Raw genomic sequence first — 55164 nt, 5'->3', positions numbered from 1 at the left:
CGGCGACGTACGCGGAGTCGGTGATCTCCACACCGATGGCGGACAGCGGTGAGCCGACCGGGCCCATGCAGAAGGGCACGACGTACATGGTGCGGCCGCGCATGGAGCCGCGGAAGACACCGCCCTGCTCGCCCTTGCCCCGGAAGATCTCCCGCATCTCCGCGGGGGCCTTCCAGTGGTTGGTCGGGCCCGCGTCCTCTTCCTTCTCGGAACAGATGAAGGTGCGGTCCTCGACGCGCGCGACGTCGGTCGGGTCGGAGGCCGCGTAGTACGAGTTCGGGCGCTTGATCGGGTCGAGTTTCTTGAAGGTGCCCTTGGCGACGAGCTCCTCGCACAGGCGCTCGTACTCGGCCTCGGATCCGTCACACCAGACCACGCTGTCCGGCTGCGTCAGTTCGGCGATCTCGTTCACCCAGGAGACGAGCTCCCGGTGGTTGGTGGGGACAGTGCCCAGGGACTCTGCGAGAAGGGGAGCCGCGATGTCGCGCGCCACGATTGCTCCTATACGAGGGGTTTATAGGTTTGGTTGCCCCGTGGGGGCTGCGACCCGGACGCTTCACGTGTTGTTCCCTCTGGCGCTCATCCGGTGCCGACCGCACTCATTTGATCATCCGACGCATCCGCGCATATGTCCAGAGGGCCTCACAGGTGAGCGGCGTGAGTATCGCCACTCACCCGGTCGGCCTTCCGTCCGCGAATCCGTCACTTGTACGCTCGGGTATCACCGTGAGCATCGCCACTTGTGCACCACGGTTCCCCATGACTGACCCCTAACTTACGGTTGCGTAGGTACGATGCCGATATGACCGCTCCCGGCCCTGACGCGATCACGAACACCAAGGCCACCAGCCCCGATTCGTCCGCCCGCGACTCCCTGCCGCTCCCCGATCTCGCGGAAGTGAAGCCGCTGATGCGCGGCTGGCTGCACGCGGGCATGTTCCCCGCGGTGCTCGTCTCGGGCATCGTGCTCATGGCGCTCACGGACTCCACCCGCGCGCGGATCGCCTGCGGGATCTACGTCCTGACCGCCTGCCTGCTCTTCGGAGTGAGCGCGATCTACCACCGGGGCACCTGGGGCCCACGCGCGGACGGCGTGCTGCGCAGACTCGACCACGCCAACATCTTCCTGATCATCGCGGGCACGTACACCCCGCTGACGATGCTGCTCCTGCCCGACTCCAAGGGGCAGTGGCTCCTCTGGGGCGTCTGGGGCGCGGCGGTGGCAGGCATCCTCTTCCGGGTCTTCTGGGTCGGCGCGCCCCGCTGGCTCTACACCCCGTGCTACATCGCGATGGGCTGGGCCGCGGTCTTCTTCCTGCCCGACTTCCTGCGGGCGGGCGGCGCCGCCGTGCTGGTCCTGGTGGTCGTGGGCGGGCTGCTCTACAGCGCGGGCGGCGTGATCTACGGCATCAAGCGCCCCAACCCGTCCCCGCGCTTCTTCGGCTTCCACGAGGTCTTCCACCTGCTGACGCTGGCCGCGTTCGCGGTGCACTACGTGGGCATCTCACTCGTGGCGTACCAGCACGGATAGACCAGCTCGGTTAGACCGGCACAGAAAGACCAGCACGAACGGGGTCACGCCCCTCCCCTCCTTCCCCCTCCCCTTCATGGCCGCGGCTTTCGAGCCGCGGCCATTCGCATGTGTGGACACGTTGACGCTCGCACGACTTGACGGTCACCACCTTTTGAGAGCTACTCTCATTTCATGGCCACTGTCACAAGCTCGTCTGTCACGCACCGGCAGGACCCCCGCCGCTGGTGGGCGCTCGCCGCCCTCGTCGCGAGCATGCTCGTGCTCGGTTTCGACATGACGATCCTCAACGTCGCCCTGCCGACGATGGCCGGGCAGCTGGACGCGAGTACGGGCGAGCAACAGTGGATGGCCGATGCGTACGTCGTCGTCTTCGCGGCCCTGATGCTTCCGGCCGGGCTGCTCGGCGACCGGTTCGGGCGGCGCAGGATGCTGATCACCGGGCTCGGGATCTTCCTGGTGGGCTCGTTGATCGGCACGCTCGTCGACTCCGTCGAGCTGGTCGTCGTGGCGCGAGCGATCATGGGCATGGGCGGCGCGCTCGTCATGCCCCTCGCCCTGGCCGTGCTGCCCGCGCTCTTCGCTCCCGGCGAGCGGACCAAGGCCGTCGGCATCGTCTCGGCGGCCTCCGCGCTCGGCGCGCCGCTCGGGCCGGTCGTGGGCGGCTGGCTCCTCGACCACTTCTGGTGGGGCTCGATCTTCCTGATCAACGTCCCGATGGTCGCGATCGGCATCACCGCCTGCGTCTTCCTGCTCCCGGAAACGACCGACCCGTCGTCCCCCAAGGTCGACGTCGCCTCCACCGCGCTCACCGCGGCCGGGCTCGGCGCGCTCATCTACGCGATCATCGAGGCCCCCGTACGCGGCTGGGGCGACCCGCTGATCCTCGGCATGTTCGCGGGCGCGGCCGTCCTGATCACCGCGCTCGTCCTGCGGGAACGGAACATGCTGCGCCCGATGCTCGACATGTCGCTGCTGCGCAACCGCGGGTTCCTGCTCAACACGCTCGCGGCGACGCTCGTCATGTTCGTCCTGTCGGGCCTGATGTTCGTGCTCCCGCAGTACCTCCAGGCGGTGCTCGGCCATGACGCCTTCGGCACCGGCCTGCGGATGCTGCCGATGATGGGCGGTCTCCTGATCGCTGCGCGGGGCGCGGAGCCCGTCGTACGGAAATTCGGCCCGCGCGCGGTGATCAGCGCCGGGCTCGTCGTGCTCGCCTTCGCGGCGATCCTCGGCAGCCGCACGACGGCCGACTCCGGCTACGGCTTCACCGCGCTGTGGCTCACCATCGCCGGCATCGGCTTCGGCTTCGCCATCGTGCCCTCCATGGACTCGGCCCTCGGGGCGCTCCCCGTGGAGCGGGCGGGATCCGGCTCCGGGCTCATGATGACCGTGCGGCAGGTGGGCAGCGCCATCGGCATCGCGCTGCTCGGCTCGCTGCTCTCCAGCGTGTACGTCGACCGCCTCGACACCGGCAAGATCCCGGACGCGGCGGCGGACGCCGCGGGCGAGTCGGTGGTGGCCGCCCACGCGGTCGCCGAACGGCTCGGGGTCTCCCGCCTTGCCGACTCCGCCGACGAGGCGTACATCGACGGCATGGTGACGGTCCTCCTGGTGAGCGGCATCGCGGCGCTGGTCACCGCGCTGCTCGTGGCGGCGCTGCTGCCGAAGGCTCCACCGCCGCCGGACGACGCCGACATGGCACGGCAGACAGAGGATGCCCGACAATGAGCGCCATGACGGCCGCACGAATCACCCCTTCCACACACAACCCACAGCTGGGACAGACGGGACACATGGGACAGCTCGGGCTCCGTGAGCGGAAGAAGCTCAAGACGCGCATCGCGATCCGTGAGGCCACGTACCGGCTGATCGACGAGCAGGGGTACGACGCGACGACGGTCGAGCAGATCGCGGAGGCAGCGGAGGTGTCGGCGTCGACCGTCTTCCGCTACTTCCCGACCAAGGAGGACATCGTCCTCACCGACGAGTACGACCCGCTCCTGGAGGACGAGCTGCGGGCGCGCCCCGTGGACGAGCCGATCGTGGAGTCCCTGCGGCACGTGCTGCGCAGGGCGGTGGGCCTCGGCTTCACGGAGGACCCGGAGGTCACGCGCCTCCGTACCCGACTGATGATCGAGGTTCCGGCCGTACGCTCCCGGCTCCTCGAAAGCATGTCGGTGACCGGCCGGATGCTGTGCCGCGTCATCGCGGAACGCTCGGGCCGTGATCCCGGGGAACTCGAGGTCCGGGTGTTCGCGATGGGCCTCATCGCCGCGCTCACGGAGACGGCGGCGTACTGGGCGGAGCGCGGCCACGAGGACGACCTGGGCGAGCTGGTGGACCGCGCCCTGTCCATGCTGACCACCGGCTTCGGTACGGGCGTGCCCGAGGCCTGACGCCGGGCCCGGCGCCCCCGCGGCAAATACCCGGCCGTCCCTGCTGCCGCCATGCCATCCTGACCGCATGAACGGTCCGGAGATCCTCATCCGCTTCGCCCCCGAGCTGGGGCTTTTCGTTCCGCAGGGGCGAAGGGGCGGCCCCACCAAGGCGGTTACGGACGGCGCGTCCACGCTCGGGCACGTCGTCGAATCGCTCGGGGTGCCGCTGACCGAGGTGGGCGCGCTCGTCGTGGACGGCGCCGAGGTCCCGGTGGCGCACATCCCGGCGGCGGACGAGTCGGTGGAGGTCCGCGCCGTCCCCCGCCCCCAGCCCGTCCCCGGCGCCCCCCTCCGCTTCCTCCTCGACGTCCATCTCGGCACGCTGGCCCGGCGGTTGCGGCTCCTGGGCGTCGACGCGGCGTACGAGAGCACGGACATCGGCGACCCCGCCCTCGCCACGCGCTCGGCCGCCGAGCGGCGGGTGCTGCTGAGCCGGGACCGGGGCCTGCTGCGGCGCCGCGAACTGTGGGCCGGGGCGTACGTCTACAGCGACGCTCCGGACGAGCAACTCCGGGACGTACTGGGCCGGTTCGCCCCCTCCCTGCACCCCTGGACGCGCTGCACCGCGTGCAACGGCTCCCTGCGGGCGGCCACCAAGGAGGACGTGGCGGACCGTCTGGAGGGCGGCACGCGGGGGACGTATGACGTGTTCGCGGAGTGTGTCGATTGTGGGCGGGTGTACTGGCGGGGGGCGCACCATGACCGGCTGGAGGGGATCGTGGAGCGGGCGGTGAGTGAATTCTCCCCGACCCCGCCCCTTCCCGAGAACCGTGCCTGCGCCCCGGACCTACCTGGGGCTCCGCCCCAGACCCCGCTCCTCAAACGCCGGAGGGGCTGAATCTTTCATCCCCTCCGGCGTTTGAGGAGGGCCCTCGCGCCGAGCGAGTTTTCGGGAAGGGGCGGGGTTGGGGAAAAGAAACCCGGCCCTCAGCCCGACAGCTTCGCCGCCAGCTCCCCCGCGTCAGTGGTGGGCGCGTCGCAGACGAACCGGCGGCAGACGTAGGCCGCCGGCAGGTCTCTCCCCGCGAGCAACGGAAACTCGTCCCCGCCCGCAGGGCCGACAGCGACCACGGCCCCGGGCGCCGTCCCCAGCAGCGCGGTGCGGTGCAGTTCGGAACCCACCTCACCGATGACGGCGACCTCGCGCGGCCCGTCGAGCGCCGCCTCGGCCACCGCGAGGCCATGCCCGATGAACCGCGGCGCACGCGGCGCGAGCCCCTTCACCACGCCCAGCGCCCGCTCCGCCGCGAGGCGATGCGGCTCGGCACCGGTCTGCGCCGCGTACGAGAGCAGCGCCCCCGCGGCCGCGGTCCACCCGGACGGCACCGCGTTGTCCGTAGGGTCCTGCGGGCGCCGGATCAGTCGCTCGGCGTCCGCGGCCGTGTCGTACAGGGACCCGGACTCCGCGTCCACGAACTGGGCGAGCACGTGGTCGAGCAGGAACCCGGCGAACTCCAGCCAGACCCCCTCCCCCGTCACGGAGGCCAGCGCGAGGAAGCCCTCGGCGACATCCGCGTAATCCTCCAACACGCCTGCGTTGGCGCCGACTTGACCGTCCTTGGACGTACGGGACAGCCGCGCCCTGTCGTCCATGTGCAGGCGCACGAGGAGGTCACCGGCGCCCACCGCGGCCGCCACGAGATCCGGCCGGTCGAAGTAGGCGCCCACCTCGGCGAGCGCGGCGACGGCCAGACCGTTCCAGGCGGCGACGACCTTGTCGTCACGGCCGGGCGCGGGCCGCTGCGAGCGGGCCGCCAGCAGCCGCTCACGGATGGATTCGAGCCGCGCGGCATCCACCACCACGCCTTCGGCCACCGGGAGTTGCAGCACCGACGCGCCTTCCTCGAAGGTCCCTTCCTCGGTCACCCCGAAGCAAGTGGCGGCCAGCTCGGTGTCGGCGTCGCCGAGCACCTCGCGCAGCTGCTCCGGCGTCCAGACGTAGTACGCGCCCTCGACGTGCTTGCCGCTCACCGCGTCCTCGCTGTCCGCGTCGAGCGCCGAGGCGAAACCGCCCTCGTTCGTGCGGAGTTCGCGCACCATGAAGTCGGCGGTCTCCAGGGCGACGCGCCGCGCGAGGTCCGAGCCGGTGGCCCGCCACAGATGGGCGTAGACCCGGCAGAGCAGCGCGTTGTCGTACAGCATCTTCTCGAAGTGGGGCACGACCCACTCCCGGTCCACGGAGTACCGCGCGAAACCGCCGCCCAGCTGGTCGTAGATCCCGCCGCGCGCCATCCGCTCGCAGGTGTCGGCCGCCATCTGGAGTGCGCCCTCCGAGCCCGTGCGGGCGTAGTGCCGCAGCAGGAACTCGACGACCATGGACGGCGGGAACTTGGGGGCGCCGCCGAAGCCGCCCCGCGAGGCGTCGTAGTCGCGCGTCAGGCCGAGCAGCGCCTGGGCGAGCTCGTCCTCGCCGGGCAACTCGTCCGAGCCGAACGCGAGCTGCCGGTCGGCGAGGTCCCGCACGATCTTCCCGGCGACGTCGGTGACCTCGTCACGCCGGTCCGTCCAGGCACGCCGGACCCCGTCGGCCACCTGCCGGAAGGAGGGCATGCCGTGCCGCGGCTCGGGCGGGAAGTACGTGCCGAAGTAGAAGGGCTCGGCGTCGGGCGTCAGGAACACCGTCATGGGCCAGCCGCCCTGGCCGGTCGCGGCCTGTACGGCCTCCATGTAGACGGCGTCGATGTCGGGCCGCTCCTCGCGGTCGACCTTGACGTTGACGAAGTGCTCGTTCAGGAAGGCCGCCGTGTCGGCGTCCTCGAAGGACTCGTGCGCCATGACGTGACACCAGTGGCAACTGCTGTACCCCACGCTGAGCAGCACGGGAACGCCTCGCTCCCGCGCCTGTGCGAAGGCCCCCGCCGACCAGGGCCACCAGTCGACGGGGTTGTCGGCGTGCTGAAGAAGGTAGGGGGACGTCTCATGGGCCAGTCGGTTCGGCATGCCCTCCATCCTCCCGCACGGCGCCGGACGCCGCGTGTCCGCCACGAGGGTGTGGCGAGCCGCCCGGCCTTCGGGCTCCGCGGCCCCGTACCATCCGGCCGGTCTCGACGCCGGAACCGAGCGCGCACTTGATCCGCGGACTCCCTCGCGTCAAAGGCCCGTACGCAGGACACTTGTGGCCGCAGGTGACTATTGCTCTCGGAGGGGGACGCATATGCGGGACAGCCATCGGGCCGAAGCCGAGCGGCTGTTGGTACGGGCGGTGGAGGAAGAGGTGCGGCGCTCCGGCGGGCGTATCGACGGGAGCGTGATGCTCTCGCGGGCCCGGGACGCGCTGGACGCCATGGGGCAGACCGCCGCCGAGGAGTACGCCGCTTATACGCGGGCCGTCGACGAGGCGGGGGCCGGGCAGCTCTCCTTCGGGCAGCGGTATGCCAAGGAGGGCGCCGGTACTCCGCTGCTCGTGGCGGCCGTCGCCGCCGTCGGCGCGTGTCTCGCCGACCTCCTGCTCGGGACCGAGGTCTCGACCGCCATGGGCGCGGGCGCCGCCGTCGCCGTCGTCGGCGCGGCCACCACCGTCCTGAAGGTCACCGCGTCCCATGTGCCCGCGGCCAGCCGCCGCGCCGGTGCGATCAGCCAGCCGGGCGGGCCCGAGCAACTGCGGCTGCAGTGGCTCACGGCCCTTGAGGTCCGGGGCATCCGGCCCTTCCTCGACCAGCAGCGCGTACTGCAGGCCCCTGCCGGCAAGAAGAAGACCTCGCCTCAGCTGCGGGGCACCGACAAGAGCGCGGCGGCACGCAGGCGCACCGCACTGGAGCAGTCGTTCGCTCAACTGCCGCAGTCCAACGGCCCGTTCGCCGGTCGGCGGCCCGAACTCGCCCGCGTAGCCCAATGGGTGCACGCCGCGCGGGCCAGCACCGAGACGCGGCCCACCGTCGTCGTGCTGCACGGCGCGCCGGGCTCCGGGCGCTCCTCGCTCGCCGTCCGTGCCGCGCACGATCTGCGGGACCAGTTCCGCGGCGCCTGTGTCGTCGACCTGCGGGGCGAGAGCTCCCAGCCGCTGTCCACGCGGGACGCGCTCCTGCATCTGCTGAATCGATTGGGCGCCCCGCGCGAGCAGCTCCTGTTCCGTGAGCGTTCCTCACAGGAGCAGCAGGTCAAGCGGCTCAGCGAGCTCTACCACCAGTATCTGACCGGGCTCGCCGTGACCGTCGTACTCGATGACGCGAGCGACCCGGAGCAGGTGCGCACCCTCGTGCCCGAGCGCTCCGACAGCCTGGTCCTCGTCACCACCCGGGGGCCCCTGGAACTTCCGGCCGACTTCCCCGCCTGGGTGCACCAGCTGCCGGTGGAGCCGCTGGACGCGGCGGGTGCGGAACAGCTGCTGCGGGAGGCGGCGGAGGACACCTCGGGCCCCTACGACGCCGAATCCGCCGACGCGGTGCGGGAGTTGTGCGGCGGCCTGCCGCTCGCCCTGCGCGTCGCCGGTTCCTCGATCGGCGCGCGCACGACGCGGCAGCTCGCCGCCGACCTGGCAGCGTACGGACCCTTCGAAAAGGCCGCGCCGGTGGAACGCGTCCTGTGGCTGCGCTACACCGACCAGAGCGAGCCCGCCCGGCGTCTTCTGCGCAGGCTGGCGCTGGCCGGGCGCGCCTCCCTGGGGGCGGCCGCCGCCGCTGCCCTGCTCGGTGCCGACGAGCAGGAGGCCGCCCGCCAGCTGACGGCGCTCTCGCACGCGGGCCTCGTCGACCACGTGCGCGGCACCCGCTACCGCCTGCACGATCTCGTACGTGCCTTCGCGCTCGCCCGCCTCAACGACGAGGAGGAGCCCACGGAGCGCACCGCCGCGCAGGAGCGTCTGATCGTCAGCTACAGCGAGCTCGCCGGATCGGTGATCCGCCTGGTCGACGGCAAGATGTCGACGCGGGCGGGCCAGTTCGACGGGCACGGCTTCTCCTCGCTGGAGGCGGCCCTGCGCTGGCTGGACGACGAGTCGAGCTTCATCACGGCGGCGCTGCGGCATGCGGAGGGCGTCGACCAGGAGGCGGTGCTCAATCTCCTGGGCGCGCTGTGCGACTACTGCCTGCTGCGCGGCGATCTCTACCGCCTGGGCGAGATCAGCGAGCTGACGCAAGCCGTCGACCAGGGTCTCCTCGCACGGAGCGTGCGGTGGCGCACCGGCATCGCGTCCCGTCAGCTGGGCGAGCTCGACCAGGCGCGGACGACCCTGACATCGGTCGTGGACCTGTACAGGGAAGCCCATCAGGACGCGGGCGCCGCCCTCGCGCTGTGTTCCCTGGGGATCACCCTGCACCACCAGGGCAACCTGACGGAGGCGTCGGCGCGCCTGCGGGAGGCCCTCGAACTCCAGGCCGCCGACGAGCTCGCCGGTGACCGCGCCTGGACGATGCACGCCCTGGCGGCGGTGGAGCGGGACCGCGCCAACCTCAACGAGGCCCTCGGCCTCCTGGAGTCCTCGCTCGCCCTGCACCGCGAGAACGACTCCCTGCACGGCGAGGCCTGGGCGCATTTCCAGCTCGGCCAGCTCTGCCTGCGCATGGGCGACGTACCGCGCGCGCAGGAGCAGCTGCGGGGCGCCCTCGACCTGTACGGGCGCACGCGTGACGGCCGCGGCGAGGCCTGGGCCCTGACGCAGCTTGCGCGGGCCCGTCTGGTGGACGGCGACGCGTCGGCGGCGGTCGACGAGCTGCGGCAGGCGGTGTCCCGGCACCGCGACAACGAGGACGCGCGCGGCGAGGCGTGGAGCGCCTACTACCTGGGCCAGGCCCTGGAAGAGGCGGGCAGTCTGGACCAGGCGGTGCGCGAGCTGGAGCGTTCGCGGACGATGTTCTCGCGGATGCGGGACGTGTACGGCCTGGCCTGCGCCCGGCACCACTCGGCGCGGGTGACCCGCGACCAGCGCGCCGCCCAGACGGGCTCGCTGCGCAACTCCGGCTTCGCCCGCCAGCTCCTGGTGGACGCCCGCGCCGACTTCCAGCGCATCGGGGTCGCGCACGGCGAGGCCTGGACGTGCCTGGAGCTCGCGGTGGTGGACGCGGGGAACACGCGTGCCCAGCAGGCGCTGGCCCTGTGCGACGAGGCGGCCACGCTGTTCGCGTCGTACGGCGACCACAGGGGCGAGGACTGGGCCCGCTTCCTGCGCTGCACCCTGCTGCCCTACGCGTCACCCGGCGGCTTCGAGATCGGCACCGCGGTCGCCCAGGAGGAGCTGATCCGGCTGGCCCGCGCCGGTCACCCGACGCGTGACGGCAAGCTGGACGACTACATGGAGGCGTTCGGCCTGCTCCTGGAGCGCGGCGCCGACCTGGAGTCCGGCTGGCAGGCCTGGCGCCTGGGCATGGTGCCGAACCGCCACTCCCGAGAGGTGATGGGAGTGACGGTGGCGAGGGCGGACTAGCCCTTGGGGGTCTTCGCCGCGGAGGGCTCGCCTTCCGCGGCGGAGCCGGAGGTGGCCGCCGCGGAGGAGCCGGAGGTGGCCGCCGCCGAGGAGCCGGAGGTGGCTTCCGCGGGCTCCTGGAAGTCGACCTTCCGCATGTGCTTGTTCATCGACTTCATCAGCCCCCACACGGCGACAGCCATCACCGCGAAGACGATGAAGCCGAGAACACCCGGGGTCACCTTGTCATCGTCGACCTCTTTGGCGAGAGGGACGAGATGCGTCATTGCCAGATGTACGTTCACGCTAGGCATTGTCGCGGATGCCCGCAAAGAGGTCGTCCTCGGGGAGGGATGTATCGACGAGCGACTTCGCGAGCTCGTACTCCTCCGTGGGCCAGACCTCCTTCTGGAGCTCCAGGGGGACCCGGAACCAACCGCCCTCGGGGTCGATCTGGGTGGCATGCGCGATCAGCGCGCGGTCGCGGACCTCGTAGAAGTCGGCACACGGAACGTGCGTGGTCAGCGTCCGCTCGACCCGCTCGAACTCGTCCCACCGCTTCAGCCAGTCCCCGTAGGGCGACTCCAGGCCCCTGTCGAGCATGGCCTGGTGGAGGGCCTCGGTGCGCGGCCGGTTGAAGCCCTGGTTGTAGTAGAGCTTCAGCGGCTGGAAGGCCGGGCCGTACTCGCTCTCGGGGTACTTCTCGGCGTCCGCCGCACCGTCGAAGGCCACCATCGTGATCTTGTGGGTCATGATGTGGTCGGGGTGCGGATAGCCGCCGTTCTCGTCGTACGTCGTGATGACCTGCGGACGGAAGGAGCGGATCTGCCGGACCAGCTCACCGGCCGCCTTGTCGACGTCCTCCAGGGCGAAGCAGCCCTCGGGCAGCGGCGGCAGCGGGTCGCCCTCGGGCAGGCCCGAGTCGACGAAGCCGAGCCAGTCCTGCTTGACGCCGAGGATCTCGCGGGCCTCGTCCATCTCTTTCCGGCGCACCTCGTGGATGTTCTCCTGGATGTACTTGTCACCCTGGAGCTTGGGGTTGAGGATGTCGCCGCGTTCCCCGCCCGTGCAGGTCACGACGTGCACGTCCACCCCCTCGGACACGTACTTGGCCATGGTGGCGGCGCCCTTCGACGATTCGTCGTCGGGGTGGGCGTGCACGGCCATCAGTCGCAGCTGCTCAGTCAAGACTCGATCCTCAGTGATCCGGCGCCCGGTCAATTCGGCGCAATGTGCGGCTTCTATAGTGACGGAACCGGGGGGCGGAAAATTCCGGCATCCCCTTTTACTGGAGGACGATCATGGCGGCCGTGAGCGAGGAGCTCCCCGATGGCCGGTACGGCCGCGAGCGCTCGGCCGACGAGCGCGCGGACCGCAAGCTGAAGATCATCGGCTCGGTCCTCGGTGTGCTCTTCCTCGCGATGATCGGCTGGTTCGGATACGACTACGTCTCCGGCACCAAGGTCAGCGGGGAAGTGATCAAGTTCGACGTCGTCTCGGACAGCGCGGTCGAGGTGCACCTTGAGGTGCGCAAGGACGTGACGGCGAACGGCTACTGCACCCTGCGTTCCCAGGCCGAGGACGGCGAAGAGGTGGGCCGCGCCGACTTCCGCTTCGACCAGGACGAGGGACGGATCGACAAGGTCGTCACGCTGCGCACGAAGGCACGCGGGACGAGCGCCGAGCTCCTCGGCTGCCACTCCGACTGATGCCGGAGGCCCGCGGCGCGCCCCTTGCGTCACGCTGACCGGCCGACGCCCCGGGCGTACCTGCTCTCACCTGCGTTGACGCATTTCTGATGCCTTATGTCCTCCCCCTCACGCGCCTGAATTGTTAGGCTCGTGGTTTCGCCCACCCGTGAGGGAACATCCTTCTGGGTAGGGCGATGCTTTGTATTCCCAGTACCTACGAGGAGCACCTGTGACCCAGACCAGCGAGAACGTCACCTGGCTGACCCAGGAGGCGTACAACCAGCTCAAGGCCGAGCTGGAGTACCTGTCTGGTCCCGCGCGCACCGAGATCGCTACGAAGATCGCGGCGGCACGTGAGGAGGGCGACCTGCGCGAGAACGGCGGGTACCACGCGGCCAAGGAGGAGCAGGGCAAGCAGGAGCTCCGCGTCCGCCAGCTGACCCAGCTCCTGGAACATGCCAAGGTCGGTGAGGCGCCGGCCGCGGACGGCGTGGTCGCGCCCGGCATGGTCGTGACGATCGCCTTTGACGGCGACGAGGACGACACGGTGACGTTCCTGCTCGCCTCGCGCGAGTACGCGAGCGCCGACATCGAGACGTATTCGCCGCAGTCCCCGCTCGGCAGCGGCGTGAACGGCAAGAAGATCGGCGAGGACGCGCAGTACGAACTGCCGAACGGCAAGCTCGCCTCGGTGAAGATCCTCCAGGCGAAGCCGTACCAAGCCTGAGGCGACTTCCGCTGCACTTCCGCGGCCGAAAGGCCCCCGGCGCCGAGCGCGCCGGGGGCCTTTCGCACGCCCGCTGTCAGGCGGTCGCCGAGCGGTACTTGCGGACCGCGAGGGTCCTGAAGAGCACGACGATCACGACTGAGTAGATCACCGAGGCCCAGACCGGGTGCTGCATGGGCCAGGCCGAGGAGTCCGAGACGCCGGGGTTTCCGAAGAGCTCACGGCAGGCCTGGACGGTCGCACTGAAGGGGTTCCAGTCGGCGACGTGCCTCAGCCAGGGCGTCATCTGACTGGAGTCCACGAACGCGTTCGAGATGAACGTGACCGGGAAGAGCCAGATCAGGCCGCCCGAGGTGGCCGCTTCCGGGGTGCGCACCGAGAGGCCGATGAGCGCGCCGACCCAGGTGAACGCATAGCCGAGCAGGAGCAGCAGACCGAAGGCACCCAGAGCCTTCCCGATCCCCTCGTGGACGCGCCAGCCGACGAGGAGCGCCACGATCGCGAGGACCAGGAGGGTCAGCGCGGTCTGCACGAGGTCGGCGATGGTGCGCCCGGTGAGGACGGCACCGCGCGCCATGGGCAGCGACCGGAAGCGGTCGATGAGGCCCTTGTGCATGTCGTCGGCGATTCCGGCGCCCGCGCCGGCGGTGGCGAAGGTGACGGTCTGCGCGAAGATGCCGGCCATCAGGAAGTTGCGGTAGACCGCCGGGTCGGTGCTGGCGCCGATCTTCATGGATCCGCCGAAGACGTAGCTGAACAGCACCACGAACATGATCGGCTGGATCAGGCCGAAGATGACCATCTCCGGGATCCTGGACATCCGGATGAGGTTGCGCTTGGCGACGACCAGCGAGTCCCTGACGGACTGGCCGATGCCGCCCGCGGGCCTGGGGCCCGCCGCGGGTTTGGTCACGATGCCGGTCACGGAGCTCACTTGTCGGCCTCCTTCTCGGGACCGGGCTTCGCGTCCCGTATGCCGTCCCCGTTGCCGTTGCCGTTGGTCGCGTCCATCTCTGCCGCGTGGCCCGTCAGCGAGATGAACACGTCGTCCAGGGTCGGGCGGCGCAGCCCGATGTCGTCGATCTCGACCCCGCGGGCGTCCAGCTCGCGGATGACTTCGGCGAGCAGCTTGGCGCCGCCGGAGACCGGGACCGTGAGCTTGCGTGTGTGGTTCTCGACGGCGACCTCTCCCTTGCCGAGGGCGCGCAGGACCTCCGTGGCCGGCGTGATGTCCTCGCGCTCGTGCACCACGACCTCGACGCGCTCGCCGCCCGTCTGCGCCTTGAGGTGGTCGGAGGTGCCGCGCGCGATGACCCGGCCGTGGTCGATGACGCAGATGTCGTGCGCCAGGTGGTCGGCCTCTTCGAGGTACTGGGTGGTGAGCAGCAGGGTCGTGCCGCCCGACACCAGCTCCTGGATGACCTCCCAGAGCTGCTGCCGGTTGCGCGGGTCGAGGCCCGTCGTCGGCTCGTCCATGAACATCACCGGGGGCGACACGACGAGCGCCGCCGCGAGGTCGAGGCGGCGGCGCATGCCTCCCGAATACGTCTTGGAGGGGCGGTCCGCGGCGTCGGCGAGATTGAACCGGTCGAGCAGCTCGCCCGCCCTGGCCTTCGCCTCCTTCGCCTTCATCTGGTAGAGCTGGCCGACCATTTGGAGGTTCTCGCGGCCCGTCAGGTACTCGTCGACGGCGGCGAACTGGCCCGAGAGGCCGATCGATCGCCGCACTTCGTTCGGATGTTTCAGTACGTCGATGCCCGCGACGACCGCGCGACCCCTGTCCGGCGTCAGAAGCGTCGTCAGACAGCGCACCGCCGTGGTCTTGCCCGCGCCGTTCGGCCCGAGGAGGCCGAGCACGGTGCCTTCCGGGACATCCAGATCGACGCCGTCCAGAGCCCTTACGTCGCCGAAGGTCTTCACAAGACCTTCGGCGTAGATGGCGCCTGGCATGTGGGTTCTCCCAGTGGTTTGGGTGACTTCCTACGGAAAAGCTTAGATTTGCCGGGTATCGGACGCCCGGCGACCAGTGACGTGAGACACACCATAACGCGATACATCGCGTCTCTTCAATGGGGTTGGCGAGCCTGTGGACAACGCAAAATAGCGGGCAACGGCGGCTGGACGCAGGCGAATTTCACGGCGGACGCCCGCGAGGCGGGCTGTCGTCGTTGTAAGCGTCAGCCGATGACGGTGTAACCCGCCTCGCGCAGCGCCGCACCGACCTCGGTGCAGTGCGTGGGCCCCTTGGTCTCCAGGTGCAACTCCACCTCCACCTCCGTGAGTCCGAGGCGCGGATCGGTCCGCACGTGGCCCACGTCAAGGACGTTAGCGTCGACCACTGACAACACCCCGAGGAGCGTGGCCAGCGCCCCGGGCCGGTCCGTGAGGCGCAGGCGCAGCGAGAGGTAGCGGCCGGCCGCCGCCATGCCGTGGCGCAGGATCCGCTGCATCAGGAGCGGGTCGACATTGCCGCCCGACAGAAGCGCGACCACCGGACCCTCGAAATCCCGCGGCTTGCTCAGAAGCGCCGCGACAGGGCTCGCGCCCGCCGGCTCGACGACCATCTTGGCCCGCTCCAGGCAGAGCAGCAGCGCGCTGGACAGCTCGTCCTCGGAGACGGTGACGATGTCGTCCAGCAGGTCGTCGATGATGCGGAACGGCACGTCGCCGGGGCGCCCGACCTTGATGCCGTCGGCCATCGTCGCCGGGTTCTCGATCGACACCGGGTGACCGGCCGCGAGCGAGGGCGGATACGCGGCGGAGCCCGCCGCCTGCACGCCGATCACCTTGACGTCCGGGCGCAGCGACTTCACCGCCACCGCGATGCCCGCGGCGAGCCCGCCGCCGCCGACCCCGAGAACCAGGGTCCGCAGCTCGGGGCACTGTTCCAGGATCTCCAGGCCCACCGTGCCCTGCCCCGCGATGATGTCGGGGTGATCGAAGGGGTGGATGAAGACCGCGCCCGTCTCGTGCGCGTACTCCTGGGCCGCGGCCAGCGTCTCGTCGACCACCTGGCCGTGCAGCCGCACCTCCGCGCCGTACTCGCGGGTGGCCGCGACCTTGGGCAGCGGCGCGCCCACCGGCATGAAGACCGTGGACCGCACGCCGAGCAGCGAGGACGCGAGGGCCACGCCCTGCGCGTGGTTGCCCGCGCTCGCGGCGACCACACCGGCCGCGCGCTCCTCGGGGAGCAGGCCCGCGATCCGTACATACGCGCCGCGCAGCTTGAAGGAACCCGTCCGCTGGAGGTTCTCGCACTTGAAGTGCACCGGCGAGCCCACCAGCTGCGACAGGTGCCTGCTGCCTTCCATCGCGGTCATCCTTGACACGCCCGAGAGCATCTTCTGGGCGCCACGCACGTCGTCGAGGGTGACGGCAGGCAAGGTGTGACGCGTGCGGTAGCTCATGACGGCCAGTCTTCCAGTTCACGCCGGGGTCCTCCTGCGATGACCACGGGGCGAGACTGGTTTGCGCAGCGCTGGTACGCCCCGCGTCCCGGCCGCGTACCCTGTCCCCCAACCCATCGCCCTCGCATGAAGTGAGCCCCCGGCCATGCCCACAACTCCGGACATGACGACCGCCAGCGATCCCGGCCTCCTCGACACGCTGCAGCACCAGGTGGCCGTGTTCGCCCGCCGTGCGGAGCAGACGCGCCTCGGCGGCGTAGGACAGGTCCGCAACTCCATGGACCGCGCCGCGTACCTGCTGCTCAACCGCCTCGACAAGGAAGGGCCGATGGGCGTCAAGGCGCTCGCGGCGAGCATGGGCATCGACTCCTCGACGGTCACCCGGCAGGTCGCCCCGCTGGTCGACACGGGGCTCGTCAAGCGCACCTCGCACCCCGAGGACGGCCGTGCCGTGGTGCTGCAGCTCTCGCCGCGCGGCGAGGCGCGCCTGAACGAGGTGCGGTCGTCGCGGCGTGACCTCATGGCCGAACTGACCGATGACTGGTCCCCGGAGGAGCGCGAGAGCTTCTGCACGCTCCTCACGCGCTTCAATTCAGCGCTCTCCGCCCGCCAGACCTCACAGTCGGCTCCGGAGACGCCTGATTCCTGAGGCCGATGAGTCGGCAGGGGCCGGGAAATACCTGTAGGGACCGAAGAGGTCTATAGGGACCAAAGGGTTCCGACGGGACTCAAGGGGTCCGCTTCCGGAAGCCGACGGCTCCGCGGGTTCCTGCCTCTTGACCTGGCCCATGTGCCTGGCCTCATATGAGACCGGGGGCCCGGCCCCCTCCAGGCGGGAGGCGCGGTGCGCGAACGGCAGGCGTCCCAGAACGCCCGCCGGGCCCGAGAGTTCGAGGCGTTCGTCGCGGGCGCGGCAGGGCGGCTGCTCCATGCCGCGACGCTGCTCACCACCGAGCCGCCGGACGCCAACCCACGCGCGCGTGCCCTGTTGACCGCGTCACTCGCGCACTCGTACGCGACCTGGGACCGGATGCGCGGCGAGGACCCGTACGACCGCACCCGCCAGCAGCTGGCCATCCGCTTCGCGCGTGGCGCCTGGCGCCGGCACCGGAGCCACGGCGGCGTCCTGGCCCGGCTCACGCCCCAGGAGCGGCTCATTCTCGTGCTGCGGCTGTACGAGGGCGTCGCCGAGGAACAGACAGCGGCGCTGCTCGGCCTGCCCACCGACCGGGTCGAGACGATCTGCGCCCGCGCGACGGAGACAGTGCTGCATCCGCCGCGCGGCCCGGCGCCGACCGTTCCGCTGGGAGAGGCGGCCCCGTCATGAACCAGTACGACCGCAAGGCGAACGCGGTGCGCCACCTCCTGGACGACGGCACGCCCCCCTCGGCCCCGCCCGACCTCTACGAGGAAGCGGTCCGCCGCGGCGGGCGCATGCTGCGCCGCAGAAGGGCGCTGCGCAGGCTGCTGTGGCTCCTGCTGCTCGGGGCGGCCGTGGTCTTCGCGGTCTGGGCGTCGATCGAGCAGCCATGGGTGGAGCCGCCGTCAGAGACGACTCCACCCCTCACCCGCTGGTGACCGGGCCCGATGCCGCCGAGGGCGACTAGCCCAGCGCCTGCTGCAGATCGGCCATCAGGTCGTCCGCGGCCTCGATGCCGACCGAGAGGCGCACCAGGTCCGAGGGGACCTCCAGTGCCGAGCCGACCACCGAGGCGTGCGTCATCCGCCCCGGGTGCTCGATCAGCGACTCCACGCCGCCCAGCGACTCCCCCAGGGTGAACAGCTTCGCGCGGTCGCAGACGGCGACCGCCGCTTCCTCGCCCCCTGCGACCTGGAAGGACACCATCCCGCCGAACGCCTTCATCTGCTTGGCCGCGGTCTCGTGACCGGGGTGCTCCGGGAGCCCCGGGTAGAGAACACGCGTCACGCGCGCGTGCCGCGACAGCATCTCCGCGACCTTCGTCGCGTTCTCGCTGTGCCGGTCCATCCGGACGGCCAGCGTCTTGATGCCGCGAAGCACGAGCCACGCGTCGAAGGGCCCGGCCACCGCGCCCATCGCGTTCTGGTGATAGGCCAGCTCCTCACCGAGCTCCGGGTCACTGACCACGAGCGCGCCGCCCACGACGTCCGAGTGCCCGCCCATGTACTTCGTCAGGGAGTGCACGACGACGTCCGCGCCGAGCGCGAGCGGCTGCTGGAGGTAGGGGCTCGCGAAGGTGTTGTCGACGACGAGCCGGGCCCCCGTCTCCTTGGCGACCTGCGCGACGGCGGCGATGTCCGTGATGCCGAGCAGCGGGTTGGAGGGGGTCTCCACCCAGATCGCCTTCGTGCGGTCGGTCACCGCGGCCCGTACCGCCGCCGGGTCGGAGGTGTCGGCGACCGACCACTCGACGCCCCACCGGGAGACGACCTTCGCGAAGAGCCGGAACGTGCCGCCGTACGCGTCGTTCGGGATGACCACGTGGTCGCCGGGAGCGAGCAGCGTACGCAGGAGGCAGTCCTCGGCGGCAAGACCCGACGAGAACGCGAGCCCGCGCCTGCCGCCCTCCAGGGCGGCCAGGTTCTCCTCCAGGGCGGTACGGGTGGGGTTGGCGCTGCGGCTGTACTCATAACCGCCGCGCAGTCCGCCGACGCCGTCCTGCTTGTACGTCGACACCTGATAGATCGGCGGGACGACCGCGCCGGTGAGCGGGTCGGCCGTATTGCCCGCATGGATCGCCACGGTCTCGAAACTCTGACTGCTGAAGCTGTCACTCATGTGGCCAGAGCCTAGTCCGGGACGGCGGGAGACCCGACGAGTTCGGGACTGGTTCGCCAAGTGTCAGACCGGTCTGGTTCGCTTGTACTCATGGAGATTCTCTGGGTGCTGATGGCGGCGATCATGATCGGGGCGGTGCTTGGCCCGTTGCTGCTGCGCAGGCGCGGCGGAATCCGCCAGGTCGCCCCCGGTTCACCGGACGCCGCGGACCCGGCGGACTACGGCTTCGCGCGGCAGGAGGAGCTGGACATCCGCATGCCGGGTCCGGACCACGACCTCCTGGACGTCCTCGACGTGGTCCAGCGTTCGCAGAGCTGGAAGGCGGCCTCGCAGCTGCTCGCGGGCACGGAGATGCACGGCGAGGTGCGCTGGCAGCGCGTGCAGGCCTTCGCGGGCGCCGCCTCCCTCGAGCTGCAGGAGCGGCCGGGCGGGGTCAGCGACGAGCCCGGGGGGCAGTGGCTGCGGGTCTGGCGGGCCGAGGCGCCCAAGGACGCGGGCGGCGCGGCGGTGCACGCCGAGTTCCTCGTCCAGCAGGCCTGGCGGTCCTCGACGTCCGGGACGGACGAGTTCCGGATCATCCTGGAGGAGGCCAAGGAGGCCTGCGCGCAGGCGGCACTCCTCGCCCCCGGCGACCCCATCCCGTACATCATCGAGCTCTCGATCGCGCGCGGCCTCGCGTACCCGCGCGAGGAGTTCGAGCAGCTGTGGCTGAAGATCCTTGACCGCGCGCCCGCGCACATGGGGGCGCATCTTGCGGCCCTGCACTACTGGTGCGAGAAGTGGCACGGCTCGCGTGAGCTGGCGCACAGCTTCGCGGAGGCCGCGGCGGCCCGCGCACCCAAGGGCTCGCTCCTGTCGGCGACCCCCCTGTTCGCGGTGTACGAGCACCTTCCCGAGGTGAACCTCGTCCGCGGCTTCTACGAGAGCGAGGTCGTCACCAAGGCCGTCGAGGGCGCGCTCTACGCGGTGCACTCGGCCCGCCCGGACGACCCGATGCTGGCGCATGTGCGGCACCTCCTGGTCTTCTTCCTGGTCCGCTGCGAGCGCTGGGGCGAGGCGATGAACCAGCTGGTCCACGTGGACGGCCACGTCGGCGCCCTGCCCTGGACGGTCTCCCACGACCCGGCCGCGGACTACGCGGTGTACCGCGCGCTCGCGGTCGCGGGGTACGAGGCGAACGGCGGCAGCCCGGCGACGCTGTCGCACTGAGGCGTCCGGGCTCCCCGGCGTTCGAACGTCGCGGCATCCGGACTTCCCGGTATCCGGACGTCCGGGCTCCGGGCTCCCGCCTCCGGCCTCCGGACCCAGGAATGCGGCTTCCCCCGGGCACGTTGACGTAGGAGCCACTCGACCACGCGCTCGACCACGCTTCATCCCGCCCCAGGAGGAAAGCCCCCATGCTCTTCGGCCGTACGCCCGAGCTCCCCACCCCCGAGCAGGCCCTCAAGGGCCGCGCGACCCCCGAATTCGAGGTGCCGTCCCGCCACACGGTCCTCGGCAATCCGCTCCTGGGTCCCTACCCCGAGGGCCTGGAGATCGCGGACTTCGGACTCGGCTGCTTCTGGGGCGCCGAGCGCAAGTTCTGGCAGACGGAGGGCGTCTGGACGACGTACGTCGGCTATCAGGGCGGCTTCACGGAGAACCCTTCGTACGAGGAGGTCTGCTCGGGCCTGACCGGCCACGCGGAGGTGGTCCGCGTGGTCTTCGACCCGGCCGTCGTCTCGTACGCCGAGCTCCTGAAGCTCTTCTGGGAGTCCCACAACCCCACGCAGGGCTTCCGCCAGGGCAACGACGTGGGCACCCAGTACCGCTCGGCGATCTACACCCACTCCGCCGACCAGGAGGCCGCGGCCGTGGCATCCCTCGACGCGTACCAGCAGGTCCTCACCGCGGCCAACCTCGGCACGATCACGACGACGATCCTCCCGGCGGCCCCCCGCCCGCTCTGGCCGGCCGAGGGCTACCACCAGCAGTACTTGGACAAGAACCCGGACGGCTACTGCGGAATCGGCGGCACGGGCCTGCAACTGGACAGCCCCTCGGAGACAAACTGGGGCCGGGCCTGCCCGACGGGGATCGCTCCGGCGCCACAGACCTCGGAGCAGTAGGCCTTCAGCTCCCGCTCGACCGAACAGACAGTGCCGCCGACTGTGAGTCAGTACGGCGGCACAGCCGTTCCACGCATCGTTCAGCCGCGGTGACTGCGCAGGGTCCTCCCTAGCCGTCCTGTAGCCATATTCAGCCATACCGCCCACTTACTGCGTGAACCATCAAGCTCGCCGCCACGATTACAAACATGGCGACTTCGGGGGAAAGAGGCAGTCTGCTTGGCGGTCTAGGGCAGTGGTGGGGCATCTTGGCTGGCGCCTTACTCATCGCCGCGTGGATCAATGAGGCCGCAGGCCCGGCAGCGATCATCGCCCTGTCCGCCGTTGTCCTCCTCTGGTCCTTCTTCCAAGCCCCGGTGACCTGCGGAGCACCCGTCAGAGGACGGAAGGACGGCTGCAGAAACAACGCAACCGGCATCCTCATGGGCTGCCACATCCACCAGCATCGATGGCAGAAGCTCAAGATGCTGATCTTCCGGCGGCGCGTACGGGAGTTCTGCTCTGGGCTGTTCTCAGATGGCAAGGGGACTCTCGTCACGCTGGCAGCAGCAGGCAGTTTCCTATCTGGGCTAGTGGCGCTGATACCTGGCGTCGCCGTCTGACGTGCTCCAAGTACCGGGTTCTCTCCCCCGTGAGCGCACTGGCGCCTGTCGGCAGGAGCGGGTGACTGCCTCAAGGAGCGATCGTCGCGGCTGTGTCCCGGACAAGAGCTGAGAGCTCCGCAGGAACTGAAGCTGCTTGATCGACCCAGCAGTATCTTTCGAGCAGCAAAAACCCGGGCGGCTACTGCGCTGCGGGATCGGCGGTACGGGGCTTGAGCTGGACAACCCGTCAGAAACGAACTGGGGACGGGCCTGCCCGGCAGGGATTGCGCCCGCTGACGAGTAACCACTCGGCGGGACACGAACTCTGGCATCGTGTTTCAGCGGAAGCGGCTTGGAGGGGCGGATGCTAGATCTCGTGTACTTGTCGGAGCGCAAGATTCGGGAAGAACTCTGCCGGGTCGGCTTACCCACCCCAGATCGATCCTTCTCGGGCGAACTCTCCCTGTCCCCCAAGATCACCTTCTCCAACGGTCCCAGTACTCCAGGAGCTACCGCAGAGGACAACCTGCCCGCGCTATTCAATCAAGCGCTCAGCTATGTGGAGTCTCTGGCGAGACCCTTCACAAATCTCGACGTCAACCACCCGGACTGGATCAGTTTCGACCTGCCCATGGGCTACTCAAAGGGCGGACGCGACGGTCGCGTGCCAGCCGTCCAGGACGTTGCATTGTTCGCAGGAGTCGTCCCCGGAGAGACAGTGGGTCAGGAGAAGCCTGTGAAGCTGCTCCTCTGTGGCGATGCACGCCACATCGTCGAGGGAGGGTGTAAGCCCATCAGCCCGGACGATCCTTTGGGAGCTGGGTGGATGGGATCCGGCACAACGTGGCTGTACAAGCTCGTGCGGCAGATCGAGGACTCGGAAAGCCCAGGTAATGACGACCTACCTCCGGTCCTGAGTAGCCCAGAAGTCCATCGGACACGATTCAACAATCCCGAGCAGGTTTGCCAGTGGGTCTACCGATACATCGCTCGGCAGCATCCAGCTGAGCAAGAGGGGCGCCTTAGAGGCCATGCACGAGTGCTTCTCAGCACACAACGAGAGTGGCCAGAGAGACTGATCCTGGCGACCCCTCTGTATGTCGAGCGCTCGCACCGCAAACCCGATTCGTGGCTCGCACGCAAGCGCGACAGGAACTACCGACGCCAGACAGCCTGAACCTCTGCGGACATGAGCAGACGCCCCGCCAAGATGCACAGCACAGGATCGGCGGGACGGGTATTCCTGCCCGATCGGCGTCTCGCGCCTGCGGGACACTGAGCGAGTCCCGGCAGGATCCCTAGCCGATCGCTTCGCCGTTCTCCAGGTATCGGGTGCTCTGGTCTGTAAGCACACTCAGTGCCTGAGCGGCACGGCGCCGGGTCCGGGGCGGGAGCTGCCTCAAGGCATCGTCCGACGAAAAGAACTCACAAGCTGAGAGTTCATGATCCCTAGGGCGGAGACTGGCAGTCTCCTGTGCTGTGAGCGTGCCGCCGTCAAAGATGAAGGCAAGCTGGTCGTCCCACGGTCCATGTGGGGCGACCCAGTCGACACACAGCAACCCTCGGAGTTGGGCAGAAAGCCCTAGCTCCTCGCTCAGCTCCCGGCGAGCGGCATCCTGCGGGGATTCGTTGGCTTCGGCCATACCGCCCGGCAGGTCCCACGCTTCCTTGTACGTCGGCTTCACCAGGAGTACCCGCCCGGCTTCGTCTCGGAAGAGAACGTCTGCCGATACCCGCTTGCGGGCCTGCTTCGCGTTCCCTTCCGCCAGGTGCGCTTCCCACGCGGCTGTTCCGGGCTGGGGCCGTGTGGTCACGTGGTCGTACCTCCGCCGTGCGGCGCGCTGATTCCTGCCAGGAGCAGCGCGCGTTGCTGGTTCACCGCTGTCAGGCAGTCTAGGAAACGGGCCACGACCCGCTCACCGCGATACGGGGCGAGCGAACTGGCAAGCTCGTCGAGCTGCTGCGTGATCCGCATCGATCCGAGCGTGCCGCAGGCCATGAGCAATTCGTGGCCCACCGCGCAGGCGGCTTCTACCTCACCTTGCTGAGTCCGGATCTTAGCCAATGTGATCTGCCCGAACACTCGGCTGCGCGCGCGGTCTCCCGTTCGTAGGGCAATGGCATTCTCTGCTGCCGCCACTGCTGCGGGCAGTGTGCCGAGATCCTGGAGCGATAGTGCTGTTTCGCTGGCTAACGCGGCGTCGTCGAACGAACTGATCCAGTAAGACGGTGTCCCGTCAGTCGCCTTGGTGAGTTCCCTCTCGGCAAGATCCAGCGCATGACGGGTGGCTTCGGCCTCTCCACGCTGCGCCAGGGCACGCGCCTCCATCGCGTGCAATCGGGCTGTCAGCGTGGGCACACGAGGCCCCGACGCCACATGATCTCGACCGGCTCGGGCAAGCGAGACGGCTTCCTCAAGTTGGCCGAGTTGTAGGGCCAGATGACTCATGCTGGCCATGACGTTCGCGCCAAGCGCGCGGTCTCCCCCGGCTCTTGCGAGCGGAAGTGCCTTGGTGAAGTGCTCGCGCGCTTGACCGTTGCGGCCAGAGTCGTGCGCCATCCAACCGGCCATCTCTGTTAAAGCCGCCGCTGCTTGGAACATCTGGGAAGTATCCGGAGCTTGCTTGCTACCGAAGATCCGGGGAGCCATTTCCTTGTGCAGATAGAGCAGGACGGAGCCGTATAGGTGGCCGCCTCCCAATTGGCGATCTGCCGCACGGAAGGACTCGACTGCGGTCCTGTCCGGCGAGCCCGGCGACACTGACGGCGGAACGTGTTTTCTTACCGTCGGCGGCGCAGGGGAAGCCAACTCACACTCTCTGCTCTTCCCTTCCCATGCTCGCTGGGTGAGACCAAGCATCTGACCGGGGATGCGCAAACCGTCGGCGATGCGCTCGACAACGCTCATGTCCTTCACGATGCGTCGGCCGCTGAGGACTTCGCCGACACGGCTGGGGGTGAGGTCACAGCGTCGGGCGATGAGCGCCGGATAGATACCCGCATGATGTTTGACGAATCGAAAGACCGAAGTGAAGTCCCGTGCGCTGCAAGCCCGGATCATCTCGGGATCGCTGAGAACTCGCTCTGGAAGCTCGCGCGGCGGTTCGTAGGTAGGCATGAGCGACGCTCCGGAGTGAAGGACAAGACGCTGGCCGGTGCTACTCGTTATCGGCTGATGCTACTCACCGTGGGTATCCAGCTTGGGCTACTTCTCAGGCACTCCAGTCGGAAGGCTGAAAGATCAGACCCCGACGACCGCTGAGACGGTCCCGGGGCACGGCCCACCTGAGAAAGCAGGTCGACATGCCGGACGGTATCGCCGCGTCTTCGGACCGCTGTTGCAGCTACTCCTCCCCGCTACGGGGCGCCACAGGCCTCCCGGACCAAGCCCGGCTGCGCGGGACATCGATGCGCCAACTAGGCCTCTGCCGCGCGTGCCCGTGCTGCGGGGCGAGGACATCGGCTTGGTGCGCCCATACCTCGTCGCCTGCGAGCGGCGGCAGGAGGAGCGTCGGCAGCGGACGCGGTGGCGTGAGCTGTGGCTGGCCGTGCACGGCGTGGGTATCGGCCCACGCTTTGTCCATGGAGTGGAGGTGACGGCATGACGCATCAGGCTCGGTTGCTGCCGTGGTCGACGCTGGAGGGGAACCCTTGCGTTCTCGTGGGTCCGAGTACGGGCTTCATGTCGCAAATGGCCGACAACATCGAGAGCATCCAGCTGGGCATGGCGAGTGATCTTCTCGGGCATGCGGCGGACACGCTCGCTGACCCCAAGGCCACGCGTGAGGAGCTCCGTTACGTGACCGCCCGGTTGACCGAGTCGCTCCGGGAGGTTCACCGGATCGCAGACAGCCGGGGAGATCGCCTATCGGAATTCGATCAACCCGATTTGGACGACAGCGACGACGACAACGATCCGCAGCTTCCGGCGGGGGCGTTCGGATGAGCGAGGGAGACGTGCAACGGGGGCGCTACGTGCCGCTGCAATGGACGCTTGCGGCCATGCCCGGGATAGGTGTGTGGCATGTCGGCAAATGCCTCGTCTGTAGTCATCACTCGCTGGATACGGCCGATCCGGACGAGGCACAGCTGTGGTGTCTCAAGCACGCGGGCATGACGCGCCATGCAGGGTTCGAACTGTCAGCGTTTCAGTTCTTCAGTGCCGCTATCACTGATGCTGCGGTGGGTGAGGCGGGCCCGCCGACGTAAAGCAGGGCGGGGTTGGCGTGGCCTCACTCCGTCAGTCCCGCCCGATCGGCTTCCCTCATCCCTAAGGAGCCGCACCTCCGCGCCCCCTCTGCCGTCAGCGAATCTGCTGCAGGGCGATAAGCCTTACGCGGCGGGGGTGGTCGGTCGAAGGTGGTGGGACAGAGCAGCGGTCCGCAGGTGAACCGCCGCACCGCACCCACCGTCTGGAGGACGATCGATGTCGCCCCTTGTCAATGCCCCGCATGCCTCCGAGGGCGAGACGCCCTCGTCGCGGTTCGACGACCATCTGGCCGCGCAGTTGCTGACCCAGCGGATCGTCTTCCTCGGGACCCAGGTCGACGAGGTCTCCGCCAACCGCGTCTGCGCGCAGCTCCTGCTGCTCTCCGCCGAGGACCCGCGCACCGACATCAGTCTGTACATCAACAGCCCGGGCGGGTCCGTCAGCGCGGGGCTCGCCATCTACGACACCATGCGGCTGATCCCGAATGACGTGTCGACCCTCGCCATGGGCTTCGCCGCCAGCATGGGGCAGTTCCTGGTGACCGTCGGCACCGCCGGGAAGCGGTACGCCCTGCCCAACGCGCGGATCATGATGCACCAGCCCTCCGCGGGCATCGGCGGGACCACCGCCGACATCGCGATCCAGGCCGAGAACCTGGAGTTCACGAAGAAGGCCGTCGAGCGGATCACCGCCGAGCACACCGGGCAGAGCGAGGACACCATTTCGCGTGACGGCGACCGCGACCGGTGGTTCACCGCCGAGCAGGCCAAGGAGTACGGGATGGTCGACCGGGTGCTCGACTCGCTCGCCGATGTACGACCCGCGGCCCGCAAGCCGCGTATGGGACTGGGGGTCTGACCGACATGAGCCAGTACACGATTCCCACCGTCGTCGAGCGCACTCCGCAGGGTGAGCGCGCCTATGACATCTACAGCCGGCTGCTCTCGGAGCGGATCATCTTCCTCGGGACCGAGATCGACGACGGGGTCGCCAATGTGGTCATCGCCCAGCTGCTCCACCTGGAGTCGTCACAACCCGAGCGCGAAGTCGCCATCTACATCAACTCCCCCGGCGGCTCCTTCACTTCGCTCATGGCGATCTACGACACCATGAGCTTCATCAGCGCCCCGATCTCGACGTTCTGCGTCGGTCAGGCCGCCTCCACCGCCGCCGTGCTGCTGGCCGGCGGCGACCCCGGACGGCGGTTCGTTCTCGAGCACTCGCGCGTGCTGCTCGGGCAGCCCGCGAGCGGGGGCCACCAGGGGACGGTCTCCGACCTCAGTCTCCAGGCCAAGGAGATGCTGCGGATCCGCTCGCAGGTGGAGGACGTGCTGTCCCGTCACTCGGGACACGACGTCGCCACCCTGCGCGCGGACATGGACCGCGACAAGGTGTTCACCGCCGAGGACGCGGTGGCGTACGGGCTGGCCGATGAAGTGCTCAGTCGGCGGATGCTCGCCGCCGCCTGAATCCCGGGGCTCGGCGAGCATCCCGGGGAGCTCTCGGCCTTACGCCGCCAGGCGGACGTCTCCCTGGCGCGGGCCCGCCGACTGCGTGTGCTGCCTGCCCTGCGTGTGCTGCGTGTGGCGGATCAGCTCGGTCTGGGCCAGGGAGAGGAGATCCGCCAGGCTCAGGCCCAGCGCGCGGGCGCCGGCCGCGAGAACTTCGGACGAGGCTTCCTTGCGGCCGCGCTCCAGCTCGGAGAGGTACGGCATCGAGATACGGGCCGCGTCGGCGACATCCTTGAGCGTCCGCTCCTGGGCACGGCGCTCGCGACGCAGCACGTCACCGACCACGTCCCGCCACAGGGGCTCTTTCGCCGTCGGTGAGGCGGGAGTTGCACGGGGGCGCAACGGGATGACGCGGGCCTGCCGCTCCGTCTTCGGGGCCTGCTCCGGCTCGTGGTACCGCTCTTGGCTGCTCACCTTCTCAGGGTAGAAGCCGCCCGGCCCCCCGGGCAGTGATCAGCGTTCCGCCCCCGGCGAACGCCGTCACGTCGGCGCCCCGGCGGACGCCTCACGTCAGCGCCCCGACGCTCCCCTCACGTCAGCGCCTCCGCAAGCGCCTCCGTCGCCGTGATCACCCACGCGGGGTCCCCGTGCCGCAGCCCCCAGTGCGCCGCCGTCACCGCCCGCGCCTGAGCCCACCGCCTGGCCCGTTCACGGTCCACCTCCGCCGCGTCGGCGAAGACAGCGAGGCGGCGCAGGGCTGCGGCGCGCGGATCGGGAGCCGTGAGCAGGGGCTCGAAGCGGGTACGCAGAAGTGTGATCGAGTCGTACGCCGGGTCGCCGACGTAGCCCTTGGGGTCGATGGCCAGCCACGGCTCGCGTTCCGCCCTCAGTACGTTGGTGAAGTGCAGGTCGCCGTGGATCAGTGTGTCCGGCTGGTCGTTGCCCAGTTCGCGCACGGTCGCGATCGCCGCGGCCACCACACGCGCGGGCATCGGCGAGCCCAACTCGCGGTCCTCGTCGCGCAGTTCATACTCCCACTCGGCCACGAGCGAGCTCATCCGAGGCAGCCCATCGGGCGCGGGCACGGCGAGGCGGCGCGCCAGGCGCCCGGCCACGGTCACCGCCTCGTCGGTGTCCTCGACGTCCGCGAGCGAACTCACGCCCGCTCCGGACCTCGTTCCGGACCCCCCTCCGAGCCTCGCACCCACCCGTTCGAGGAGCATCGCGAACCGCGCGTCGTCCCGCTCGTACAGGCGGACCGCCCCCCGGCCCGCCCACACCGCGAAGGCGTCCGGTTCGTGGACGTTGCCCGGGTGCGGGAAGGAGATCTTCAGGACGGCGGGCGTCCCGTCGTACCGCCGTCTCACGGGGACGACGATGCCGACCTGCCCGTGCGTGGCCGGCTCCGTCGGCTCGCAGTCCCAGCGCCGGAGCAGCTCGTCGGCAAGACCCGGCAGCGTCGCGAGCCAGGCCCTGCCCCGCTCGCCCTCACGCTGGACGGTGCTCCGCGCGAAGCCTTCTGGTACCTCGATGGATGTGCCGTTCATCCCGGCACCCTAGGGCCTGTCGCCCTGGGGCCCGGCGCCCTGGGACCTGTCGCCCCGGCGGTGAGATCGGGGACGGCGGGTGGCTACCGTTCACCCCATGCCCTTCGCTGAAGCCGCCGACGGCACCGCCCTGCACTACGAAGTCCACGGCTCCGGCCGCCCCTTGGTCCTGCTCAGCGGGCAGTCCAACAGCCGCCGCTGGTGGGACCCGGTGCGAGGCGACTTCGCCGCCGCGTACCGGACCGTCGTACTCGACTGGCGCGGCACCGGCGAGAGCGGCCGACCCGACACCGACAGTTACAGCACGCCCGGCTTCGCCCGCGACGTCGTCGCCGTGCTCGACCACGCGGGGATCGACCGCGCCCATGTGTACGGCACGTCGATGGGCGGCCGAGTCGCCCAGTGGCTGGCCGCCGATCACCCCGAGCGGGTCGACCGCCTCGTCCTCGGCTGTACGTCGCCGGGGGCGCCGCACGGCGTCGAGCGCGGGCCCGAGGTGCGCGCGGCCCTCAGCCAGGGCGATCCGGCGGCCGCGCGCCGCGCGCTGCTGGAGCTGATGTACACCCCCGAGTGGATCGCCGAGCGGGAGCGCGGACCGCAGGAGCCCCTGTTCCACACCCTCGGCGATCCGGACATGCCCCCGCACGCCCGTCGGCGCCATCTGCGGGCCAGCGCCCGGCACGACGCCTGGGACGCGCTGGCGCGGATCACGGCGCCGACGCTCGTCGTGCACGGCACCGACGACGCGTTCAACCCGACCGCCAACGCGCCTCTGCTCACGGAACGCGTGGCCGGGGCCCGGATGCGGCTCATCTCCGGTGCGCGGCACGCGTACTTCGAGGAGTTCGCGGACGTCGCGACGCCGCTCGTGCTCGACTTCCTGGCGGAGGAACCCGACGTCCCGGCGGAGGCAGGTGCCTAGGACCCGCTGCCGTACGGCTTGGTGAGGATCTCCAGGCTGTGGCCGTTCGGGTCGTCCCAATAGACGCCCCGGCCACCGTCGTTGGTGTTGATCTCGTTGACGACCGTGTGGTACGGGTCGGCCCAGTAGGTGAGCCGCGCGTCCTTGATGCGGCCGAAGATGGTGTCGAACTCGTCGTCGGAGACCAGGAACGCGTAGTGCTGGGGGGTGATCGGCCCGCCGCCGCTCTCCAAGTAGTCCAGTGTGACGCCGTTCGGGATCTCGACGGGGATGAACGGGCCGTACTGCGGGCCGACTTCGAGTCCCAGGATGTCGGCGAGGAACTGGGCGGACGCCTTCTTGTCCTTCGCGGTGACGATGGTGTGGTTGAGCTCGATGGACATCGCGCGACCTCTTCCTGTGCGTCCGGGGTGCCGTGAAGACACCCACCACACTAGGCACGGGTCACGTGACCGGCATCGGTCACAAGGCCCCCCGCCTGGTCCGCAATGCGGCCTAGGGCCGCGGCCCGAGGCGAGTTCTGGCCATACGCCGCGCTGCCGCCGCTTCGGTCACGCGCCGCGCATCCTGGCCGCCATGTCCGCCGGGTCGTAGTCCGGGGCGACGCCGTCGACGATGATCACCTCGCCGACTATGGTGCGGGTGCGCAGCGGCACCAGCTCCTGGTACGCCTTGGACTCGTACCAGGCGTGGGCCGTGGCGCGGTCCGGGAAGGCGATGACGACGGCGTAGCCCGGCCAGGAGCCCTCGACCTCGTCCAACTGGCCGCCGTGCACCAGGAATCGGCCGTCGAAGGGGTCCAGTGTCGACTGGAACCGCTCGATGTAGGTGAAGACGTCCTCGCCGGGCTCAGCGGTGGGCCGGAGATGGGCGATGGCGTAGGCGCTCATGAGGTCCTCCTGGACGTCGTTCCCGTGCGGATCGCTCGGATGTGATGCTCCGATCCTGCCGGGACGCGCCTACGCCGTCGATTACGCCCGAGGTAATGCCCCGGGCGCAATCGACGGCGTGCCCAAGCCTCAGTCTCGGTTTCGGTCTCAGTCTCAGTCTCAGTCTCAGATCGTCGCCGCGTCGATCACGAAGCGGTAGCGCACGTCGCTGGCGAGGACACGCTCGTACGCCTCGTTGATCTGGTCGGCGTCGATCAGTTCGATCTCGGAGCCCAAGCCGTGCTCGGCGCAGAAGTCCAGCATCTCCTGGGTCTCCTGGATGCCGCCGATCATGGAGCCCGCGAGGGTCTTGCCGCCGCCGATCACCGAGAACAGGTTGAGGGAGACCGGCTCCTCGGGGGCGCCGACGTTCACGAAGGCGCCCTCCGAGCGCAGCAGGCCCAGGTACTTGTCCAGCGGCAGCGGCGCGGAGACCGTCGAGAGGATCAGGTCGAAGGAGCCCGCGAGCTGCTCGAAGGTGGCCTCGTCGCTGGTCGCGTAGTAGTGGTCGGCGCCCAGGCGCAGGCCGTCGTCCTTCTTGCGCAGGGACTGCGACAGGACGGTGACCTCGGCGCCCATGGCGTGCGCGATCTTGACGGCCATGTGGCCGAGACCGCCCAGGCCCACGACGGCGATCTTCTTGCCGGGGCCCGCGTTCCAGCGGTGGAGCGGGGAGTACGTGGTGATGCCCGCGCACAGCAGCGGCGCGGCGACGTCCAGGGAGAGGCCGTCGGGGATGCGGACGGTGAACGCCTCGTCCACGACGACGTGCGTGGAGTAGCCGCCGTAGGTCGGCTCGCCGTCCTTGCCGAGGCCGTTGTACGTCGGCACGTTGCCCTGCACGCAGTACTGCTCCAGGCCCGCCTTGCAGTTCTCGCACTCGCGGCAGGAGTCGACCATGCAGCCGACGCCGACGCGGTCGCCGACGGCGAACTTGGTGACGGCGGAGCCGACCTCGGTGACGACACCGGCGATCTCGTGGCCCGGAACCATCGGGAAGATGCCCTCACCCCAGCCGTCGCGGGCCTGGTGGATGTCCGAGTGACAGATGCCGGCGTACTTGATGTCGATCAGCACGTCGGTGGCGCCCACGGGGCGGCGCGGGACGGTGATCCGCTCCAGGGGGGCCTTGGCGGACGGGGCTGCGTAGGCGGAAACGGTGGTGGTGCTGGTCTGTGCGGTCATGACCTCCACGCTGCCAGGCTCGCTGACATCTACCCAGGTCACAGCCTTGCCTACGTCCAGTGGTCCTACTACTGGCGGGGACAGGCTCCGCTGCGTACGACCCGGGATACTGGGATGTATGGACCAGCCGACGCCCGCCCCCGCCCCCGAGCCCCTCGACGGCCGCGCCGAGCTCAGCGAGTTCCTGCGCACCCGCAGGGCGCGGCTGCAGCCGCAGGACGTGGGGCTGCCGAACTTCGGGCGTCACCGCCGGGTGCCGGGGCTGCGCCGCGAGGAGCTGGCGCAGCTCGCGGGGGTGTCCGTGGCCTACTACACACGCCTTGAGCAGGGCAACGGCCGCAATGTCTCCGGCGAGGTCCTGGACGCGATCGCGCGAGCCCTGCGTCTCACGGACGCCGAGCACGCCCACCTGACGCACCTGGCCAAGCCCAAGCAGCACAAGAAGAAGCGTCCGGCCCGCCCCCAGCAGGTGCGGCCCGCCCTGCTCCAGCTCATGGACGCGATGGACGGCATCCCCGCCTACGTGGTCGGCCGCCGAGCGGACGTCCTCGGCTGGAACCGCATGACGGCCGCGCTCTTCGGCGACTGGGGCGCCCTGCCGCCCGAGGAGCGGAACTGGGCACGGATCTGCTTCCTGCACCCCGCCTCGCGGGAGCTGTTCGTGGACTGGGAGCAGAAGGCGACGGACATGGTGAGCTTCCTGCGGATGGAGGCGGGCTGCTTCCCGAACGACCCGCTGCTCTCGGCCCTGGTCGGCGAGCTCTCCGTGAAGAGCGAGGAGTTCCGGAGCCTGTGGGCCACGCATGACGTCAAGGAGAAGAGCCACGGCGTCAAGCGCATGCACCACCCGCTGGTGGGCGACCTGACCTTGTCGTACGAGACGCTGCGGCTGCCGGACGACCACGACCAGTCACTGGTCACGTACCACGCGCAGCCCGACTCGGCGTCGGCGCAGGCCCTGCGGCTGCTGGCCAGCTGGGGAGCGGACGCGACGCGCGCCGGCGCGGCGGGCGCGGGGCAGTAACCCCTCCCGGGCGCCCTCCGGCACGCGCCCGCCGCGGCGTCACGGCTGGTACGGCGGTGTCACGGCTGGTACGGCGGCGCCGCCCCCCAGTTCCACAGCGGCACCGGCTGGTCGGTGGGGCGGCTCGCGTCGGGGCCCGAGAAGTAGACCGCGAGGCGGGTGCCCCACTCGACGTAGGCGAGGAAGGCGGAGCGGAACTCGGCGTCCGTCGGAAGACCCGCGTCGTCCGCCGCGTCCTGCATCAGGTTGACCCAGCGGCGGCGCTGCGGCTCGGTGATGCCCTTGCCGAGGTGCTTGCCGACCATCTCGGCGTGCCCGCCGTGCTCCTGGGAGTACGTGGCCGGGCCGCCGAAGACCTCGCCGAGCCACTGGGCGACGTGCCGGGCGTGCTCGGCGGGCAGGCCCTCGAAGAGGGGGCGAGGAGGTCGTCCTTGAGGACCTTCTCGTAGAAGACCTCCGTCAGGCGCTCGAAGCGCTCCTCGCCGCCCGCCCAGGTGTAGAGGGTCGGGGTCGAGGCGCCGGTGCCGCGCACGGCGGTGGGCATGTAGTGGCGCATCTCCTCGATGTTCTCGACGTACGGGCGGATCTCGGCGAAGAACCCACGGAACAGCTCCGAGCCCCGGAAGCCCTCCAGGTGGTCCTTGGTCGACGTCCAGGTGATGCGGAGGATGTAGTGCTCGAAGTCCTGCTCGCAGCGGGCAAGTTCGTACTCGATGCACTGCGGGGCCGCCGCGAGCGGGACGGAGGCGCGGGTGTAGGCGGAGAGGAACTCCGCGGAACGCTCGGGCGGGATGCGGTAACGGATGTACTCGACGGTGTGGGCGGTCATGTGACGTCGGCTTCCTCTGCGGTGGGTGATGCCGGCACGCGCGCTCCCCAGTCCCACAACGCCTGGAGGACCGGGCCGAGTTCTTCTCCGCGGGGGGTGAGTTCGTAGGTGACCGTGGGGGGCCAGCCGGGTGTCCTGGTGCGCAGGACGACACCCGCGGCGACCAGCTGGGCGAGCCGCTCTGTCAGCACCTTGTCCGCCAACTGCGGGAGCGCGGCGGCGAGTTCGCTGTACGCGTAGGAGTCGGCCCGCAGCAGTTCGCGCACGATGAGGGTGGTCCAGCGGCCACGCAGCGCGGCGAGGGTGATCTCCACGGGACAGGCGGGCGTGGGCGCCGTGACGCGGGCCCTGGGGTCGTCCGGGAGCCCCTGGCTCACCGCCTGGCTCACCGCCTGGCTTACCGTTCGGTGAGTCACGAGGGGGCCTCCTACTGTTGCCGGCACAGGTCCACTCCAGGAGGCTCGCACATGACGACGAAGACGCTTCCCACCCGTGCCGAGGACGTCCCCGCGGCCTTCGCCGAGCGGTTCAACAGCGGCGATCCGGGGGCGGTGCACGAACTGTACGAGGAGCATGCCGCCTTCGTGCCGGAGTCGGGGGAGGCGGTGCACGGGCTCGCGGGCATCGCGAGGGAGAACGGCCCGTTCCTCGCGATCGGTCTTCCCATTTCCGTACGCCCCCGCCAGGTGCACGTCTGCGGCGACATCGCGCTGCTCGTCGTGGACTGGGAGATTCAGGGCATCGTGGCATCCACCGCCACGGACGTGGCACGCCGCGGCGCCGACGGGTACTGGCGATACGTGATCGACAGTCCCTTCGGCGCCGCGGTTGCCGCCTAGACGCGCGCGGGGCGCGTGGTGCGGCTAACTCACCACCGGCCTACTTGCCGTAGTACGCGTTGTAGATCGACAGCGTCGACTTGTTCCCCTTCTTGTCCGTGATCTTGGCGTGGAAGGAGATCCCCTCACCCGCCGCCGGGTTCTTGACCTTGATCTTGCCGCCGCTGACGGTGACCTTCTTCCAGGTCTGGCCGTAGTCGTACGACACGTACGCGGCAAGGGACTTGAGGTTCGAGCCCGCGGCCGCGCCCTGCACGGTCACCGGCACGGACTGGGTGGCGCCTGCCTTGGCCTTGCTGCTCAGGTCGGTCGCCGCGGCGAACCGCGCCGTCGAGAGCGGCAGCGTCGCGTTCTCCGCCTTCTTGGAGCGGAACGTCCAGCTCGCGTCGATGCGGGTGGAGGCCGCGGCCACCTTGACGCTGCGCTTCACGGACGTCGACAGCTTGTACTCGGCCTCGGCCGCCGGGACCTTGAACGGGGCGCTGCCGACCAGCGGGTCCTCGTTCTCGCCGATCTTGGTCGCGCCCTTGTGGAGGGTCGTCCTGACCGACGAGTAGAGCGAGGAACCCGCGTGCGTCTTGCCGTCGGCGAACAGCGGCAGGTTGCCGACGATCTTGTTGTCCTGACGGAAGACGCCGTAGTCGCCGCCGATGCGCGGGCCGAAGACGGCCGTGTTGAACGTCTTCTCGTAGCTCTTGCCCGCCGCGAACTTCTGCGCCGCGCCCAGGATGTAGACCGCGTCGACGATCGGCCAGCCGTCCGGGTCGAGCCCGGCCTGCTGCTCGAAGTCCATTCTCCACTTCACGTCGTCGGCCGTGGACAGGTACAGCGTCCGGGTGCCGGGCAGCGGGGTCGGAATGCCGATCGCGGAGCCGCTCGAGCTGCCGGGGAGCAAGCCCATGGCGCTGAACGCGCCCTTCTTGCCCTTGGCCGACGCGCCCAGGTTCGCCTTCACCGTGGCCAGCTCGGACGCCTTGTAGTGCTTGGTGTAGCCGGTCGCCACCTGCTTGACCTTGCCTCCGGCGACGGTGTCGTACTCGGCGTCGTCACCCTTCACCCAGTGCCCGTCCCACTGCTGGTACAGCGAGCCGTCGGTGACCTGCGGGCCCAGGTGCGCGGACCGGAAGTTGGTGTACGAGTCGAGCCACCAGCCGAAGGTGTAGCTGCCGCGCTGCGCGTCGACCGTGAAGTCCGCGGTGGCGAAGTGCGACTTGGCGTCCGCCGACGGGACCGTGATGTCGACCGGCTTCGTCTTGCGGGCGTCCAGCGTCACCGTCGTGTCCTTGGTGACGCTCAGCTTGGGCTGCGCGATCCAGTCGGCGCCCTTGGTGAAGTCCCTCGGGTCGGCGTACATGCCGGTGTTCAGCACGTAACCGCCCTTGGGGACACGGATCTTGACCGTGCCGGACGCGTCGAACGGGTTGAAGGACTTCTCGGCGGCGAGCCCGGAGACGCCCTCCAGGTCGCTGTCGTAGTACTTCGGGGCCTGTCCGTCGCGCCCGATGTGCTTCAGCGTCAGCTCGTACGACTCGACCTCGCGCTCGACCGCTGCCGCCGTGCGCACGGACTGCCCGCCGCCGGTCGCCACGACGTACGCGGAGTACGCGCCGTCGACCGTCCCGCCGAGCTTGGTGTCGGTGGTCAGGTCGACCGACGCGGTGCCGCCCGCGGGGACCTTCACCGTCTTCGCGCCGAGCTTGAAGAAGCCCGCGGGAGCCGGGGCGCCCTTGGGGTTCGTGCCCGTCACGGCGAGAGTGAGGGTGACGTCCTCCTTGCCGAGGTTCTTGTACGTCACCTTCTTCGTGGCCGGCTTGTCATCGGTGTGCGGCCACGCCTGTGTGGCGAAGGAGAGGGACACCGGCTCCGCGATGACCGACTGCTTGATGGCCTTGTCGACGGCGATGCGTCCCGAGCCCTGCTGGAACGGCGTGTACGCGCCGCCCTTGGTGGACGCGGTCAGCGCGCCCTTGAGCTCGGAGTACTTCCAGTCCGGGTGCTGCTGCTTGAGCAGAGCGGCAGCGCCGGCCACGTGCGGGGTGGCCATCGACGTACCGGAGATCGTCAGATAGCCCTCGGGCTTCTGGCCGACCTCCTGGTCGATGACGCTGCCGGGTGCCGCGGCGGCTGTGATGTCCACGCCGGGGGCGGTGACATCGGGCTTGATGGCGCCGTCGCCGACGCGCGGGCCCTGGCTGGAGAAGCCGGCGAGCTTGTCGCTGTCGTCGACCGCGCCGACCGTGAGGGCCGCGTCCGCGCTGCCCGGGGAGCCGACGCTGCCGGGCATCCCGTCGTTGCCCGCCGCGATCGCGAAGAGGATGCCCTTGTCCGCGGAGAGCTTGTCGACCTGAGCTTCGAGCGGGTCGACGCCCGGGGTGTCGCCTCCGCCCAGGCTCAGGTTCACGATGTCGGCGCCCTGGTCGGCCGCCCAGTCCATGCCCGCGATGATCCCGGAGTCGTCGCCGGAGCCGTTGTCGTCCAGGACCTTGCCGTTCAGGAGCTTGGCGCCCGGCGCCACGCCCTTGAACTTGCCGCCCGACTTCGCGCCGGTGCCCGCCGCGATGGAGGCGACGTGGGTGCCGTGGCCGTAGCGGTCCGTGGCGTCCGGCGCCGGTGTGAAGTTCTTCGCGCCGACGACCTGGTCCTTCAGGTCGGCGTGCGTGGCGTCGACGCCGGTGTCCAGGACGGCGACCTTGACGCCCTTGCCGTCGAAGCCCGCCGCCCACGCCTTGTCGGCGCCGATCTGCGGCACGCTCTTGTCGAGGTTCGCCTTGCGGACGCCGTCCAGCCATACGCGGCTGACGCCGGACGCGGTGGCGCCACCCTTCTCCGCGACGAGCGCGGACCACAGGTCGCCGGCGTCCTGCTTCGGTGTCGTGATGGCTTCGGCGTTGAGGGACTTCAGGGTCCTGCGGACCGTGGTGTCACCCGCGGCGCGCACATCGGACCTGGCCCCGGCGGCCGCTCCCTTGTAGCCGACGATCAGCTTCAGGCCCTTCTTCTGGGCCTTGCGGTTGTCCTTCTTGCTCAGCTCGGTGATGTCGAAGAGCCGCTGGTCGAGCTTGCCGGCGGCTATCAGGCGCTGTGCGTCGGCCGGGATCGCGAGGGTGTGGCCGCCGACGCGCTTGGTCAGTACGGGTATCCGCTCCCGCCCCTTGGCCCGCTCGAAGGCGGTGACGCGACCCTTGGAGTCGGCGGTGACGCGGTCGCCGGTGATGAGGGTGATGCGGTGCCTGGTCTGTTCGGCGCTCTTGAGGCCCGCCGGCTGTGCGGCTGCCGCGTCCGGCGACTGCTTCGCCGCCGACGCCGGGCTGGTCATGCCCGCGGCGAGGGCCACGGCCGCCGCTGTGGCGATCGTGGCCCCGTAGGCTCTCTTCACTTTTCTGCGCAAGTCTCCCCCTGGAGGTCAAGGGGCTCTCGCCCCTGAACCAGGAAGTATTGCCCAGGGTCGAACATCTGCTCAATAGTGCGTCACAAGTGACGAGTTGGCCGAGCGGGTCACCGGTCGGCGCGCTCCGTGACCTTGATCTGCCCGCGCTTGATCGTCGCGAGCCGCGGGGCCTTCCGCGCGATCGCGCTGTCATGCGTGACCATCACGAACGTCAGGCCGTGCTCCTTCCAGAGCCCTTCGAGCAGTTCCATGATCTCGTCGCGCATGGACTCGTCGAGGTTGCCGGTCGGCTCGTCGGCGAGCAGCACCTTGGGCCGCTTGACCAGGGCGCGGGCGATGGCCACCCGCTGCTGCTGGCCGCCGGAGAGCTCGGCGGGCAGATGGCTGCGGCGTTCGCCGAGGCCCACAGACTCCAGGGCGTCGGCGGCACGTTCGCGGCGGTCCGTGGCGCCGAGGCCCAGCGGGACGAGCGCCGTCTCCACGTTCTCCTGGGCGCTGAGCGTGGGGATCAGGTTGAAGGACTGGAAGACGAAGCCGATGGACTCGGCACGCACCTTGGTCAGCCGCGCCTCGGGCAGCGCGGCCAGGTCGACGCCGTCGAGTTCGACACTGCCCGACGTCGGCCGGTCGAGTCCGCCGAGCATCTGCAGGAGCGTGGACTTGCCGCCGCCCGTAGGGCCCTGGATGACGAGCCGGTCACCGTCTCCGATGGCCAGGTCGACCCCGGCGAGCGCGTGCACGCTCTCCTTGCCCCTGCGGTACTGCTTGGTGACGCCTTTGAGCTGGTACATGCTGTGACTCCTGCGATGCGTAAGGGGGTTGGCGGCTCGATCGGGTCGCGTGAGCCGCCTACTCGACGCGGCGCAGGGCGTCCGCGGGCCGCAGCCGCGAGGCGCGCCAGCCGCCGAAGGCGCCCGCGATGAGACCGCCGGCCACGGCGAGGCCGACGGCGAGGGCGATGGTGGTGGCGCTGACCGGCGCGGTCAGCGAGATGTCCAGGGCGTTCGACGCCGACTCGCTCAGCGAGGCACCCGGGCCGCCGGGGCCGCCGCCCATGACGCCGCCGCCCGGCTGCCCGCCCGCCGAGCCGAGTTCCGCCGTGAGGGTGGGGCTGATCGCCGTGACCACGTACGCGCCGCCGAGGCCGACGGCGATGCCGAGCACTCCGCCCACGAGGCCGTGGACGACCGCCTCGCCGACGACCTGCCGGGTGACGCGGCCGCTCTTCCAGCCGAGGGCCTTCAGGGTGCCGAACTCCCGTACGCGACGGCTGACCGCGGACGACGTGAGCAGTCCCGCGACCAGGAAGGCGGCGACGAGCACGGCCACGGACAGCCACTTGCCGACGCTGGAGGCGAGGTCGGAGGCGGTGGAGAGCGAGCCCGACACGGTGTCGGCGAGGTCGGCCGACGTGGTCACGGTCGTCCCGGAGACGTTCTTCTGGATGGCGCTCTTGACCGCGTCGATCTGCTGCGAGTCCGCGGCCTTGACGTACACCGTCGTGATCTTGTTCTTCGAGTCGGCGAGGGTCTGCGCGCGCTTGAGCGGGAGGTACAGGTCGGCCGCGGCGTCCCCGCTGTCGGGGGTCGCGATGCCGACGACCTCGATCTTGGTGCCGGATATCGTGACGGTGTCGCCGACGGAGAGCTTCTTCTCCTTGGCGTACGAGGCGTCGGCGACGGCCACCTTGGCGTCGGACTCCGCCCCCGTGAACGTACGCCCCTTACTGATCCTGGAGGAGGTCAGCGGCCCCAGGTCGAGCTTGCCGACGTCCGTGCCGTAGACGCTGTAGGAGTCGACGTCGAAGTCGGCGCCACCGCCGCGCACCTCCCCGTTCTGCTGGTCGCTGCCGCCGGGCGGCTGCGCCTTGCCGTCCGTGCCCGGCGCCTTCTCGAACCGGCCGCGCTCGAACTGGCCGTTGACCTTCATGACCTGAAGGCTGAGCCCGCCGACGGCGTCCGCGACCCCGCTCTGGCCGCCGACCTCCGAGACGGTGGACGCGGAAAGCGTCTGGAAGCCCTGCACCATGACGCGGTCGCTGCTCTGCTCCTTGCCGCCCTCGTCGGCGTCCTTGGCGTCGAACTTGAAGCGCGGGCGCCCACTCTGACCGCTCCCCTCCTTGGGCGGGGTGGCCGCCTTGGTGACGGTCATGTCGGTGCCGAGTCCGTAGAGCGACTCCAGGACCTTGCCCTGCGCCTGCTTCATCCCGGACGACACAGAGCTGACGACGATGACGAGCGCGATGCCGAGCGCGAGACCGGAGGCCACGACGAGGGCCGCTTTTCTGCGGCGGCGCAGCTCGCGCCTCAGGTAAGTGAAGAACATGTGCGTGAAGCTAGGTACGCACGGTGATGAACGGATAAGGGCGGCATAAGAGAACCATGAGAAGCCCGAACGGCGGCGGCCCGCACCCCTGTTGAGGGATGCGGGCCGCCGCCGTACACGGGAGGGGGACCGAACGCGCCTTAGACGGCCGAACCGGCCTTCCACTGCGCCCAGTCCATGACCCAGCCGTTGAAGCCGTTGTCGGGCTGGACCGTCTTGTCGCCGGTGTTCCGGACCTCCACGACGTCACCGACCATCGAGTTGTCGTAGAACCAGGCGCCCGGGGTGCTCTTGTCGTTCGCACCCTTGGCGTCTTCCAGGCCGACACAGCCGTGGCTGGTGTTGGCGCCGCCGAAGATGGACTTCGCGCCCCAGTAGTTGCCGTGGATGAACGTGCCCGAGTTCGACAGGCGCATGGCGTGCGGCACGTCCTTGATGTCGTACTCGCCCTTGCCGTCGTCGTCCGTGAAGCCGACCGTCGCGCCGTTCATCCGGGTCTCCTTGAACTTCTCGGAGATCACCATCTTGCCGTTGTACGTCTTGTTCTCCGGCGAGCCCGCGGAGATCGGGATGGTCTTGATGACCTTGCCGTCCCGCATGACCTTCATCTGCTTCGTCTTGGCGTCGACGACGGAGACCTGGTTACGGCCGATCTTGAACTGGACCGTCTTCTGCTGGACGCCGGTGACGCCGTCCGCGCCCTCGACGCCGTCCAGGGCCAGCTTCATGGTGACCGTGGAGTTGCCCTGCCAGTAGTCCTCGGGGCGGAAGTCCAGGCGGTTGTTGCCGAACCAGTGGCCGACGACTTCCTGGCCGCTGCTCGACGACACCTTGATGTGGGACTGGACGTCCTTCTTGTTCGTGATCGCCTTGTCGAAGTTGATCGACACCGGCATACCCACACCGACCGTCGAGCCGTCCTCGGGCGTGAAGTTCCCGATGAAGCTGTTCTTCGGCGAGACCGTCGTGAACTTCGAGTTCTCGTGCGCCTTGCGGCCGTCGGAGTCCTTGGCGGTGGCGGAGATCTTGTACGTGGTCGCCCGCTCCAGCTGGCCGCTTGGCTTCCAGCTCTTCTTGTCCGCCGCTATCTGTCCCTCCACGGCGGTGCCCGTCTCGGTCGTCATCGTGACGTCCGTCAGCGAACCCTTGCTCACCGAGACCTTGGCCGCGCTGTTGATGCTCGCGTTGTTGGAGCCGTCCTTCGGCGCGATCTTGATGTCGGCCTCGGAGGTCTTCTTGGCGGCGGCCTCGTCGACCTGGTTCTGCGACTCCTTGCCGCCGCCGGCGCTCTTGTCACCGTCGTCGCCGCTACAGGCCGAGAGCACAAGGACGCCGCCGACCAGAGCGGACACGGCCGCAAGACCCTTGCGCCGTCCGCGCCGCCGCCTACTGTCCGTCATCACACGCTTCTCCATCGTTGCCGAAATCCCCAACACGCCATGAACGCCGAGAGTCCCCGTCAGTCCCGCATAACGTCCTGCCCGGTTCGTCCCGTTCCACTTCTGCGGAAGATGTGGGGAACACCACGTCATGCGGTGCGCCGGTGACAGCCGTGCACCTCTGAGACGACGGAACCCCGGGCGGCGGTTGCCGTCCGGGGCTACGGGTTCCGTTTTTTCCGTCCGGTAGACGTACGACTTTCCGTCTACCGCCTACAGCCGGCCACCGCCCCCGGCCGCAACGTCACCGGCCGCACCGTCCTCGTCGTCGTCATCATCCTCGTCCGGGTCCCAATCCGGCGAATCGGGGTCGTAGTCGATCTGCTCGCTGCTCCAGGAGGCCTGCGAGAGCTCCACCCCCGGCACCCCGCTGACCAGGTCGAAGGGGTCCACCAGATGGGCGAGTGCCTCCGCGTCGTCCTCCTTGACGGCCGCCTCGGCGTGCAGCCGCTCCTCGGCGGGCATGTGCTCGTCCTCCGCGATACGGCGCAGGGCGGAGGAAGCCAGCGCGCCGGAGTCGTCGACCTCGACGACCAATTCGACGCGGAGACGTACAAAACGTGATGACTCTGATGTGCTCATGGGTCGGAGGGTACGACCCATGGCCCCCGCGGCTTTCCCGCGACCCGCGCCTTTCATTACCATCGCCCCACACGGCCAATTCGCCAGCGCCACAAGGGGGATCCGATTCCGTGTCCGCACGTCGATCGCTGCTCACCGCCACTGCCGCCGGGACCCTTCTCGGCGCCCTGTGGTTCGTTCCCTCCGCAAACGCGACGGCGACGTTCAGGCCCCAAAAGGCCCCTGACTCCACTCGGGTCGTCCACACCGAACAGCGCCGCGCGACGCTGACCTCGGAGAACACCGCCACCACCGCCGCCACCCAGGATCGCCTCGCCGACACGGGCGCCGGCGTCGACACGACCCCGTACCTGATCGGCGGGACGGCGTTCCTGGCCCTCGGGGCGGGGTTCGTGGCGCATTCGGTACGACGGGAGCGACAGGGCCCGGCTTACTGACGGGAGCGACAGAGCCCGGCTTACCGAGGGGCGCTCTTACTGGGGGCTCCCCTCTCGGCATGCCCCGGAACCGCGGTCCCTGCCGGGGCCGCGGGTGCGCCCAGGCGTGCCGCCCGCAGCGCGGGGAAGCCCGCGGCCACCAGGAGCGTCGCCACCACGCACACGAGTCCACCCGTCGTCACCGCGGCCCGCGCACCGGACAGTTCGGCGAGGAAGCCGACCGCCGCGTTGCCCAGGGCCGGGGAGACCGTCGCCTGGACCATCCAGAGGCTGCTCACCCTGCCGCGCAGCGCGTCGGGGGTGCCGTGCTGGAGCAGGGCCGAGCGCAGGGTCTCCGAGATCAGGTCGCCGAGGCCGGCCAGGGCGAGCAGGGCGAGTGCCAGCGGCAGGTATGCCGTCAGGCCGAAGCCCGTCAGCGAGAGGCCCCACACGAGCACCGCCCCGATCAGCGCGTGCCCGCCCGCGCGCGCCGTCCAGCCACTGGTCGCCGCCCCGACGAGGGCACCGAGCGCGGGAGCGGCGTAGAGCAGGCCGACCACTGAGGGCCCACCGCCGAACTGCTCGTCCGCGAGGACCGGGTAGAGCGCCTGCGGCATCGTGAAGACCATCGCCGCCGCGTCGATGAGCAGCAGCCCGACGATGAGGCGGTGTCCCCGCACGAAGCGCACGCCGTCCGCCACGGCCGCGAAGGCCTGCCGGACTCCCTTGCCCGCGGCGGCCGTCTCCGGCGGCAGCGGGCACACGAAGAACAGAGCCACGGTGAAGACCAGGAAGCCTGCCGCGTCGATCGCGAAGCAGGCGGCGATCCCGGGGCCCGCGATGAGGGCGCCGCCGAGCGCGGGCCCGATCAGCGCGGCGAGCTGTGTGGACGCGGCGGTCAACGCGCCCGCCGCCGCGAGCCGTTCGGTACCGACGAGGGCGGGGATCGCCGCCATCATCGCCGGGCCGCCGAGCCCCGCGAAGAGCCCGGTGAGAGCCGTCGCCGCGTAGATCACCCACAGCTGCGGGTGCGGCAGGAGCGCGTTGGCCGCGAGACCGGCGGCCACGAGCGTCAGGGGGAGCCGGGTCACCAGCATCAGGAGGCGGCGGTCCCCGCGGTCCGCGAGGACGCCGCCGATCAGTACGCCGACGACGAGCGGCAGCGCCCTGGCCAGGCTCACCAGGCCGATCTGTAACGGCGATCCCGTGAGGTCGTAGATCTGCACCGCCACGGCGACGCTCGTCATCAGGGTGCCGATGAGGGCGCCGAGGAATCCGATGTAGAGAAGCCGGAAATCGCGGTGCTCGCGCAGCGGCGTGAGGTCCATGGCGAGGCCGGACAGGCGGGGCATGAGCGGCTCCAAGGGGGGTTAGGCCAGCCTTACTTGGATCACTCTGGCGGCGCCGCCTATTAAAGTCAACAGGTGTGAAGTTCAAGGGGGCGGTACCTTCAGGGGCGATGTGCAGTGAGACTCTGGACCCCGAATCCCCGACCGGCGCCGCAAGGCCCCGGCGCCGCCCCACCCACCGCAAGGGCCGCGCCACCCTCACCCGCGAGGGCGTGGGCGAGGCCGCGCTGGAGTTCCTCGGCGGTCACGGAGCCGCCGAGCTGACCATGCGCTCCCTCGCGAACGAGCTGGGCGTCTCGCCACGGGCCCTCTACAACTACGTGGAAGACCGGCGAGATCTGATCACCGTGGCCGCCGAGGTCTTCGAGGCGCGGTGGCAGCCGCCGGAGCTGGACGCGGGGCGGTGGCGGGACTCCCTGCGGGCCTACCTCCGGGATCTGCGGGCCCACTACCGGCGCCATCCGGGCATGACCACCCTCGCGCTGAGCGAGAACATCACCGCGGCCCGCCATCCGGCCATGCTGCGGAACATCGACGGGCTCATCGGCTTCTTCACCGAGACCGGGCTTTCCCTGCGCGACGCCTACCTCGCGTGCATGGAGGCCATCCGGCTCGTCGTCGGGTTCGTGGAGCTGCAGGACCGCGCCTACGACCGGCCGCCCCCGGGCCTCGACCGCGCCGACCTGGAGCAGTTTCCGCCGCCATGGCTGCGGTCCGGTTCCGGGGACGAGCTGCCGTACCTGCGCCGGGCGGGCGAGGAGCTGGCCGCCGAATCCTCGGATGCTCTCTTCGAGTTCGCCTTGGATGTGCTGCTCGACGGGCTCGCGCGCCGGGCGATCGGGTGACCCTGGCCGCGCGGCAACATGGCCGGATACGGGGCGAAGGCTAGGCATGCGGGTATGAGATTCGAGCCCCGGCACAAGCACACCGGAACCCCCCGCGCCCGCCACCTCCGTCTCGTCGGTGCCGTGTGCGCCCTCGCGGCCTCAGCGGCCCTGGTGACAGGCTGCGGCGAGGACGGCGACAAGTCGTCCGCCGAAGCGACCTCGAAAGCGGCGAAGTCCGTTCCGAAGGAAGCTCCGACGGGTAGCCCCACGGCCAGCGCGTCCCTCACGCAGGACCAGCAGGAGCGCAAGGCGCTGCTCGCCGACACCAAGGTCACCTACGACAAGGCCGCCGCGACCGCGGTGGGCGAGGTATCGGGCGGCAAGCTGACCGACCTCGACCTGAAGGGCGTGGACGACGACACCGACGACACGGACGCCGACGACGCGAGCGCGAGCCCCAGCCCGAACGGCAGCGCCAGCCCGAGTGCCAGCCCCAGCCCGAGCGGCAGTTCCACCGGCCCGGAGTGGGTCGCCGAGGTCGCCGAGAAGAACGGCACCGTGCACCACGTCCGCATCGACGCGGTCTCGGGCAAGGTGCTCAGCTCCGCCCCCGACAACGACCAGGACACCGACGACAAGAAGGAGACGGCCGACTGGCTGTCCCGCGTCAAGCAGTCGCCGGAGCAGGCGGCCAAGACCGCGACGGCCAAGAAGAAGGGCACGGTCACGTCCATCGGTCTGGACGACAACGACGACAAGACGCTCGTCTGGTCCGTCGATGTCGTCACCGACGACTGGAACAAGACCGACTTCGATGTCGACGCGGTCAAGGGCGACATCACCCGTGAGCACGTCGACCGCGACTGACCCGCGGCCACGCACGGGAGGGGTGCCGTCAGGACCTGACGGCACCCCTCCTCGACGTCCGGAGCGCCGCCGCTAGGCCAGCGGGCCCGTCACCGGCTCGACGGCGTCGAGCAGCGCGCCGGAGCGGACGAACTCGTCCGCCGCCGCCAGGTCGGGGGCGAGGAAGCGGTCAGGACCCGGGCCCTGTACGCCCGCCTTGCGGACCGCCTCGATGACCGCGCGCGTCGCCGGGGCCGGCGTGAGGCCCTCGCGGAGCTCGACCGCGCGCGTCGCGGCGTACAGCTCGATCGCGACGATGCGGGTCAGGTTGTCGACCGCGGTACGGAGCTTGCGCGCCGCCGACCAGCCCATCGACACGTGGTCCTCCTGCATCGCGGAGGACGGGATCGAGTCGGCCGATGCCGGGACGGCGAGCCTCTTCATCTCGCTCACCAGCGCCGCCTGCGTGTACTGGGCGATCATCAGCCCCGAGTCCACGCCCGGGTCGTCGGCGAGGAACGGCGGCAAGCCGTGCGAGCGGTTCTTGTCGAGCAGCCGGTCCGTGCGGCGCTCCGCGATGGAGCCGAGGTCGGCCGCGGCGATCGCGAGGAAGTCCAGAACGTACGCGACCGGCGCCCCATGGAAGTTGCCGTTGGACTCGACGCGGCCGTCGGGCAGGACGACGGGGTTGTCGACGGCGGCGGCGAGCTCGCGCTCGGCGACCGTACGGGCATGGGCGAGGGTGTCACGCCCCGCGCCGGCCACCTGCGGCGCGCACCGCACCGAGTACGCGTCCTGGACGCGCGGCGCGTCGTCCTGGTGGTGGCCGGTCAGACCCGACCCTTCGAGGACCGCGAGCATGTTGGCCGCGGACACGCCCTGGCCCGGGTGCGGCCGGATGGCGTGCAGTTCGGGGGCGAGGACCTTGGCGGTGCCGAGGAGTGCCTCCAGGGTGAGGGCCGCGGTGATGTCGGCGGACTTGTAGAGGGCGTCGAGGTCGGCGAGGGCCATCACCAGCATGCCGAGCATGCCGTCGGTTCCGTTCAGGAGGGCGAGCCCCTCCTTCTCCTTCAGCTCGACCGGCGTGATGCCGTGCGCGGCGAGCAACTCGCCCGCGGGCTTCAGCTCGCCGTCGGGACCTTCCGCGTCCCCCTCGCCCATGAGGGTCAGCGCGCAGTGGCTGAGCGGCGCGAGGTCGCCGGAGCAGCCGAGCGAGCCGTACTCGTGGACGACGGGAGTGATCCCCGCGTTGAGCACATCGGCCATGGTCTGCGCGACCTCGGGGCGTACGCCGGTGCGGCCGGAGCAGACCGTCTTCAGCCGCAGGAACATCAGCGCGCGCACCACCTCGCGCTCGACGCGCGGGCCCATCCCCGCCGCGTGCGAGCGGACGATGTTGCGCTGCAGCTGGGCGCGGAGGTCCGGCCCGATGTGCCGGGTGGCGAGGGCGCCGAAGCCGGTCGATACGCCGTAGACGGGATCGGGCTTGGCCGCGAGGGCATCGACGATCTCACGCGAGGCGGCGAGGGCGGCCACGGCCTCGCCCGACAGCTCGATGCGCGCGTTGCCGCGCGCGACGGCGATAACGTCCGCAGCGGTTGTCCCGGACGTCCCCAGGACCACGGTGTGCATATCCATATTCAGCAGCGTACGGACTGAATCGCCAAGTGTCACGGGCGGATGCTGGTTGAGCCTCTTACGGGCTCGACGTCACAACGCTTCCAGGGCGCACACGGGAAACACCTGGCGGACCCGACGTAGCGCCAAGGCGGACACGGGGAACGACGCAACGGGCCCCGTAAGGGGCGCGAGGAACGGCGCGCCAAGCCCCCACAAGCCCGCAGACAACACCGGGCCCAGCCCCGTCAGGGGCGCGGGGAACTGCGCGCCAAGCCCCCACCGCCCCGCAGGAAACCAGGAGACGGGCCCCGTCAGGGGCGCGAGGAACGGCGCGAACAAGCCCCGCCGACCCGCAGGTCAACCCCGCCCCCCCCTGCCGCCGTCCGCAGGACCCCCGCGACCACGGAAGCGCCGCCTCTCTCCCGCAGGCCGCGCCCCCTCCGAGTTCGCGAGCCGTACCACAGGGTCGTCCGCGCCCTCCCGCCCCGCGACCACCGGCTTCGGCGCACGCGCCGCCTTCGCGCGGTACTGGGCCGCGTCCGCGAGGCGGAACAGGCGGCGGGCCGAGCGCACCTCGCCGATCGGGTCCTGCGTGGAGGCGACCCCGCACGCGACCCCCTCCCCCATCTCCAACTCGGCCGCCCGTACGCAGAGTTCATCCGCGACCCGCACCACCTCGTCGGCGGTGGGACCTACCGAGAGCAGGCAGAACTCGTCGCCACCGAGCCGCGCGGCCAACGTCCCGGGCAGCATCGCCCCGCACAGGGAAAGCACCGAGCCGAAACGTTCGAGCAGCCGGTCACCGACCGCGTGACCCTGGGTGTCGTTGACCCGCTTCAGCCCGTTCACGTCGCACACGACCAGGCTCACCACCGTCCCGTCCGCACGGTGGCGCTCCACCGCCTCCTCGAGCCGCAGATCGACCGCGCGCCGATTGGCGAGGCCCGTCAGGGCGTCGGTGAAGGCGAGGCGGCGGGCCTCCTCAAGGCGTTCGGTCTGCGCGATGCCCGCCGCGACGACCGAGGCGAGCACCGTCGCGAAGTCCGCGTCCGCACGGCCGAAGGGCAGCGCCCCCACCGGTCGCGCCACGTACAGCTCGCCCCAAGCCCGCCCGTGCAACACGATCGGCGCCACCACGCAGCACCCGCGACCGCGCCTGCGCAGGGCGGCGACACGCTGGTGGCAGTAACCAGGGGCCGTGGCTTCCGCGGGCCCGCGCGCCGTCTCGACCCAGGCATGCGGCTCGCCCCCGCCGGCCCAGCGCTCGTGCAGAAACTCGGTGATCTCAGGGAACTCGTTCACCGGATACGCCTCGCGCTCGGGGAACTCTTCCTCCCCCTCGGCCCGTTCGCCCACGTTCACGAGCACCCTCAGCCGTCCGAGGTCACGCTCCCAGACGGACAGCGCCGCGAAACTCCCGGCCAGCGCACGGCACGCGCCGCGCGCGGCCGCCCGCCAGGACTCACGCGGAGTGTGCGCGGCGGCCATCCCCTGCGCCAGCACCACCACGGCCCGCAGCCGGACATCCTCTCCCATCTCCCTAGGCTAGGAGATATGCGGCAATTTGGGCGTTTGGAACATTACACAGCGTGTGGACCGGACGCTCCATGCACTCCCGGGGCACCGGGCCCGCTCACGCCGGGGCACCAAGACTGCTGACTCCCGGGCACCGGGGCTGTTCACTCCCCGGGCCACTGCGGCTTCCGCTTCTCGTTGAACGCGGCGACGCCCTCCGCCCGGTCACCGGAGAAGGCCACGGAGCGCCAGGCGGCGTCCTCGACCTCAAGGCCGGCACGCAGGTCGAGGCCGTGCCCGAGCCGCAGGGCACGCTTGGCGGCGCGCAGCCCGACGGGCGAGTTGGCGGCGATCCGCGCGGCGAGCGCGAGCGCTTCCGAACGGTCCTCACCCTCGCCCACCAGCTGGTCGATGAGCCCCAACTGCCGCGCCTCGTCCGCCTCCAGACGCCGCGCGGTGAAGATCAGCTCGGCGGCCCGCGCGGCGCCCACACGGCGCGGAAGCAGCTGCGTACCGCCGCCGCCCGGGATCACGCCGACCGATACCTCGGGGAGCCCCACCACGGCGGTCGGGTCGGCGACGATGAGATCACAGGCGAGCGCGAGCTCGAACCCACCGCCGAGCGCGAAGCCGTGCAGGGCCGCGACCGTCGGCATGGGCAGTTCGAGTACGCCGGTGTAGGCGGCCCGCGCGGTGGGCCGCTGGCGCACCAACTCGGCGTCGGAGAAGGAATTGCGCTCCTTCAGGTCGGCGCCGACACAGAACGCCCGCTCGTGGGTGGACGTGACGACCACGACGCGGGCGTCACGGTCCTCCGAGAGGGCGGCGCAGGCCGAGCCGATGGAGCGGGCCATGTCCGTCGACACGGCGTTCATCGCCTTGGGCCGGTCGAGGACGAGCTCGGCGACGTAGGCGTGCCGCCGGACGCTGACGAATTCCCCGAACCGCTGCTCGTCACCCATGACTTCCTCCACGCCTGGTTAACGCCCGTTACCGGACCACCCTGCGGATCATGCCACCACTACGGGGCATTCGGGTGGTCGGGCGAGTAAATTCCGCCGCGAAGGCGGCGGTACAGAGGTGGGGCTCAGCTACGCCGGGCCAGCAACCAGGGCTCGACGACGCCGAGACCTCGTACGGGCCGCTGCCACATCGGCTGGAGCGCGAAGCGATAGGAGGGTGGCTCGGAGCCCTCCTTCTCCGCCGCCTCGGCGGCCTCCGCCGCCTCGGTCTCGGAGGCGGGCGCCTGCCCCACCCGCGTCAGCTCCTCGGCGAGCGCGCCGTCCACCAGGACGGCGTCCCGAGGCGCTATCGACGTGAGGCGGCTCGCGAGGTTCACCGTCGTACCGAAGACGTCGCCCATCCGCGTCGTGACCGTGCCGAAGGCGATGCCGACGCGCAGCTCGGGCATCGTCTCGTCGTTGGCCATGGTCTCGATCAGCCGCAGCGCGATCTCCGCGGCGACGCCCGCGTCGTCGGCGGCGTAGAGCACTTCGTCGCCCAGCGTCTTGATGAGCCGCCCGCCATGCGCCGCGACGAGGTCCGCCGCCGTGGTCTCGAAAGCCTCGACGAGCTCGCCGAGTTCCTCTTCCTCCATCCGCCGGGTGAGCCGCGTGAAGCCGACGAGGTCGGCGAAACCGACGGCAAGCCGCCGGTCGACCATCTCCTCGTCGTCCGCGGCCTGCACGACCCGCCCGGTCGCGGCGGCGAGCTGGCGCCGCCACACGTAGACGAGGAACTCCTCCAGCTCGGGCAGGAGCAGCTCTATCAGCGGATACGTGACTTCGGTCCGCGTCATGCCCGGCTCGGGCGGCTCCGTCAGCCCCTCCAGGAAGGAGTCGATCTGCCATTCGGCCAGGCGGGCGGTGGTCTGCCCGGTCGACCGGGCCACCTGCACCGCCATCGCCTCGCTGAGCAGCCCCGCCTCGACGAGGCCGGCGAGGCGGCGCAGTGCGAGGACGTCCGCCTCGGTCAGGGCCTTGGCCTGGCCGATGTCAGGAAAGCCCATGGCCCGCCAGAAGCGGGAGGCCAGCTCCATGGATACGCCGGCGCTGCGGGCCGCCTGGAACGGGGTGTAGCGGCGTTCCGCGCCGAGGATCAGCCCTTCGAGGCGCAGGGCCAGGGGGTCCTTCTCGGGGTCCCCCGGCTTCTCGTCCCCGGAGTCCATCGAGTCGAACGCGTGTGTGGCGGCCCCTGCGGTACGTCCGGGCTCACCGTCGGGGCCGGGGGATGCACCCGTGCCGGAGCCCGCGTCGTCGACGGTCACGCCTGCTGCCCTTCCGATCTGCCGCGGTCAGGTATCGACCGGCGCCAACTTTACGGCAGGTGTGCCGCAGCTCACGCCTGGCGGTACGCCTTTGCCTGGCGGGACGCCTCGAACAGGGGTCCCCCGCAGCCACGCCCCCGAACACACCTACTGCCGCCACCCGCCCGTTTGCCCCACACCCTCACCTGAACGAAGCCTCGCCGCACCACCGGCGCCCCCGGCACGCCACTCGCAGCCCCCGCAACACGACGCAACGCCCCAAACCTTCCCACCCACCTACCCGATCACCCCGCACCACCACCTGAACGACAAACCTTCCCCACCACCCACCCGAACACCCCGCAGCCCCACCCGACGCCGAGAGACCCCGAAGGCCCACACCCACCCGCAGACGACACCGCACCCCAGGGGGGCGGGCCGTCAGGGCAACCACACACGGACCGCCACCGCAGCCCCCACACACCCGCACTCGGCCCCGAGACCCGAGGGGACGTGCCGGTTTGTCCGCCCGGAGCACAGCTCGCGGCACACCGGCGCCGAAGCAACCCGGCGGCAACCGGACGATAGCGAGGACGGACATACCGGCGCGGCCCCGCCCCACCGACAAGCGGAAGCCGCAGCCCCGCACGCGTCCACAGACGGTGATGCGACGCGAGGGGCGGGCCGTTAGCGAGGACGGACACACCGGCGCAGTCCCGCACCCACAGGTGAGCAGACGCCGCCGCAACCCCCACACGCCCGCACCCGGCCCCGAGACCCGATGGGACGTGCCGGTTTGTCCGCCCGGAGCACAGCTCGCGGCACACCGGCGCCGAAGCAACCCGGCGGCAACCGGACGATAGCGAGGACGGACATACCGGCGCAGCCCCGCCCCACCGACAAGCGGAAGCCGCAGCCCCGCACGCCCCCGCAGGGACCGCCCCCGCCACCTCCGCCTCCCCTACACCCCCCGCAAATGCACCACATCCCCCGCCCCCACAGGCTCCTGCATCCCCTCCGCAGTGGCCAGGACAAGCCGCCCGTCACCGTCCACCGCCACCGCCTCGCCCGTGATCGACCGGTCGCCCGGCAGCTCAGCCCTGACCGTGCGGCCCAGCGTCGCGCAACCCGCGGCGTACGTCTCCTGGAGGCGGGAAGCCGCCGGGTCGCCCTCTGCCGTGCGCCAGTCCCCGTACCACTGCTCCAGGGAACGCAGCACCGCCCGCAGCACCGTGTCCCGGTCCGTCGAAGCGGCCCCGGCCAACGCGAGCGACCCCGCCCCCGGCACCGGCAGTTCGTCCGCCCGCAGGGTCACGTTGATGCCGATACCGACGACCACGCCCCCACCGCCCGCGGAGCCCGCGGAGCCCGCCCGCTCGGCGAGGATCCCCCCGGCCTTCCGCTCCTCGCCCCCCACCGTCACCAACAAATCGTTCGGCCACTTGAGCGCCGTGTCCACCCCAGCCGCCCGCGAGAGCCCCGTGGCCACGGCGACCCCGGTCAGCAGCGGCAGCCACCCCCACCGCTCGACCGGCACCGCGGGCCCCGGCTTGAGGAGTACGGAGAAGAAGAGACCGGAGCGCGCGGGCGCCGACCAGCGGCGGTCGAGGCGGCCACGCCCCGAACTCTGCTCCTCGGCGACGAGCACCGCGCCCTCGGGCAGCTCGTCCGCACGGGCGGCCAGATCCGTGTTGGTCGACCCCGTCGCGGGCACCACCTCCAGGGAGGTCCAGAGCCCCCCGTCCCGCAGCAGCGCACGCCGCAGCGACCCCGCGTTCAGGGGCGGCCTTTCGAGGTCGGACCAGCGGTTGTCGTCAGGGGTGTCAGAAGGGTCGTCTGAAGCATCTCGCGGCGTCATGCAAGCCACCTTAGGTGTGGTAAACGCCGCACTGCCGAACCGTATGCGCGCCGCTACCCTACGAGTCAGTAGCAAGCGATCATCAGCAGCCGCAAGCCATAGCCGCAAGCCGCCAGCCGCCCCTTTGAGCAGGCAGGGAGCCGCATCCCTATGTCCGAGCCGGAAGAGCCCAACGTGCCCGTGCCCAGCGCCGCAAGCGATACCGAGAACGCCACCGCCACCGCGACCGCCTCCGCCACCACCACCGCCCCCACCCCCGGCGCCGGTATCGACATCCATACGACTGCGGGCAAGCTCGCCGATCTGCAGCGCCGCATCGAGGAGGCCAAGCACGCCGGTTCGGCCCGCGCGGTCGAGAAGCAGCACGCCAAGGGCAAGCTGACGGCGCGCGAGCGCATCGAACTGCTTCTGGACGAAAGCTCCTTCGTGGAGTTCGACGAGTTCGCCCAGCACCGCTCGACCGACTTCGGCCTGGAGGCCAACCGCCCGTACGGCGACGGGGTCGTGACCGGTTACGGCACCGTCGACGGCCGCCCCGTGGCCGTGTTCTCCCAGGACTTCACCGTCTTCGGCGGAGCCCTCGGCGAGGTCTTCGGCCAGAAGATCGTCAAGGTCATGGACTTCGCCCTGAAGACCGGCTGCCCGGTCATCGGCATCAACGACTCCGGCGGCGCCCGCATCCAGGAGGGCGTCATGGCCCTCGGGATGTACGGGGAGATCTTCCGCAGGAACACGCACGCCTCCGGCGTGATCCCGCAGATCAGCCTGGTCGTCGGGCCCTGCGCGGGCGGCGCCGTCTACTCCCCGGCGATCACCGACTTCACGGTCATGGTCGACCAGACCTCGCACATGTTCATCACGGGACCCGACGTCATCAAGACGGTCACCGGCGAGGACGTCGGCTTCGAGGAGCTCGGCGGCGCCCGCACCCACAACAGCACCTCCGGTGTCGCGCACCACATGGCGGGCGACGAGAAGGACGCGATCGAGTACGTCAAGTCCCTTCTCTCCTACCTGCCTTCGAACAACCTCAGCGAGCCCCCCGCCTTCCCGGAAGAGGCGGACCTGGCGCCGACGGACGAGGACCGCGAGCTCGACACCCTCATCCCGGACAGCGCCAACCAGCCGTACGACATGCACACGGTGATCGAACACGTCCTGGACGACGCCGAGTTCTTCGAGACGCAGCCGCTGTTCGCGCCGAACATCCTCACCGGCTTCGGCCGGATCGAGGGCCGGCCGGTGGGCATCGTCGCCAACCAGCCGACGCAGTTCGCCGGCTGCCTGAACATCGACGCGTCCGAGAAGGGCGCCCGCTTCGTGCGCACCTGCGACGCGTTCAACGTCCCGGTCATCACCTTCGTCGACGTGCCGGGCTTCCTGCCGGGCGTCGAGCAGGAGCACACGGGCATCATCCGCCGGGGCGCCAAGCTGATCTACGCCTACGCGGAGGCGACGGTCCCGCTGATCACCGTCATCACCCGCAAGGCGTTCGGCGGCGCGTACGACGTCATGGGCTCCAAGCACCTGGGCGCCGACCTCAACCTGGCCTGGCCGACCGCGCAGATCGCGGTGATGGGCGCGCAGGGCGCGGTGAACATCCTGCACCGCAAGACCATCGCTGCGGCCGAGGCATCGGGCGACGTGGAGGCGACCCGCGCCCGCCTCATCCAGGAGTACGAGGACCGTCTGCTCAACCCGTACACGGCCGCCGAGCGCGGTTACATCGACGCGGTGATCATGCCGTCGGAGACCCGCTCCCATCTGGTGCGGGGCCTGCGTCAGCTGCGTACGAAGCGGGAATCCCTGCCCCCGAAGAAGCACGGCAACATCCCCCTCTAGACCCTCCAGACCTTCTAAGCCTTCTAAACCTTCTGGACCGAGCCAGCTAGGAGAGCGAGGAGACCCTCCATGATCAAGGTCGTACGGGGCAATCCCACCCCGGAGGAGTTGGCCGCCGCACTCGCGGTGGTCCAGGCGCGCGCCGCGGCGGTCGCGAACCAGCCGTCCGGCGCGCCCGCGGCACTCGACGCCTGGGCGGACCCCGCGCGGGTGGCCCGCCACCGGCTGCCCGCACCGGGGCCGACGTCGTGGGGCCGCACCTACTGGCCCGGCTGAGCCGGGCGGCACGACCCCAGAATGAGTGAGACGGGCCGGGGCGCCTGAGTACGCGCCGCGACGGTTCAGCACCAGCTGCAGCACGTTGGCGAGCCGGGTCTTGCCCGCGCCGGGCT

At 70.2% G+C, this 55164-nt stretch carries 53 protein-coding genes and 1 pseudogene (1 of these 54 only partly in view); 26 read left to right on the top strand and 28 right to left on the bottom strand.

Features of this window, described 5'->3' with window-relative positions; genetic code table 11:
• On the bottom strand, positions 1–493 hold the 5' end (the start) of the coding sequence (locus AB0I94_RS04220; RefSeq protein WP_363307864.1) for a phosphoenolpyruvate carboxykinase (GTP). The gene continues 1361 nt to the left of window position 1, outside the view; the window shows 493 of its 1854 coding nt (coding positions 1–493); the start codon lies at positions 491–493; its stop codon lies off the left edge, out of view.
• Between the two features lie 309 nt (positions 494–802).
• Here AB0I94_RS04220 and AB0I94_RS04215 point away from each other — a divergent pair, with 309 nt between their 5' ends.
• The 4 genes from AB0I94_RS04215 to AB0I94_RS04200 all read left to right on the top strand — a co-directional run bounded on the left by AB0I94_RS04215 (position 803) and on the right by AB0I94_RS04200 (position 4810).
• A complete protein-coding gene (locus tag AB0I94_RS04215; protein ID WP_363307863.1) occupies positions 803–1531 on the top strand; it encodes a hemolysin III family protein in 729 nt (242 codons plus the stop codon).
• A gap of 174 nt (positions 1532–1705) precedes the next feature.
• A complete protein-coding gene (locus tag AB0I94_RS04210; RefSeq protein WP_363307862.1) occupies positions 1706–3262 on the top strand; it encodes an MFS transporter in 1557 nt (518 codons plus the stop codon).
• A gap of 65 nt (positions 3263–3327) precedes the next feature.
• Positions 3328–3930 carry a TetR family transcriptional regulator gene (locus AB0I94_RS04205; RefSeq protein WP_363308288.1) on the top strand — a complete coding sequence of 201 codons (603 nt, stop codon included), beginning with the start codon at positions 3328–3330 and terminating at the stop codon, positions 3928–3930.
• 67 nt (positions 3931–3997) lie between these two features.
• Entirely contained in the window at positions 3998–4810 is an 813-nt protein-coding gene (locus AB0I94_RS04200; RefSeq protein ID WP_363307861.1) for a Mut7-C RNAse domain-containing protein, read from the top strand.
• Positions 4811–4899: 89 nt separating this feature from the next.
• Here the strand turns inward: AB0I94_RS04200 and AB0I94_RS04195 are convergent, their stop codons facing one another.
• Positions 4900–6912 (bottom strand): thioredoxin domain-containing protein, encoded by a 2013-nt coding sequence (locus AB0I94_RS04195; protein WP_363307860.1) that lies wholly within the window; start codon positions 6910–6912, stop codon positions 4900–4902.
• 214 nt (positions 6913–7126) lie between these two features.
• Between AB0I94_RS04195 and AB0I94_RS04190 the strand changes: the two genes are divergently transcribed.
• Positions 7127–10330, top strand: a complete 3204-nt coding sequence (locus AB0I94_RS04190; protein ID WP_363307859.1) for a tetratricopeptide repeat protein — start codon at positions 7127–7129, stop codon at positions 10328–10330.
• On the opposite strand, the gene AB0I94_RS04185 is transcribed toward AB0I94_RS04190, so the two are convergent.
• Positions 10327–10596 (bottom strand): hypothetical protein, encoded by a 270-nt coding sequence (locus AB0I94_RS04185; RefSeq protein WP_363308287.1) that lies wholly within the window; start codon positions 10594–10596, stop codon positions 10327–10329. The two genes, AB0I94_RS04190 and AB0I94_RS04185, sit on opposite strands and share 4 nt — an antisense overlap.
• A 19-nt stretch (positions 10597–10615) precedes the next feature.
• Entirely contained in the window at positions 10616–11497 is an 882-nt protein-coding gene (gene mca / locus AB0I94_RS04180) for a mycothiol conjugate amidase Mca (RefSeq protein ID WP_363307858.1), read from the bottom strand.
• 113 nt (positions 11498–11610) lie between these two features.
• Here mca and AB0I94_RS04175 point away from each other — a divergent pair, with 113 nt between their 5' ends.
• Positions 11611–12018 carry a DUF4307 domain-containing protein gene (locus AB0I94_RS04175; RefSeq protein WP_363307857.1) on the top strand — a complete coding sequence of 136 codons (408 nt, stop codon included), beginning with the start codon at positions 11611–11613 and terminating at the stop codon, positions 12016–12018.
• Between the two features lie 211 nt (positions 12019–12229).
• Positions 12230–12727 (top strand): transcription elongation factor GreA, encoded by a 498-nt coding sequence (gene greA, locus AB0I94_RS04170; RefSeq protein WP_363307856.1) that lies wholly within the window; start codon positions 12230–12232, stop codon positions 12725–12727.
• 76 nt (positions 12728–12803) lie between these two features.
• Here greA and AB0I94_RS04165 read toward each other — a convergent pair whose 3' ends face one another.
• The 3 genes from AB0I94_RS04165 to ilvA form a co-directional block, all read right to left on the bottom strand.
• The gene (locus AB0I94_RS04165) at positions 12804–13652 is read right to left on the bottom strand and encodes an ABC transporter permease (protein ID WP_363308286.1); all 849 of its coding nucleotides are present in this window, start codon (positions 13650–13652) and stop codon (positions 12804–12806) included.
• A 5-nt stretch (positions 13653–13657) separates the two neighbouring features.
• Positions 13658–14677, bottom strand: a complete 1020-nt coding sequence (locus AB0I94_RS04160) for an ATP-binding cassette domain-containing protein (RefSeq protein ID WP_363307855.1) — start codon at positions 14675–14677, stop codon at positions 13658–13660.
• A 227-nt stretch (positions 14678–14904) separates the two neighbouring features.
• Positions 14905–16134: a threonine ammonia-lyase gene (gene ilvA / locus AB0I94_RS04155; RefSeq protein ID WP_363307854.1), complete on the bottom strand. Its 1230-nt coding sequence runs from the start codon at positions 16132–16134 to the stop codon at positions 14905–14907.
• 145 nt (positions 16135–16279) lie between these two features.
• Between ilvA and AB0I94_RS04150 the strand changes: the two genes are divergently transcribed.
• The 3 genes from AB0I94_RS04150 to AB0I94_RS04140 all read left to right on the top strand — a co-directional run bounded on the left by AB0I94_RS04150 (position 16280) and on the right by AB0I94_RS04140 (position 17712).
• The gene (locus tag AB0I94_RS04150) at positions 16280–16783 is read left to right on the top strand and encodes a MarR family transcriptional regulator (protein WP_363307853.1); all 504 of its coding nucleotides are present in this window, start codon (positions 16280–16282) and stop codon (positions 16781–16783) included.
• Positions 16784–16978: 195 nt separating this feature from the next.
• Positions 16979–17461: a sigma factor-like helix-turn-helix DNA-binding protein gene (locus AB0I94_RS04145; protein ID WP_363307852.1), complete on the top strand. Its 483-nt coding sequence runs from the start codon at positions 16979–16981 to the stop codon at positions 17459–17461.
• Positions 17458–17712: a hypothetical protein gene (locus tag AB0I94_RS04140; RefSeq protein WP_363307851.1), complete on the top strand. Its 255-nt coding sequence runs from the start codon at positions 17458–17460 to the stop codon at positions 17710–17712. The genes AB0I94_RS04145 and AB0I94_RS04140 overlap by 4 nt, the downstream gene beginning before the upstream one ends.
• Positions 17713–17737: 25 nt before the next feature.
• Here the strand turns inward: AB0I94_RS04140 and AB0I94_RS04135 are convergent, their stop codons facing one another.
• Positions 17738–18892 (bottom strand): cystathionine gamma-synthase, encoded by a 1155-nt coding sequence (locus AB0I94_RS04135; RefSeq protein ID WP_363307850.1) that lies wholly within the window; start codon positions 18890–18892, stop codon positions 17738–17740.
• 90 nt (positions 18893–18982) lie between these two features.
• On the opposite strand from AB0I94_RS04135, the gene AB0I94_RS04130 reads away from it, so the two are divergent.
• From AB0I94_RS04130 to AB0I94_RS04115, 4 genes are all read left to right on the top strand, one after another.
• Positions 18983–20101: a hypothetical protein gene (locus AB0I94_RS04130; protein ID WP_363307849.1), complete on the top strand. Its 1119-nt coding sequence runs from the start codon at positions 18983–18985 to the stop codon at positions 20099–20101.
• 188 nt (positions 20102–20289) lie between these two features.
• Positions 20290–21000, top strand: a complete 711-nt coding sequence (gene msrA, locus AB0I94_RS04125) for a peptide-methionine (S)-S-oxide reductase MsrA (RefSeq protein ID WP_363307848.1) — start codon at positions 20290–20292, stop codon at positions 20998–21000.
• Positions 21001–21188: 188 nt separating this feature from the next.
• The gene (locus AB0I94_RS04120) at positions 21189–21602 is read left to right on the top strand and encodes a hypothetical protein (protein ID WP_363307847.1); all 414 of its coding nucleotides are present in this window, start codon (positions 21189–21191) and stop codon (positions 21600–21602) included.
• Between the two features lie 346 nt (positions 21603–21948).
• Complete coding sequence (locus AB0I94_RS04115; RefSeq protein ID WP_363307846.1) at positions 21949–22761, top strand: SAVMC3_10250 family protein; 813 nt, start codon at positions 21949–21951, stop codon at positions 22759–22761.
• Positions 22762–22882: 121 nt separating this feature from the next.
• Here the strand turns inward: AB0I94_RS04115 and AB0I94_RS04110 are convergent, their stop codons facing one another.
• Together AB0I94_RS04110 and AB0I94_RS04105 are read right to left on the bottom strand one after the other, a co-directional pair.
• On the bottom strand, positions 22883–23398 hold the full coding sequence (locus tag AB0I94_RS04110) for an NUDIX hydrolase (protein ID WP_363307845.1): 516 nt from the start codon (positions 23396–23398) through the stop codon (positions 22883–22885).
• A complete protein-coding gene (locus AB0I94_RS04105) occupies positions 23395–24702 on the bottom strand; it encodes a tetratricopeptide repeat protein (RefSeq protein WP_363307844.1) in 1308 nt (435 codons plus the stop codon). Before AB0I94_RS04105 ends, AB0I94_RS04110 begins: the two co-directional genes overlap by 4 nt.
• Before the next feature lie 316 nt (positions 24703–25018).
• Here AB0I94_RS04105 and AB0I94_RS04100 point away from each other — a divergent pair, with 316 nt between their 5' ends.
• From AB0I94_RS04100 to AB0I94_RS04085, 4 genes are all read left to right on the top strand, one after another.
• The gene (locus AB0I94_RS04100) at positions 25019–25189 is read left to right on the top strand and encodes a hypothetical protein (protein WP_363307843.1); all 171 of its coding nucleotides are present in this window, start codon (positions 25019–25021) and stop codon (positions 25187–25189) included.
• Between the two features lie 86 nt (positions 25190–25275).
• Positions 25276–25530 carry a hypothetical protein gene (locus tag AB0I94_RS04095; RefSeq protein WP_363307842.1) on the top strand — a complete coding sequence of 85 codons (255 nt, stop codon included), beginning with the start codon at positions 25276–25278 and terminating at the stop codon, positions 25528–25530.
• Between the two features lie 480 nt (positions 25531–26010).
• Positions 26011–26652 carry an ATP-dependent Clp protease proteolytic subunit gene (locus AB0I94_RS04090; protein ID WP_363307841.1) on the top strand — a complete coding sequence of 214 codons (642 nt, stop codon included), beginning with the start codon at positions 26011–26013 and terminating at the stop codon, positions 26650–26652.
• A 5-nt stretch (positions 26653–26657) separates the two neighbouring features.
• Positions 26658–27263: an ATP-dependent Clp protease proteolytic subunit gene (locus AB0I94_RS04085; RefSeq protein ID WP_363307840.1), complete on the top strand. Its 606-nt coding sequence runs from the start codon at positions 26658–26660 to the stop codon at positions 27261–27263.
• Between the two features lie 39 nt (positions 27264–27302).
• On the opposite strand, the gene AB0I94_RS04080 is transcribed toward AB0I94_RS04085, so the two are convergent.
• Together AB0I94_RS04080 and AB0I94_RS04075 are read right to left on the bottom strand one after the other, a co-directional pair.
• On the bottom strand, positions 27303–27653 hold the full coding sequence (locus AB0I94_RS04080) for a helix-turn-helix transcriptional regulator (protein ID WP_363308285.1): 351 nt from the start codon (positions 27651–27653) through the stop codon (positions 27303–27305).
• 182 nt (positions 27654–27835) lie between these two features.
• Positions 27836–28792, bottom strand: coding sequence for an aminoglycoside phosphotransferase family protein (locus tag AB0I94_RS04075; RefSeq protein WP_363307839.1), 957 nt, complete (start codon positions 28790–28792; stop codon positions 27836–27838).
• Positions 28793–28889: 97 nt separating this feature from the next.
• Between AB0I94_RS04075 and AB0I94_RS04070 the strand changes: the two genes are divergently transcribed.
• Positions 28890–29714: an alpha/beta fold hydrolase gene (locus tag AB0I94_RS04070; protein WP_363307838.1), complete on the top strand. Its 825-nt coding sequence runs from the start codon at positions 28890–28892 to the stop codon at positions 29712–29714.
• On the opposite strand, the gene AB0I94_RS04065 is transcribed toward AB0I94_RS04070, so the two are convergent.
• From AB0I94_RS04065 to AB0I94_RS04055, 3 genes are all read right to left on the bottom strand, one after another.
• Positions 29711–30097, bottom strand: coding sequence for a VOC family protein (locus AB0I94_RS04065; RefSeq protein WP_363307837.1), 387 nt, complete (start codon positions 30095–30097; stop codon positions 29711–29713). The two genes, AB0I94_RS04070 and AB0I94_RS04065, sit on opposite strands and share 4 nt — an antisense overlap.
• Positions 30098–30265: 168 nt before the next feature.
• Complete coding sequence (locus AB0I94_RS04060; RefSeq protein WP_363307836.1) at positions 30266–30604, bottom strand: DUF1330 domain-containing protein; 339 nt, start codon at positions 30602–30604, stop codon at positions 30266–30268.
• Between the two features lie 165 nt (positions 30605–30769).
• Entirely contained in the window at positions 30770–31828 is a 1059-nt protein-coding gene (locus AB0I94_RS04055; RefSeq protein ID WP_363307835.1) for an NAD(P)-dependent alcohol dehydrogenase, read from the bottom strand.
• Between the two features lie 118 nt (positions 31829–31946).
• Here AB0I94_RS04055 and AB0I94_RS04050 point away from each other — a divergent pair, with 118 nt between their 5' ends.
• Positions 31947–32852, top strand: coding sequence for a helix-turn-helix transcriptional regulator (locus AB0I94_RS04050; protein ID WP_363307834.1), 906 nt, complete (start codon positions 31947–31949; stop codon positions 32850–32852).
• Between the two features lie 59 nt (positions 32853–32911).
• Here AB0I94_RS04050 and AB0I94_RS04045 read toward each other — a convergent pair.
• Both AB0I94_RS04045 and AB0I94_RS04040 read right to left on the bottom strand, forming a co-directional pair.
• Positions 32912–33681, bottom strand: a pseudogene (locus tag AB0I94_RS04045) (antibiotic biosynthesis monooxygenase).
• Complete coding sequence (locus AB0I94_RS04040) at positions 33678–34097, bottom strand: helix-turn-helix domain-containing protein (RefSeq protein ID WP_363307833.1); 420 nt, start codon at positions 34095–34097, stop codon at positions 33678–33680. Before AB0I94_RS04040 ends, AB0I94_RS04045 begins: the two are co-directional and overlap by 4 nt.
• 51 nt (positions 34098–34148) lie before the next feature.
• Here AB0I94_RS04040 and AB0I94_RS04035 point away from each other — a divergent pair, with 51 nt between their 5' ends.
• Entirely contained in the window at positions 34149–34520 is a 372-nt protein-coding gene (locus AB0I94_RS04035) for a nuclear transport factor 2 family protein (protein WP_363307832.1), read from the top strand.
• Positions 34521–34560: 40 nt separating this feature from the next.
• On the opposite strand, the gene AB0I94_RS04030 is transcribed toward AB0I94_RS04035, so the two are convergent.
• The 5 genes from AB0I94_RS04030 to AB0I94_RS04010 all read right to left on the bottom strand — a co-directional run bounded on the left by AB0I94_RS04030 (position 34561) and on the right by AB0I94_RS04010 (position 42254).
• On the bottom strand, positions 34561–37896 hold the full coding sequence (locus AB0I94_RS04030) for a S8 family peptidase (protein ID WP_363307831.1): 3336 nt from the start codon (positions 37894–37896) through the stop codon (positions 34561–34563).
• 119 nt (positions 37897–38015) lie between these two features.
• Positions 38016–38699, bottom strand: a complete 684-nt coding sequence (locus tag AB0I94_RS04025; protein ID WP_363307830.1) for an ABC transporter ATP-binding protein — start codon at positions 38697–38699, stop codon at positions 38016–38018.
• Positions 38700–38757: 58 nt separating this feature from the next.
• The gene (locus tag AB0I94_RS04020; RefSeq protein WP_363307829.1) at positions 38758–40233 is read right to left on the bottom strand and encodes an ABC transporter permease; all 1476 of its coding nucleotides are present in this window, start codon (positions 40231–40233) and stop codon (positions 38758–38760) included.
• Between the two features lie 140 nt (positions 40234–40373).
• Entirely contained in the window at positions 40374–41633 is a 1260-nt protein-coding gene (locus tag AB0I94_RS04015) for an Ig-like domain-containing protein (protein ID WP_363307828.1), read from the bottom strand.
• Between the two features lie 252 nt (positions 41634–41885).
• Positions 41886–42254, bottom strand: coding sequence for a hypothetical protein (locus AB0I94_RS04010; protein WP_363307827.1), 369 nt, complete (start codon positions 42252–42254; stop codon positions 41886–41888).
• A 110-nt stretch (positions 42255–42364) separates the two neighbouring features.
• On the opposite strand from AB0I94_RS04010, the gene AB0I94_RS04005 reads away from it, so the two are divergent.
• Complete coding sequence (locus AB0I94_RS04005) at positions 42365–42691, top strand: hypothetical protein (RefSeq protein ID WP_363307826.1); 327 nt, start codon at positions 42365–42367, stop codon at positions 42689–42691.
• 20 nt (positions 42692–42711) lie between these two features.
• Here AB0I94_RS04005 and entS read toward each other — a convergent pair whose 3' ends face one another.
• Positions 42712–44022, bottom strand: coding sequence for an enterobactin transporter EntS (gene entS / locus AB0I94_RS04000; RefSeq protein ID WP_363307825.1), 1311 nt, complete (start codon positions 44020–44022; stop codon positions 42712–42714).
• 107 nt (positions 44023–44129) lie between these two features.
• Here entS and AB0I94_RS03995 point away from each other — a divergent pair, with 107 nt between their 5' ends.
• A complete protein-coding gene (locus AB0I94_RS03995) occupies positions 44130–44864 on the top strand; it encodes a TetR/AcrR family transcriptional regulator C-terminal domain-containing protein (protein ID WP_363307824.1) in 735 nt (244 codons plus the stop codon).
• A gap of 54 nt (positions 44865–44918) precedes the next feature.
• Positions 44919–45713: a PepSY domain-containing protein gene (locus tag AB0I94_RS03990; RefSeq protein ID WP_363307823.1), complete on the top strand. Its 795-nt coding sequence runs from the start codon at positions 44919–44921 to the stop codon at positions 45711–45713.
• Positions 45714–45785: 72 nt separating this feature from the next.
• Here AB0I94_RS03990 and hutH read toward each other — a convergent pair whose 3' ends face one another.
• The 5 genes from hutH to AB0I94_RS03965 form a co-directional block, all read right to left on the bottom strand.
• On the bottom strand, positions 45786–47324 hold the full coding sequence (gene hutH / locus AB0I94_RS03985; RefSeq protein WP_363308284.1) for a histidine ammonia-lyase: 1539 nt from the start codon (positions 47322–47324) through the stop codon (positions 45786–45788).
• A gap of 345 nt (positions 47325–47669) precedes the next feature.
• A complete protein-coding gene (locus AB0I94_RS03980; protein ID WP_363307822.1) occupies positions 47670–48848 on the bottom strand; it encodes a diguanylate cyclase in 1179 nt (392 codons plus the stop codon).
• A gap of 143 nt (positions 48849–48991) precedes the next feature.
• Complete coding sequence (locus AB0I94_RS03975; protein WP_363307821.1) at positions 48992–49789, bottom strand: enoyl-CoA hydratase-related protein; 798 nt, start codon at positions 49787–49789, stop codon at positions 48992–48994.
• Positions 49790–49914: 125 nt separating this feature from the next.
• Positions 49915–51093: an adenylate/guanylate cyclase domain-containing protein gene (locus AB0I94_RS03970; protein ID WP_363307820.1), complete on the bottom strand. Its 1179-nt coding sequence runs from the start codon at positions 51091–51093 to the stop codon at positions 49915–49917.
• 940 nt (positions 51094–52033) lie between these two features.
• Entirely contained in the window at positions 52034–52930 is an 897-nt protein-coding gene (locus tag AB0I94_RS03965; protein WP_363307819.1) for a biotin--[acetyl-CoA-carboxylase] ligase, read from the bottom strand.
• 150 nt (positions 52931–53080) lie between these two features.
• Between AB0I94_RS03965 and AB0I94_RS03960 the strand changes: the two genes are divergently transcribed.
• Both AB0I94_RS03960 and AB0I94_RS03955 read left to right on the top strand, forming a co-directional pair.
• On the top strand, positions 53081–54772 hold the full coding sequence (locus AB0I94_RS03960) for an acyl-CoA carboxylase subunit beta (RefSeq protein WP_363307818.1): 1692 nt from the start codon (positions 53081–53083) through the stop codon (positions 54770–54772).
• 69 nt (positions 54773–54841) lie between these two features.
• Positions 54842–55048 carry an acyl-CoA carboxylase subunit epsilon gene (locus tag AB0I94_RS03955; protein ID WP_249588129.1) on the top strand — a complete coding sequence of 69 codons (207 nt, stop codon included), beginning with the start codon at positions 54842–54844 and terminating at the stop codon, positions 55046–55048.
• Positions 55049–55164 lie beyond the last annotated feature (116 nt).

The sequence above is a fragment of the Streptomyces sp. NPDC050147 genome, assembly GCF_040660195.1.
In the GTDB taxonomy this organism is placed as follows: domain Bacteria; phylum Actinomycetota; class Actinomycetes; order Streptomycetales; family Streptomycetaceae; genus Streptomyces.
The sequence above is the reverse complement of the archived record's forward strand: the minus strand, read 5'-3'. Positions and strand labels throughout refer to the sequence as shown.

Bases quoted from the DNA above. Each gene is read 5' to 3' on its own strand.
- AB0I94_RS04065 (WP_363307837.1), bottom strand. From the start codon at position 30,097: ATGTCCATCGAGCTCAACCACACCATCGTCACCGCGAAGGACAAGAAG.
- AB0I94_RS04150 (WP_363307853.1), top strand. From the start codon at position 16,280: ATGCCCACAACTCCGGACATGACGACCGCCAGCGATCCCGGCCTCCTC.
- AB0I94_RS04120 (WP_363307847.1), top strand. From the start codon at position 21,189: ATGGCGACTTCGGGGGAAAGAGGCAGTCTGCTTGGCGGTCTAGGGCAG.
- AB0I94_RS04175 (WP_363307857.1), top strand. From the start codon at position 11,611: ATGGCGGCCGTGAGCGAGGAGCTCCCCGATGGCCGGTACGGCCGCGAG.
- AB0I94_RS03995 (WP_363307824.1), top strand. From the start codon at position 44,130: ATGTGCAGTGAGACTCTGGACCCCGAATCCCCGACCGGCGCCGCAAGG.
- AB0I94_RS03980 (WP_363307822.1), bottom strand. From the start codon at position 48,848: ATGGGAGAGGATGTCCGGCTGCGGGCCGTGGTGGTGCTGGCGCAGGGG.
- AB0I94_RS04020 (WP_363307829.1), bottom strand. From the start codon at position 40,233: ATGTTCTTCACTTACCTGAGGCGCGAGCTGCGCCGCCGCAGAAAAGCG.
- AB0I94_RS04190 (WP_363307859.1), top strand. From the start codon at position 7,127: ATGCGGGACAGCCATCGGGCCGAAGCCGAGCGGCTGTTGGTACGGGCG.
- AB0I94_RS03955 (WP_249588129.1), top strand. From the start codon at position 54,842: ATGATCAAGGTCGTACGGGGCAATCCCACCCCGGAGGAGTTGGCCGCC.
- AB0I94_RS04050 (WP_363307834.1), top strand. From the start codon at position 31,947: ATGGACCAGCCGACGCCCGCCCCCGCCCCCGAGCCCCTCGACGGCCGC.
- AB0I94_RS04115 (WP_363307846.1), top strand. From the start codon at position 21,949: ATGCTAGATCTCGTGTACTTGTCGGAGCGCAAGATTCGGGAAGAACTC.
- AB0I94_RS04185 (WP_363308287.1), bottom strand. From the start codon at position 10,596: ATGACGCATCTCGTCCCTCTCGCCAAAGAGGTCGACGATGACAAGGTG.
- AB0I94_RS04010 (WP_363307827.1), bottom strand. From the start codon at position 42,254: ATGAGCACATCAGAGTCATCACGTTTTGTACGTCTCCGCGTCGAATTG.
- AB0I94_RS03990 (WP_363307823.1), top strand. From the start codon at position 44,919: ATGAGATTCGAGCCCCGGCACAAGCACACCGGAACCCCCCGCGCCCGC.
- entS (WP_363307825.1), bottom strand. From the start codon at position 44,022: ATGCCCCGCCTGTCCGGCCTCGCCATGGACCTCACGCCGCTGCGCGAG.
- AB0I94_RS04035 (WP_363307832.1), top strand. From the start codon at position 34,149: ATGACGACGAAGACGCTTCCCACCCGTGCCGAGGACGTCCCCGCGGCC.
- AB0I94_RS04130 (WP_363307849.1), top strand. From the start codon at position 18,983: ATGGAGATTCTCTGGGTGCTGATGGCGGCGATCATGATCGGGGCGGTG.
- AB0I94_RS04060 (WP_363307836.1), bottom strand. From the start codon at position 30,604: ATGAGCGCCTACGCCATCGCCCATCTCCGGCCCACCGCTGAGCCCGGC.
- AB0I94_RS04095 (WP_363307842.1), top strand. From the start codon at position 25,276: ATGGCCGACAACATCGAGAGCATCCAGCTGGGCATGGCGAGTGATCTT.
- AB0I94_RS04135 (WP_363307850.1), bottom strand. From the start codon at position 18,892: ATGAGTGACAGCTTCAGCAGTCAGAGTTTCGAGACCGTGGCGATCCAT.
- AB0I94_RS04070 (WP_363307838.1), top strand. From the start codon at position 28,890: ATGCCCTTCGCTGAAGCCGCCGACGGCACCGCCCTGCACTACGAAGTC.
- AB0I94_RS04215 (WP_363307863.1), top strand. From the start codon at position 803: ATGACCGCTCCCGGCCCTGACGCGATCACGAACACCAAGGCCACCAGC.
- AB0I94_RS03975 (WP_363307821.1), bottom strand. From the start codon at position 49,789: ATGGGTGACGAGCAGCGGTTCGGGGAATTCGTCAGCGTCCGGCGGCAC.
- AB0I94_RS04055 (WP_363307835.1), bottom strand. From the start codon at position 31,828: ATGACCGCACAGACCAGCACCACCACCGTTTCCGCCTACGCAGCCCCG.
- AB0I94_RS04025 (WP_363307830.1), bottom strand. From the start codon at position 38,699: ATGTACCAGCTCAAAGGCGTCACCAAGCAGTACCGCAGGGGCAAGGAG.
- AB0I94_RS03960 (WP_363307818.1), top strand. From the start codon at position 53,081: ATGTCCGAGCCGGAAGAGCCCAACGTGCCCGTGCCCAGCGCCGCAAGC.
- AB0I94_RS04015 (WP_363307828.1), bottom strand. From the start codon at position 41,633: ATGACGGACAGTAGGCGGCGGCGCGGACGGCGCAAGGGTCTTGCGGCC.
- AB0I94_RS04075 (WP_363307839.1), bottom strand. From the start codon at position 28,792: ATGAACGGCACATCCATCGAGGTACCAGAAGGCTTCGCGCGGAGCACC.
- hutH (WP_363308284.1), bottom strand. From the start codon at position 47,324: ATGCACACCGTGGTCCTGGGGACGTCCGGGACAACCGCTGCGGACGTT.
- ilvA (WP_363307854.1), bottom strand. From the start codon at position 16,134: ATGAGCTACCGCACGCGTCACACCTTGCCTGCCGTCACCCTCGACGAC.
- AB0I94_RS04200 (WP_363307861.1), top strand. From the start codon at position 3,998: ATGAACGGTCCGGAGATCCTCATCCGCTTCGCCCCCGAGCTGGGGCTT.
- AB0I94_RS04160 (WP_363307855.1), bottom strand. From the start codon at position 14,677: ATGCCAGGCGCCATCTACGCCGAAGGTCTTGTGAAGACCTTCGGCGAC.
- AB0I94_RS04210 (WP_363307862.1), top strand. From the start codon at position 1,706: ATGGCCACTGTCACAAGCTCGTCTGTCACGCACCGGCAGGACCCCCGC.
- AB0I94_RS04195 (WP_363307860.1), bottom strand. From the start codon at position 6,912: ATGCCGAACCGACTGGCCCATGAGACGTCCCCCTACCTTCTTCAGCAC.
- msrA (WP_363307848.1), top strand. From the start codon at position 20,290: ATGCTCTTCGGCCGTACGCCCGAGCTCCCCACCCCCGAGCAGGCCCTC.
- AB0I94_RS04140 (WP_363307851.1), top strand. From the start codon at position 17,458: ATGAACCAGTACGACCGCAAGGCGAACGCGGTGCGCCACCTCCTGGAC.
- AB0I94_RS04090 (WP_363307841.1), top strand. From the start codon at position 26,011: ATGTCGCCCCTTGTCAATGCCCCGCATGCCTCCGAGGGCGAGACGCCC.
- AB0I94_RS03965 (WP_363307819.1), bottom strand. From the start codon at position 52,930: ATGACGCCGCGAGATGCTTCAGACGACCCTTCTGACACCCCTGACGAC.
- AB0I94_RS04105 (WP_363307844.1), bottom strand. From the start codon at position 24,702: ATGCCTACCTACGAACCGCCGCGCGAGCTTCCAGAGCGAGTTCTCAGC.
- AB0I94_RS04085 (WP_363307840.1), top strand. From the start codon at position 26,658: ATGAGCCAGTACACGATTCCCACCGTCGTCGAGCGCACTCCGCAGGGT.
- AB0I94_RS04205 (WP_363308288.1), top strand. From the start codon at position 3,328: ATGGGACAGCTCGGGCTCCGTGAGCGGAAGAAGCTCAAGACGCGCATC.